General features: G+C 67.9%; 51 protein-coding genes (2 of these 51 running past the window's edge). 16 read left to right on the forward strand and 35 right to left on the reverse strand.

Annotated features, from left to right (window positions below):
* Positions 1-123 carry the 5' end (the start) of a cell division protein PerM gene (locus tag ACWAUG_RS03475; protein WP_460801256.1) on the reverse strand. Its footprint begins 1,251 nt before the window's first position, so only the first 123 of its 1,374 coding nucleotides appear in the window; the start codon lies at positions 121-123; its stop codon lies off the left edge, out of view.
* Positions 124-217: 94 nt separating this feature from the next.
* On the opposite strand from ACWAUG_RS03475, the gene ACWAUG_RS03480 reads away from it, so the two are divergent.
* Together ACWAUG_RS03480 and ACWAUG_RS03485 are read left to right on the forward strand one after the other, a co-directional pair.
* Positions 218-1,642, forward strand: coding sequence for an NCS2 family permease (locus tag ACWAUG_RS03480; protein WP_460801258.1), 1,425 nt, complete (start codon positions 218-220; stop codon positions 1,640-1,642).
* 125 nt (positions 1,643-1,767) lie between these two features.
* Positions 1,768-2,739: a glycerophosphodiester phosphodiesterase gene (locus ACWAUG_RS03485; protein ID WP_460801260.1), complete on the forward strand. Its 972-nt coding sequence runs from the start codon at positions 1,768-1,770 to the stop codon at positions 2,737-2,739.
* A gap of 51 nt (positions 2,740-2,790) precedes the next feature.
* On the opposite strand, the gene sucD is transcribed toward ACWAUG_RS03485, so the two are convergent.
* Complete coding sequence (gene sucD / locus ACWAUG_RS03490; RefSeq protein WP_460801262.1) at positions 2,791-3,693, reverse strand: succinate--CoA ligase subunit alpha; 903 nt, start codon at positions 3,691-3,693, stop codon at positions 2,791-2,793.
* A 31-nt stretch (positions 3,694-3,724) separates the two neighbouring features.
* Positions 3,725-4,891: an ADP-forming succinate--CoA ligase subunit beta gene (gene sucC, locus ACWAUG_RS03495; protein WP_460801264.1), complete on the reverse strand. Its 1,167-nt coding sequence runs from the start codon at positions 4,889-4,891 to the stop codon at positions 3,725-3,727.
* Between the two features lie 133 nt (positions 4,892-5,024).
* Between sucC and ACWAUG_RS03500 the strand changes: the two genes are divergently transcribed.
* Positions 5,025-5,690, forward strand: a complete 666-nt coding sequence (locus ACWAUG_RS03500; RefSeq protein ID WP_460801265.1) for a TetR/AcrR family transcriptional regulator — start codon at positions 5,025-5,027, stop codon at positions 5,688-5,690.
* Positions 5,691-5,694: 4 nt separating this feature from the next.
* On the opposite strand, the gene ACWAUG_RS03505 is transcribed toward ACWAUG_RS03500, so the two are convergent.
* Positions 5,695-6,183 (reverse strand): hypothetical protein, encoded by a 489-nt coding sequence (locus ACWAUG_RS03505; protein ID WP_460801266.1) that lies wholly within the window; start codon positions 6,181-6,183, stop codon positions 5,695-5,697.
* Between the two features lie 80 nt (positions 6,184-6,263).
* On the opposite strand from ACWAUG_RS03505, the gene ACWAUG_RS03510 reads away from it, so the two are divergent.
* Positions 6,264-7,715, forward strand: a complete 1,452-nt coding sequence (locus ACWAUG_RS03510) for a phytoene desaturase family protein (protein ID WP_460801268.1) — start codon at positions 6,264-6,266, stop codon at positions 7,713-7,715.
* Positions 7,716-7,748: 33 nt separating this feature from the next.
* On the opposite strand, the gene ACWAUG_RS03515 is transcribed toward ACWAUG_RS03510, so the two are convergent.
* The 3 genes from ACWAUG_RS03515 to ACWAUG_RS03525 all read right to left on the reverse strand — a co-directional run bounded on the left by ACWAUG_RS03515 (position 7,749) and on the right by ACWAUG_RS03525 (position 12,432).
* A complete protein-coding gene (locus ACWAUG_RS03515) occupies positions 7,749-8,861 on the reverse strand; it encodes an SseB family protein (protein WP_460801270.1) in 1,113 nt (370 codons plus the stop codon).
* A gap of 81 nt (positions 8,862-8,942) precedes the next feature.
* Positions 8,943-11,399 (reverse strand): ATP-dependent helicase, encoded by a 2,457-nt coding sequence (locus ACWAUG_RS03520; RefSeq protein ID WP_460801272.1) that lies wholly within the window; start codon positions 11,397-11,399, stop codon positions 8,943-8,945.
* A gap of 46 nt (positions 11,400-11,445) precedes the next feature.
* On the reverse strand, positions 11,446-12,432 hold the full coding sequence (locus ACWAUG_RS03525; protein WP_460801273.1) for a glycerophosphodiester phosphodiesterase family protein: 987 nt from the start codon (positions 12,430-12,432) through the stop codon (positions 11,446-11,448).
* 88 nt (positions 12,433-12,520) lie between these two features.
* Here ACWAUG_RS03525 and ACWAUG_RS03530 point away from each other — a divergent pair, with 88 nt between their 5' ends.
* Positions 12,521-13,423 carry a Bax inhibitor-1/YccA family protein gene (locus ACWAUG_RS03530; protein WP_460801274.1) on the forward strand — a complete coding sequence of 301 codons (903 nt, stop codon included), beginning with the start codon at positions 12,521-12,523 and terminating at the stop codon, positions 13,421-13,423.
* Between the two features lie 55 nt (positions 13,424-13,478).
* Here the strand turns inward: ACWAUG_RS03530 and ACWAUG_RS03535 are convergent, their stop codons facing one another.
* Positions 13,479-14,420: an L-lactate dehydrogenase gene (locus tag ACWAUG_RS03535; protein ID WP_460801276.1), complete on the reverse strand. Its 942-nt coding sequence runs from the start codon at positions 14,418-14,420 to the stop codon at positions 13,479-13,481.
* Positions 14,421-14,540: 120 nt separating this feature from the next.
* Here ACWAUG_RS03535 and ACWAUG_RS03540 point away from each other — a divergent pair, with 120 nt between their 5' ends.
* Positions 14,541-14,813, forward strand: a complete 273-nt coding sequence (locus ACWAUG_RS03540; protein ID WP_460801278.1) for a GlsB/YeaQ/YmgE family stress response membrane protein — start codon at positions 14,541-14,543, stop codon at positions 14,811-14,813.
* Positions 14,814-14,895: 82 nt separating this feature from the next.
* Here ACWAUG_RS03540 and guaA read toward each other — a convergent pair whose 3' ends face one another.
* The 6 genes from guaA to guaB form a co-directional block, all read right to left on the reverse strand.
* Positions 14,896-16,473: a glutamine-hydrolyzing GMP synthase gene (gene guaA, locus ACWAUG_RS03545; RefSeq protein ID WP_460801280.1), complete on the reverse strand. Its 1,578-nt coding sequence runs from the start codon at positions 16,471-16,473 to the stop codon at positions 14,896-14,898.
* Positions 16,470-16,994: a DUF3817 domain-containing protein gene (locus ACWAUG_RS03550; RefSeq protein ID WP_298041515.1), complete on the reverse strand. Its 525-nt coding sequence runs from the start codon at positions 16,992-16,994 to the stop codon at positions 16,470-16,472. The genes guaA and ACWAUG_RS03550 overlap by 4 nt, the downstream gene beginning before the upstream one ends.
* A 103-nt stretch (positions 16,995-17,097) precedes the next feature.
* Complete coding sequence (locus ACWAUG_RS03555) at positions 17,098-21,702, reverse strand: ExeM/NucH family extracellular endonuclease (RefSeq protein WP_460801282.1); 4,605 nt, start codon at positions 21,700-21,702, stop codon at positions 17,098-17,100.
* A 194-nt stretch (positions 21,703-21,896) separates the two neighbouring features.
* Complete coding sequence (locus tag ACWAUG_RS03560; RefSeq protein ID WP_460801341.1) at positions 21,897-22,652, reverse strand: SURF1 family protein; 756 nt, start codon at positions 22,650-22,652, stop codon at positions 21,897-21,899.
* Positions 22,653-22,711: 59 nt separating this feature from the next.
* Positions 22,712-23,830 carry a GuaB3 family IMP dehydrogenase-related protein gene (locus ACWAUG_RS03565; RefSeq protein WP_298038538.1) on the reverse strand — a complete coding sequence of 373 codons (1,119 nt, stop codon included), beginning with the start codon at positions 23,828-23,830 and terminating at the stop codon, positions 22,712-22,714.
* 147 nt (positions 23,831-23,977) lie between these two features.
* Positions 23,978-25,480: an IMP dehydrogenase gene (gene guaB, locus ACWAUG_RS03570; protein WP_460801284.1), complete on the reverse strand. Its 1,503-nt coding sequence runs from the start codon at positions 25,478-25,480 to the stop codon at positions 23,978-23,980.
* Positions 25,481-25,760: 280 nt separating this feature from the next.
* Between guaB and ACWAUG_RS03575 the strand changes: the two genes are divergently transcribed.
* From ACWAUG_RS03575 to ACWAUG_RS03590, 4 genes are read left to right on the forward strand one after another with little or no spacing between them, the layout of a single operon-like run.
* Positions 25,761-27,002 carry an ABC transporter permease subunit gene (locus ACWAUG_RS03575; protein ID WP_460801343.1) on the forward strand — a complete coding sequence of 414 codons (1,242 nt, stop codon included), beginning with the start codon at positions 25,761-25,763 and terminating at the stop codon, positions 27,000-27,002.
* A 2-nt stretch (positions 27,003-27,004) separates the two neighbouring features.
* Positions 27,005-27,982, forward strand: a complete 978-nt coding sequence (locus ACWAUG_RS03580) for a branched-chain amino acid ABC transporter permease (RefSeq protein WP_460801286.1) — start codon at positions 27,005-27,007, stop codon at positions 27,980-27,982.
* Positions 27,972-28,943: an ABC transporter ATP-binding protein gene (locus tag ACWAUG_RS03585; RefSeq protein ID WP_460801287.1), complete on the forward strand. Its 972-nt coding sequence runs from the start codon at positions 27,972-27,974 to the stop codon at positions 28,941-28,943. Before ACWAUG_RS03580 ends, ACWAUG_RS03585 begins: the two co-directional genes overlap by 11 nt.
* Entirely contained in the window at positions 28,940-29,674 is a 735-nt protein-coding gene (locus ACWAUG_RS03590) for an ABC transporter ATP-binding protein (protein ID WP_460801288.1), read from the forward strand. Before ACWAUG_RS03585 ends, ACWAUG_RS03590 begins: the two co-directional genes overlap by 4 nt.
* 124 nt (positions 29,675-29,798) lie before the next feature.
* Here ACWAUG_RS03590 and ACWAUG_RS03595 read toward each other — a convergent pair whose 3' ends face one another.
* From ACWAUG_RS03595 to groES, 3 genes are all read right to left on the reverse strand, one after another.
* Positions 29,799-31,064, reverse strand: coding sequence for an ABC transporter substrate-binding protein (locus ACWAUG_RS03595; protein WP_460801290.1), 1,266 nt, complete (start codon positions 31,062-31,064; stop codon positions 29,799-29,801).
* Positions 31,065-31,198: 134 nt separating this feature from the next.
* Positions 31,199-32,122: an EamA family transporter RarD gene (rarD, locus tag ACWAUG_RS03600; RefSeq protein WP_460801291.1), complete on the reverse strand. Its 924-nt coding sequence runs from the start codon at positions 32,120-32,122 to the stop codon at positions 31,199-31,201.
* A 101-nt stretch (positions 32,123-32,223) separates the two neighbouring features.
* Entirely contained in the window at positions 32,224-32,520 is a 297-nt protein-coding gene (gene groES, locus ACWAUG_RS03605) for a co-chaperone GroES (protein WP_099196502.1), read from the reverse strand.
* Positions 32,521-32,676: 156 nt separating this feature from the next.
* Here groES and ACWAUG_RS03610 point away from each other — a divergent pair, with 156 nt between their 5' ends.
* Positions 32,677-33,879, forward strand: coding sequence for a THUMP-like domain-containing protein (locus tag ACWAUG_RS03610; RefSeq protein ID WP_460801293.1), 1,203 nt, complete (start codon positions 32,677-32,679; stop codon positions 33,877-33,879).
* A 9-nt stretch (positions 33,880-33,888) separates the two neighbouring features.
* Here ACWAUG_RS03610 and ACWAUG_RS03615 read toward each other — a convergent pair whose 3' ends face one another.
* From ACWAUG_RS03615 to ACWAUG_RS03650, 8 genes are read right to left on the reverse strand one after another with little or no spacing between them, the layout of a single operon-like run.
* Complete coding sequence (locus ACWAUG_RS03615; protein ID WP_460801295.1) at positions 33,889-34,971, reverse strand: hypothetical protein; 1,083 nt, start codon at positions 34,969-34,971, stop codon at positions 33,889-33,891.
* An 8-nt stretch (positions 34,972-34,979) separates the two neighbouring features.
* Positions 34,980-35,438 carry a hypothetical protein gene (locus ACWAUG_RS03620; RefSeq protein ID WP_460801297.1) on the reverse strand — a complete coding sequence of 153 codons (459 nt, stop codon included), beginning with the start codon at positions 35,436-35,438 and terminating at the stop codon, positions 34,980-34,982.
* Positions 35,438-36,502 (reverse strand): tRNA (adenosine(37)-N6)-threonylcarbamoyltransferase complex transferase subunit TsaD, encoded by a 1,065-nt coding sequence (gene tsaD, locus ACWAUG_RS03625; RefSeq protein WP_298038474.1) that lies wholly within the window; start codon positions 36,500-36,502, stop codon positions 35,438-35,440. The genes ACWAUG_RS03620 and tsaD overlap by 1 nt, the downstream gene beginning before the upstream one ends.
* On the reverse strand, positions 36,499-36,975 hold the full coding sequence (gene rimI / locus ACWAUG_RS03630) for a ribosomal protein S18-alanine N-acetyltransferase (RefSeq protein WP_298038477.1): 477 nt from the start codon (positions 36,973-36,975) through the stop codon (positions 36,499-36,501). The genes tsaD and rimI overlap by 4 nt, the downstream gene beginning before the upstream one ends.
* The gene (tsaB, locus tag ACWAUG_RS03635) at positions 36,976-37,587 is read right to left on the reverse strand and encodes a tRNA (adenosine(37)-N6)-threonylcarbamoyltransferase complex dimerization subunit type 1 TsaB (protein ID WP_460801299.1); all 612 of its coding nucleotides are present in this window, start codon (positions 37,585-37,587) and stop codon (positions 36,976-36,978) included. It abuts the gene before it with no gap.
* Positions 37,588-37,620: 33 nt separating this feature from the next.
* The gene (gene tsaE / locus ACWAUG_RS03640; protein ID WP_298038481.1) at positions 37,621-38,106 is read right to left on the reverse strand and encodes a tRNA (adenosine(37)-N6)-threonylcarbamoyltransferase complex ATPase subunit type 1 TsaE; all 486 of its coding nucleotides are present in this window, start codon (positions 38,104-38,106) and stop codon (positions 37,621-37,623) included.
* Positions 38,103-39,212, reverse strand: coding sequence for an alanine racemase (gene alr, locus ACWAUG_RS03645; RefSeq protein WP_460801301.1), 1,110 nt, complete (start codon positions 39,210-39,212; stop codon positions 38,103-38,105). Before alr ends, tsaE begins: the two co-directional genes overlap by 4 nt.
* A complete protein-coding gene (locus ACWAUG_RS03650; RefSeq protein ID WP_298038485.1) occupies positions 39,209-39,568 on the reverse strand; it encodes a holo-ACP synthase in 360 nt (119 codons plus the stop codon). Before ACWAUG_RS03650 ends, alr begins: the two co-directional genes overlap by 4 nt.
* A gap of 296 nt (positions 39,569-39,864) precedes the next feature.
* On the opposite strand from ACWAUG_RS03650, the gene ACWAUG_RS03655 reads away from it, so the two are divergent.
* Positions 39,865-40,698, forward strand: a complete 834-nt coding sequence (locus ACWAUG_RS03655) for an endonuclease domain-containing protein (protein WP_460801303.1) — start codon at positions 39,865-39,867, stop codon at positions 40,696-40,698.
* Between the two features lie 102 nt (positions 40,699-40,800).
* On the opposite strand, the gene glmS is transcribed toward ACWAUG_RS03655, so the two are convergent.
* Both glmS and coaA read right to left on the reverse strand, forming a co-directional pair.
* A complete protein-coding gene (gene glmS / locus ACWAUG_RS03660; RefSeq protein WP_460801305.1) occupies positions 40,801-42,642 on the reverse strand; it encodes a glutamine--fructose-6-phosphate transaminase (isomerizing) in 1,842 nt (613 codons plus the stop codon).
* A 90-nt stretch (positions 42,643-42,732) separates the two neighbouring features.
* A complete protein-coding gene (gene coaA / locus ACWAUG_RS03665) occupies positions 42,733-43,686 on the reverse strand; it encodes a type I pantothenate kinase (protein WP_460801344.1) in 954 nt (317 codons plus the stop codon).
* A 32-nt stretch (positions 43,687-43,718) separates the two neighbouring features.
* On the opposite strand from coaA, the gene ACWAUG_RS03670 reads away from it, so the two are divergent.
* Complete coding sequence (locus ACWAUG_RS03670) at positions 43,719-44,660, forward strand: Ppx/GppA phosphatase family protein (RefSeq protein WP_460801307.1); 942 nt, start codon at positions 43,719-43,721, stop codon at positions 44,658-44,660.
* 103 nt (positions 44,661-44,763) lie between these two features.
* Here the strand turns inward: ACWAUG_RS03670 and glmM are convergent, their stop codons facing one another.
* The 5 genes from glmM to ACWAUG_RS03695 all read right to left on the reverse strand — a co-directional run bounded on the left by glmM (position 44,764) and on the right by ACWAUG_RS03695 (position 52,342).
* Positions 44,764-46,122 (reverse strand): phosphoglucosamine mutase, encoded by a 1,359-nt coding sequence (glmM, locus tag ACWAUG_RS03675; RefSeq protein WP_298038495.1) that lies wholly within the window; start codon positions 46,120-46,122, stop codon positions 44,764-44,766.
* A gap of 14 nt (positions 46,123-46,136) precedes the next feature.
* On the reverse strand, positions 46,137-46,622 hold the full coding sequence (rpsI, locus tag ACWAUG_RS03680) for a 30S ribosomal protein S9 (RefSeq protein WP_298038498.1): 486 nt from the start codon (positions 46,620-46,622) through the stop codon (positions 46,137-46,139).
* A gap of 29 nt (positions 46,623-46,651) precedes the next feature.
* Entirely contained in the window at positions 46,652-47,098 is a 447-nt protein-coding gene (gene rplM, locus ACWAUG_RS03685) for a 50S ribosomal protein L13 (RefSeq protein ID WP_298038499.1), read from the reverse strand.
* Between the two features lie 237 nt (positions 47,099-47,335).
* A complete protein-coding gene (locus tag ACWAUG_RS03690; protein WP_460801309.1) occupies positions 47,336-50,242 on the reverse strand; it encodes an LPXTG cell wall anchor domain-containing protein in 2,907 nt (968 codons plus the stop codon).
* A gap of 213 nt (positions 50,243-50,455) precedes the next feature.
* Entirely contained in the window at positions 50,456-52,342 is a 1,887-nt protein-coding gene (locus ACWAUG_RS03695) for an acyltransferase family protein (protein WP_460801311.1), read from the reverse strand.
* Positions 52,343-52,407: 65 nt separating this feature from the next.
* Here ACWAUG_RS03695 and truA point away from each other — a divergent pair, with 65 nt between their 5' ends.
* Positions 52,408-53,250 (forward strand): tRNA pseudouridine(38-40) synthase TruA, encoded by an 843-nt coding sequence (gene truA, locus ACWAUG_RS03700; RefSeq protein WP_460801313.1) that lies wholly within the window; start codon positions 52,408-52,410, stop codon positions 53,248-53,250.
* 45 nt (positions 53,251-53,295) lie between these two features.
* Positions 53,296-53,976 (forward strand): endonuclease/exonuclease/phosphatase family protein, encoded by a 681-nt coding sequence (locus tag ACWAUG_RS03705; RefSeq protein ID WP_460801314.1) that lies wholly within the window; start codon positions 53,296-53,298, stop codon positions 53,974-53,976.
* Between the two features lie 7 nt (positions 53,977-53,983).
* Here the strand turns inward: ACWAUG_RS03705 and ACWAUG_RS03710 are convergent, their stop codons facing one another.
* Genes ACWAUG_RS03710 through ACWAUG_RS03720 form a run of 3 tightly spaced genes read right to left on the reverse strand, consistent with a single transcriptional unit; the run spans position 53,984 to position 56,612 of the window.
* Complete coding sequence (locus ACWAUG_RS03710; RefSeq protein WP_298038508.1) at positions 53,984-54,661, reverse strand: methionine ABC transporter permease; 678 nt, start codon at positions 54,659-54,661, stop codon at positions 53,984-53,986.
* The gene (locus tag ACWAUG_RS03715) at positions 54,658-55,692 is read right to left on the reverse strand and encodes a methionine ABC transporter ATP-binding protein (protein WP_460801316.1); all 1,035 of its coding nucleotides are present in this window, start codon (positions 55,690-55,692) and stop codon (positions 54,658-54,660) included. The genes ACWAUG_RS03710 and ACWAUG_RS03715 overlap by 4 nt, the downstream gene beginning before the upstream one ends.
* A gap of 20 nt (positions 55,693-55,712) precedes the next feature.
* Positions 55,713-56,612, reverse strand: coding sequence for a MetQ/NlpA family ABC transporter substrate-binding protein (locus tag ACWAUG_RS03720; RefSeq protein ID WP_298038513.1), 900 nt, complete (start codon positions 56,610-56,612; stop codon positions 55,713-55,715).
* Between the two features lie 90 nt (positions 56,613-56,702).
* On the opposite strand from ACWAUG_RS03720, the gene ACWAUG_RS03725 reads away from it, so the two are divergent.
* Positions 56,703-56,909 carry the 5' end (the start) of a M20/M25/M40 family metallo-hydrolase gene (locus tag ACWAUG_RS03725; RefSeq protein WP_298038515.1) on the forward strand. It continues 1,101 nt past the right edge of the window, so only the first 207 of its 1,308 coding nucleotides appear in the window; its start codon is at positions 56,703-56,705; the stop codon falls past the right edge of the window.

Raw genomic sequence — 56,909 nt, forward strand, 5'->3', positions numbered from 1 at the left:
CGCGCTGGCGCCGAGCACCAGGGTCCACAGCAGCGTGAGGGGTGCGAGCAGCACGGCAAGGCCGACGGCAGCAGCGATGGCTGCGTCGACGGCGGCGAGGATCGCGACGAGAAGGCGTTGCATGTCCCTTCGAGACTACGACGAGAATCCTCCGGGTCCGCGTGGGCGCGCGCGACGCGCGCGGACACGATATCTTCTCCAAGGAGGTTTTACCCGAATGACTACTGCTCCCCCGTCCACTTCCCAGCAGACCGCGGAACCGAAGAACGCCCTGGATAGGTTCTTCGAGATTACCAAGCGCGGCTCGACCATCGGCACGGAGATCCGGGGCGGTGTCGTGACCTTCGTCACGATGGCGTACATCGTGATCCTCAACCCGATCATCCTGTCCACCGCCGACATCGAGGGCACGGTCCTCGACGGCGGCGCCGTCGCGGCGGCCACCGCGCTGACCGCCGGCGTGATGACGCTGCTGTTCGGCATCGTCACCCGCCTGCCGTTCGCGTTCGCCGCGGGTCTGGGCATCAACGCCTTCCTCGCGTTCTCCGTCGTCGGCTCGGTGACCTGGCCCGAGGCCATGGCCCTGGTCATGATCAACGGTGTCGTCATCGTGCTGCTGGCCGCGACCGGTCTGCGCAAGATGATCTTCGACGCCGTGCCCGTGCAGCTCAAGCTCGCGATCACGGTCGGCATCGGCCTGTTCATCGCGTTCATCGGCTTCGTCAACGCCGGCTTCGCCTCGGCGACCGGCGCGCAGTCCCCGCCGCTCGAGCTGGGCCTGGGCGGCTCCGTCGCCACGCTGTCGACACTGCTGTTCGTCATCACGCTGTTCATCGGCGGCGCGCTGATCGCGCTGCGCGTCAAGGGCGCCATCCTCATCGCTATCGTCGGCGGCACGGTGCTCGCCGTGATCGCCAACGCGATCTGGCCCAACGCCGGTCTCGGGTTCGACTTCTCCGGCGGGATCATGAGCATCCCCGACCTGAGCCTGATCGGGAACGTCGACTTCGCGTTCGATCTCGAGAAGGTCGGCGTCGTCGCCCTCGTGATGTTCGTCTTCACCCTCGTTTTCTCGAACTTCTTCGACGCCATGGGAACCATGACCGGCCTCGCCAAGGAGGCCGACCTGGCCGATGAGAAGGGCGACTTCCCGCGCATCAAGTCGGCCCTGGTCGTCGAGGGCGTCGGCGCGATCGTCGGCGGCGCGACCTCGTCGTCGTCGGCCACCGTGTTCGTCGAGTCCGGCTCCGGCATCGGCGAGGGCGCCCGCACGGGCTTCGCCACCTCCGTCACCGGCGTGCTGTTCCTGCTGGCTATGTTCTTCACCCCGCTGACCGGCCTTGTCCCCAGCTCGGTCGCCGCATCCGCCCTCGTCCTCGTCGGCGCGATGATGCTGACCCAGATCAAGAACATCGACTTCACCGACTTCCGCGTGCTGCTGCCGGTGTTCCTGACGGCCACGGTCATGCCGCTGACCTACTCGATCGCGAACGGCATCGGCGCGGGCTTCGTCGCCTGGATCGTGCTGCACGCCTTCTCCGGCAAGGCCAAGACGGTGCACCCGCTGCTGTGGATCGTCGGCATCGGCTTCGTGCTGTTCTTCGCCCGCGGCCCCCTGGAGACGGTCTTCGGCGTCGCCTGAGCCGCGCTCCTGACAGAACCGCGTCGAGACCTCGGTCTCGGCGCGGTTCTGTCGTCTTCCGACTCCCGAATAAAAAGTAACGAAAAGGTCTCGACGTCCGACTCCGCGTCTGTCAGGATCGGGCCATGAGACTTCGCCGTCGACGCCTCTGGGGCCTGGTGCTCCTCAGCGCAGGCATCTGGGGGGCCGTCACGACCGCGGTCGCCCCGCCCGCATCCGCCGCAGCCGTCATCCACCCCGTCTCGTCGATGGCAACAGCCGTGCCACCGAGCGCACTGCGCGACCTCGTGACCCTCCGCCCGTTCACGGAACTGCACTCCCCCGGTAAGACCGGGCTCGTGATCGCCCACCGCGGTAATTCCGCCCAGGCCCCTGAGAACACTCTCCCCGCCTTCGCCTCGATGGCAGCTGCCGACGCCGCCTACCTGGAGCTCGACATCAGACTCTCCGCCGACGGCATCCCCATGGTCATCCATGACGCGACCGTCGATCGCACGACCGATGGCACCGGGAATGTCAGCGAGATGACCGCCCGCGAGCTGCGTGCGCTCGACGCCGGATCCTGGTTCTCCGAGGACTTCCGTTCCACCCGCATCCCGACGCTCGCCGAAGCTCTCGAGCATGCCGCCGCCCACCGACAGGACGTGCTCATCGAGTACAAGGGCTCCTGGAAGCGCTCCGATATCCGCACGACCATGAAGCTCATCGCATCCGCCGGCCTCGAGCGCCGCGTGATCGCGCAGAGCTTCAGCCGCCGCACGGTCGCGAACATCGCCGCGGTCGCACCGGACGTGCCCCTCGGCTGGCTCACCCACGACCTCGACACGCTGGCCGTTCACACCGCCCTGACGATCGGCGCGGACGCGGTGAACCCCGCCACCGCGACCGCCGACACCGTGGCTCTCGCGCACCGCGCAGGCCTCGGCGTCTTCGTCTGGACGCACGATGAGGATGCCGCATGGGAGGCCTATACGCAGATGGGCGTCGACGGCATCATCACGAACCGTCCCGGTGCGCTGACGGCGTGGTCGGAGGGATCGCGCGGCGGCGCACCGCATCCGGTGCATGCGCGAGCCGACCTCGCCCCCCGGGCATAGAAGAAGGCCCCGGGGTGGAGCCCGGGGCCTTCTCCTTCAGCTTACCTCAACTCAGAGGGCTTCGATGATCTCACGCATGAGAGCAGCCGCCTCGGACGGCGTCTTGCCGACCTTGACGCCCGCGGCCTCGAGGGCCTCCTTCTTCGCCTGAGCGGTGCCCGCCGAGCCGGAGACAATGGCGCCGGCGTGGCCCATGGTCTTGCCCTCGGGAGCGGTGAAGCCCGCGACGTAACCGACGACCGGCTTGGTGACGTTGGCCTTGATGTAGTCGGCCGCACGCTCCTCGGCGTCGCCGCCGATCTCGCCGATCATGACGATCGCCTGGGTCTCGGGGTCTGCCTCGAACGCGGCGAGCGCATCGATGTGCGTGGTGCCGATGACGGGGTCGCCGCCGATGCCGATGGCGGTCGAGAAGCCGAGGTCGCGCAGCTCGTACATCATCTGGTACGTCAGGGTTCCCGACTTCGACACCAGGCCGATCGGGCCCTTGCCGGTGATGTTGGCCGGGGTGATGCCGACGAGCGCCTCACCGGGGGTGATGATGCCGGGGCAGTTCGGGCCGATGATGCGGGTCTTGTTGCCCTTGCTCTTGGCGTAGGCCCAGGCCTCGGCCGAGTCGCCCACCGGGACGCCCTCGGTGATGACGACGAGCAGGGGGATCTCGGCGTCGATGGCCTCGATCATGGCGCTCTTGGTGAAGGCGCCGGGGACGAAGGCGATCGACACATCGGCGCCGGTCTCCTTCATGGCCTCTTCGACCGAGCCGAAGACGGGCAGCTCGATGGCGTTGCCGTCCTTGTCGGTGTGCGCGACGGTCGTGCCGGCCTTGCGGGCGTTGACGCCGCCGACGACCTGGGTGCCGGCCTTGAGCATGAGGGCGGTGTGCTTGGTGCCCTCGCCGCCGGTGATGCCCTGGACGATGACCTTGGAATCCTTGTTCAGGAAGATCGACATATCTCTAATCCTTTTCTGAGGTCTCGAAGTCTCAGGCGTTCGCCAGAGCGGCGGCCTTGTCGGCGCCCTCGTCCATGGTGGCGGCGAGGGTGACGAGCGGGTGGGCGTACTCGGCGAGGATCGCGCGACCCTCTTCGACGGCGTTGCCGTCGAGGCGCACGACGAGCGGCTTGGAGGCCGTGTCGCCGAGGGTCTCGAGGGCGCCCTTGATGCCGTTGGCGACAGCGTCGCAGGCGGTGATTCCGCCGAAGACGTTGACGAAGACGCTCTTGACCTGCGGGTCGCCGAGGATGACGTCGAGGCCTGCGGCCATGACGGATGCCGAAGCGCCGCCGCCGATGTCGAGGAAGTTGGCGGGTTTGACGCCGCCGTGGTTCTCGCCGGCGTAGGCGACGACGTCGAGGGTCGACATGACCAGACCCGCGCCGTTGCCGATGATTCCGACCTCGCCGTCGAGCTTGACGTAGTTCAGGCCCGACTCCTTGGCCTTGGCCTCGAGCGGGTCGGCGGCGTCCTTGTCCTCGAGCTCTTCGTGCTCGGGGTGGCGGATCTCGCTGGCGTTGTCGTCGAGCGTGACCTTGCCGTCGAGGGCGACGATCGAGCCGTCCTCGGTGCGCACGAGCGGGTTGACCTCGACGAGGGTCGCGTCCTCGCCCTTGTAGACGTCGTAGAGCTTGACGAAGACGTCGGAGACCTTCTCGATGAGGTCCTCGGGGAAGTTCGCGGCGCGGGCGATCTCGACGGCCTTGTCCTTGTCGATGCCCGTCAGTGGGTCGACCTCGATGCGGGCGAGAGCCTCGGGCTTCTCGACGGCGAGCTGCTCGATCTCCATGCCGCCCTCGACCGAGCACAGGCTCAGGTAGGAGCGGTTGGCGCGGTCCAGCAGCACCGAGAAGTAGAACTCCTCGGCGATGGCCGCACCCTGTGCGACCATGACGCGCTTGACGACGTGGCCCTTGATGTCGAGGCCGAGGATGGCCTTGGCCGCCTCATAGGCCTCTTCCGGGGTCTTGGCGACCTTGACGCCGCCGGCCTTGCCGCGGCCGCCGGTCTTCACCTGAGCCTTGACGACGACGACGCCGCCGATCTTCTCCGCTGCCGCTTTCACCTCCTCGGGGGTGTCCGCGACGATGCCGGCGAGGACCGGCACTCCGTACTTCTCGAAAACGTCTCGTGCCTGGTACTCGTACAGATCCACTGTGCTTCCTTCGCTGGGCTGCGGTCCGGAAAGTCTCTCGATGTCGAGACATCAACCAGTATTGAATCTTACTACTCCTGCCCCCTGTGGGGCTCCACCGGTGTCGCGCGCTGCGCGCGTTAGGCTTCCGTCTATGTCAGAGACTGCACAGCCGCGCACCGGCGTGGTGGGCGCCGCCCTCGAGCTCTTCCGCACGCAGGGGTTCGAACAGACCTCCGTCGAGCAGATCGCGCGGGCCGCGGGCGTCTCGCGTTCGACATTCTTCCGGCACTTCGGAGGCAAGGAGGACGTGGTCTTCGCCGATCACGAGGCTCTGTTGGACGAACTGCGGGGCTTCTTCGCCCCGGGGCATCCGGATCCGTGGGAGGCGGTGTGCCGAGCATCCCAGCACGTCTTCGCGCATTTCGCGAACGATCCGGAGCTGGCCCGTCAGCGATACCAGGTGGTTCGCGAGGTCCCGGCGCTGCGCGAGCGCGAGATCATCACGGTCTTCCGTTATGAGCGCCTCTTCGACGAGTACCTGCGACGCGCGCTCCCCGGGGTCGACCCGGTGGATGCCGTCGGCTTCGCCGCGACCGTGACCGCGGTGCACAACCACGTGCTGCGCCAGTTGCTGCGCGGGACGAAGAAGGTCGCACCCGCGGTTCTCCAGAACGCTCTGGACGACGTGCGCCGCCGCTATGGCGTCCTGCCGGATGCCGCGGAAGACGGCGCCGATGCGATGATCGTCGCCGTCTTCCCCCGGGCGATGCCCCTGTCCGAGGTCTCGCGCCGCCTGCAGTCCGAGTTGGAGCGGTGACGGCTCAGAAGCAGCCGCACTTGCCGGCGGCGTTCTTCACCATGAAGCAGTCGGTGCACACGCCGTAGTCGCGCTCCTCCACGGGCGTGGCCTTGGGCGCACGCGGTGCCGCGGGAGCGGCGGGCTTGCGGGCGGCTGCCTTCTTCGCGGGGACGACCGGACGCAGCTCGCTGGGGTGCGAGACGTACAGATAGGGCGGGCGGCCCTCACTGGGGAGCATGCGCATCGGAGTCGTGCCGATGTAGATCGGCTCGTCCTCGGTGAAGCCGTTCGTGTAGGTCTTGCCGATGTGCAGGGATGCTCCGGTGCCACGGCGGATCGCCTCGATGTAGCGGCCGCGGTCGATGTAGCTGGAGATGCCGATCGCGTCGGTGATCGCGGTGATGAACTCGTGATTCACCGGATCGATCCGGTGCGCGCGCAGAGCCTCCGGAAGATTGCGGTACGGACGGGAAGTGCCTGCGGGCGTCGGCCCCTGGATCTCTTTCATCACTGTCGATTATCGCGCGTTCGAGCTGAACGCCCGCTCGGGATATCGATCCGCGGGGCCGCGCTCCGTGCCAGACTGGCGACATGGCGCGTGCGACGATCATCGGAAGCGGCCCGAACGGACTCGCGGCGGCGGTCTCGCTGGCGCGGGCCGGTTACGAGGTACGGGTGCTCGAGGCGGCCGACGCGATCGGCGGCAGCACGAGAACCGCCGCCTCGACGCTGTCGGGTTTTCGGCACGACGTCGGATCCGCGGTGCATCCGAATGCCTTCGCCGCCCCGTTCTTCCGCGCTTTCGGGATGCCGGAACGCGTCGACTGGGTCGTGCCGGAGATCTCCTACGCGCACCCGCTCGATGGGGGCCGTGCCGGCATCGCCTGGCGCGATATCGAGCGCACCGCCGGCGGCCTCGGAGCCGACGCCTCGCGCTGGCTCGCGCTGCTGCGCCCGCTCAGCGCACATATCGACGGCGTCGTCGACTTCACCGGGAATCAGATGCTGCGCATTCCCGCCGAGCCCGTGGCCGCCGCGCGCTTCGCCCTGCGCATGCTCGAGCAGGGTTCCCCTTTCGCCCGGGCCGTCTGGCGCACCGATGAGGCCGCAGCACTTCTCGCGGGCGTTCTCGCCCACCCGCCGACGCGCCAGCCGTCGCTTCCTGCTGCCGCCGCGGGTCTCCTGCTCGCCGCGCAGGGCCACGCGGCCGGCTGGATGTATCCGCGCGGGGGCGCGCAGGCGATCCCCGATGCTCTCGTCGCCGATCTCGAGGAGCATGGCGGCATCGTCGAGACGGGCATGCACGTGCGCGACCTCGGTTCCTTCGACTGGGGAGACCCGCGTCGCGGAGACCTGCTGATGCTGAACACCTCCCCCTCCCTGGCGCTCACGCACCCCGATATCCCCGCCGGCTACGCCCGCGCACTGCGCTCGTACCGGTACGGACCGGCGGCCGCGAAGGTGGACTTCGCCCTCGATGGCCCCATCCCGTGGACGAACCCCGACGTCGCCAACTCTCCGACCGTGCACATCGGCGGCACGCGCGATGAGGTCTGGGCGAGCGAGAACGCCGTCGCGCGCGGGCGCGTCAGCGAACGTCCCTACGTACTCGCGGTGCAGCCCTCGGTGCACGATGACTCCCGCGCCCCGGCGGGCAAGGCCGTGCTGTGGGCGTACATCCACGTCCCCAACGGGTCCGACCTCGATCCGACCGAGCTCATCTGCCGCCAGGTCGAGCGCTTCGCACCGGGCTTCCGCGACCGCATCCTGGCGACGAACGTCGTGCGCGCCACGGATCGCGAGGCGATCAACCCCTCGGATGTCGGCGGCGACATCCTCGCCGGCAAATTCACCCTGCCGCGGGCGATCCGCCGCCCGGTGCTGTCGACGCACCCCTGGCGCACCCCGATGCCCGGGGTGTACCTCGCCTCAGCAGCAACGCCTCCCGGCCCGGGGGTCAACGCGATGGCCGGGTGGCATGCGGCCCGCACCGCCCTCGCGGACGCCGGGCGGCCGGTTCACCTCGGAGACCTCTTCGGCTGACGAAAGACGGCGAGTGCGCTCAGCGCACCGTGCTCACTCGGTGACGTCGACCGCGAGGACGAGCACCGGCGCCAGCGCGTCGCGCTCCACGATGATCGAGGGGCCTGCGGGGTCGAGGATGACCCCCGCCAGTGCGCTGTGCGAGGAGAGCACCTTAGCCAGCTGCTCGGGAGGGAAGGGCAGGGGCTTGTCGCCCCGGCCGAGAGCCACCACCTCGAGCGGGTGCGAGAACAGCTGCAGGAAGCGCTTGCCGTCGGGCGTCTGCGCCTCGGCGATACCGACCTGGCCGTTGCCGCTGCCGTCGTTGACCGCGACCCACGCCTGCGTCTTCGCCAGCGCTTCGCCGACCGTGCGCGCCGTGCCCTGCTCACGCGGAGCGGCGATGAGCCTCTTGAGAGTCATACCCTCATCCGCCTGCTCGAGAGCTTTCGCGAGAACCGCGGTCGGGAAGACCGCACGGTTCACACCCGAGGCGTTGTCGAGGATGATGCCGGCGAACTCACCGGAGACGACCTGCTGGAGCACCGCTGTGACGGGCTGGGCGACCGCCGATGTCGCGGTCGGCTCGGTCTCGCGCTGCACCGAGTCGCGCACAGCGACCGCGGAGCTGAACGCCAGCATGAAGGTGCGCTCACCATCGCGGACGACAGCGATCGACAGCGGCTTACCCTCGCTGATCTGCGCACGGGCATCGCCGTGCACACGGAGGTAGAGGTGGCCCTGCATCATCTGACGCAGAACGCCGATGAGCTGCTCGTTGCTCGGTCCCTCGCCGATCTCGGCCAGGGCGTTGCGCAGAAGCACGTTGTCCTTCATGCCCGGGACGGTCTCGGTCTGTTCGGGGGGCATCGCCGGAGCCAGGGGAAGCGTTCGCTTCTCGGGCGCCACCGACGTCGCAGGAGGAGCCGTCTTGGTCTGGGCGGGCCGCGCCGGGGCTGCCTGCGGCGCGTCCGGATCGGGAAGGGCGACTTCCGGGCCGGCATTGGCGCCGACGCCGCGGAATGCCTGCACGGAGATCCCGATCTGCGGCACCTGCTCGGCGTCTTCCTCCACCGGCGAGGTGTCATTCGCCTCGGGAGCATCGGTCAGCGGCGTCGACTCCGCAACAGCGTCATCGGTCTTCTTGCGGCGTGAGAACAGTGCCATGCCTGTCAGCCTAGCCCGGGCCGGGCCGCTCCCCGGCACTCGGCGGCTCCGCAGCGCCGAATGCGCGAGGCCGGCGCGATGTCAGAGCTTCTCGATGGGCGCGATCTTGATCAGCAGCTTCTTGAGACCCGCGCTGTCGAAGCGCACGTGCGCGATGCGCTTGGCGCCCTCGCCGGTGACGTTGTCGACGCGGCCGTCGCCGAAGTCGGCATGGCGGATGCGGTCGCCGACGGCGAGCTCGAGGTCGCCGTTGTCGCGCACCTTACTGGTCACGGTGTTCGGGAAGCGATCGAGGGAGGTCGACAACGGGGCGAGCCCGTCGCGCTTGGCCAGGGGTTTCGGTGCGAAGCGATCATCACCGCTCGAACCGAAGCCGCCGGAGCCGAAGCCGCCGCGTCGGGCGTTCAGCGTTCGCGACGACGATCCTCCGCGGGAGTTGACGTCGCCCGGCGACTGCCGCCAGTCGATGAGCTCGGCGGGGATCTCCTGCAGGAAGCGGCTGGGCATCGCGACGGTGACCTCCCCGAACTGGGCGCGGGTCATCGCGAGGGTCAGGTGCAGGCGCTTGCGGGCACGCGTGATGCCGACGTAGAAGAGCCGGCGCTCCTCCTGCGGGCCACCGGGTTCTCCGGCCGAGATGCGGTGCGGGATGAGATCTTCCTCGATGCCCGTGACGAAGACGGCGTCGAATTCGAGGCCCTTGGCGGTGTGCATCGTCATCATCGAGACCGTGCCGGACTCGTCGTCGAGATCGTCGGCGTCGGAGACGAGCGCCACTTCGGTGAGGAAGTCGACGATCGTGCCCTGCGGGTTGTTGCGGGCGAAGTCGCGGGCAACCGCGACGAACTCGTCGAGGTTCTCCACGCGCGCCTCGTCCTGGGGGTCGCGGCTCGCGCGCAGCGTGTCGAGGTATCCGCTCTGAGAGAGCAGGAGGCTCAGCCCCTCGGCCACGGCGGTCGCGGGCGGCACCTCGCCGGAGGCGGGGAGCAGGATCTCGGTGGCCTCGTTCAGCACCGCATCGAGCTTGCCGATCGCGCCCTGGATCTTCGGGCCGACACCCAGCTGCGAGGGGACGGACAGCGCGGCGCGGAAGCTGAGGCCGTTCGTCTCGGCGAAACGGGCGATCGCGGTCTCGGTGACGTCGCCGATGCCGCGGCGCGGCTTGTTGAGGATGCGGCGCACGGACATGTCGTCGGCGGGATTGACCACGGCGATCAGATAGGCGAGCGCGTCCTTGATCTCGGCGCGGTCGTAGAACTTCGTGCCGCCCATGATCTTGTAGGGGACGGCCGAGCGGATGAAGATCTCCTCGAGCGCGCGCGACTGCGAGTTGGTGCGGTAGAAGACCGCCATCTCGGAATAGGGGACACCGGCACGGCGGAGGGTTTCGACCTCGTCGGCCACGAACTGCGCCTCGTCGTGCTGCGAGTAACCGGTGAAGCCGATGATCTTGTCGCCGGCTCCCTTATCGCTCCACAGCTTCTTGTCCTTGCGGTCGAAGTTGTTGCCGATCACGGCGTTGGCCGCCGACAGGATGTTCTGCGTCGAGCGGTAGTTCTGCTCGAGCAGCACGACCTTCGCGCCGGGGAAGTCACGCTCGAACTCGCTGATGTTGCGGATATCGGCGCCGCGGAAGGCATAGATCGACTGGTCGGAGTCGCCGACGACGGTCAGCGATGCCCCGGCGGTGTCAGCGGATGCCGGAGCAGGGGCGTCGAAGATCATCATGCCGCTGTCGCCGTAGGGCTCCGCCGCGGTCTCGCCCGAGACCGGCCGGGTCAGCTCGTGGATGAGCGAGTACTGCGCGTGGTTCGTGTCTTGGTACTCGTCGACGAGGATGTGGCGGAAACGTCGGCGGTAGACGTCGGCGACGTGCGGGAACGCCCGGAAGAGGTAGACCGTCTGGCCGATCAGGTCATCGAAGTCGAAGGCGTTCGCCTTGCGCAGATTGCGCTGGTAATCGGAGAAGATCTCGACGAACAGGCGCTCGGCCGGATCGCTCATATTGGCGTCGCGCGCATAGGACTCGGCATCCGCCAGCTCGTTCTTGAGCTTGGAGATGCGCGACTGCACGGAAGCCGGGGTCAGACCGTAGGCGTCGGCCTGGTGCTCTTTCACAAGGCGCTTGATGAGCGCGCGAGAGTCGCCCGAATCGTAGATCGTGAACGACTTCGTGAAGCCGAAGTGCTCGGCCTCGCGGCGGAGGATGCGCACGCAGGCGGAGTGGAACGTCGAGATCCACATGCCTCGGGCGGCCTCGCCCACGATGCCCTCGACGCGCTCGCGCATCTCGCCCGCTGCCTTGTTCGTGAAGGTGATCGCGAGGATCTGGCTCGGCCATGCCTCGCGATTGCGGAGCAGCAGGGCGATGCGCCGGGTGAGGACGCTCGTCTTGCCGGAACCGGCGCCGGCGACGATGAGCAGGGCGGGCCCGCGGTGGGTCACCGCCTCGAGCTGCTGCGGATTCAGGCCCGCAGTGAGGTCGTCGGAGCCCGCCGATCCGGCGGTGGGGGGAACGATGAGAGGCGCGTCGGTCATGTCACCATCGAGTCTAGGCGGCGGCACCGACATCGACCGCTCGGTCTCAGCCCCGGAAGAAGGCCACCCCGAGATCCGCGTGATCGACGAAGACGCCATCGACCCCGGTCGCGGCGATCGCCGCCCACTCCGATTCATAGTCCCCGAAGGCGCTCTTGCCCCCGCCCGTGCGGAACTCGGCGGACAGATAGGCGTTCTCGGGCCGCGCGGTCCAGGTGAACACCTTCAGCCCGCGGGCGTGCGCATCGGCCACGATCGTGTTGCCGTGCGCCAGGAGCATCTTCTTGTTCACGCTGATGCCGTCGACGCTGCCGATCAGACGGTCCAGCCCCGCCCCCGTGACGACCGTCTTGTAGGAGTCGGCACGCTTGCCGTGCACGACGAGCTGGTCGTAGGGGCGTCCGGATGCCTCGATCAGATAGATGTACGAGGCCGCGATCCCCGCGGCGCGCAGCTGCGCGAGCACGGTCGACTCGAAGGATTCAATGGTCAGGGGCAACTCGCCCTCCGCCCACCCCGCCTCGCGCAGATCGCGGTCGATGAGCGGTGCGAGATCGAGTCCGATGCTCGCGAAGTACGTGGCGTGCTTGACCTCGAGCACGATCCCGATCTCGCGCCCGTGCTCCGCGGACGCGGCACGCACCAGATCGAGCAGATCCGTCAGCCGCAGCATCGGCTGGGTATCGTCGAAGCTCGCGCTGGACCGGCGCAGTGCGGGCAGGCGCTCGCGCACGCGCAGCGTGGAGAGCTCCGCCCAGGTGAAGTCCTCGGTGAACCACCCGGTCAGCGACTGCCCGTCGATGCGCTTGGTGGTCCGGCGTTCGGCGAACTCGGGGCGGTCCACGACATTCGTCGTCCCCGAGATCTCGTTCTCATGACGGATGACGAGAACACCGTCCTTCGTCGCGACGACGTCGGGCTCGACAGCATCCACACCCATCGCGAGCGCCAGCTCATAGGAGGACCGGCTGTGCTCCGGACGGTAGCCCGGCGCACCCCGGTGGCCGATGACGAGAGGCGACTTCCTGGGCATGATCTCAGCGTAGAACACCCCGTGCATAGCATCCGCCGGTATCGTTGAGGCAAGCGACCTTCAACCACCTTCGGAGTGAGGCCCACCCATGAGCAATTTCGCCTTCAACAACCCGGCTTTCCAGAAGCAGGACCCGCGCAACGTCGCCACCTACCCCGGGGCACCCGGTGTTCAGGGCGCGCAGACGGCGTCGTTCCAGCACGCGTCGATGGATACCGCGGCCAATGCCCAGCTCGAGGGCATGTACGCCGCCCCTCCCGCAGGCGCCATCGAGACCGACCGCATGACGGTCGAAGACACCGTGTGGAAGACCGCCGGCCTCTTCGGCATCCTGCTGGTCACGGCCGTCGTCGGCTGGGTCTGGACGCTGAGCTCGCTGCCCGCGACCGGTCAGCCGAACATGGCGCCCTGGATCATCGGAGCCCTCGGCGGATTCGTGCTCGCGATGGTCATCACCTTCACCTCGCGCAAGAAGGTGCGCCCCGCACTGATCTTCGGCTACGCAGCCCTCGAGGGCCTCTTCATCGGCGGCATCTCGGCCTACTTCGAAGTGATCTGGCCGGGCATCGTCCTGCAGGCGACGCTGGCCACGGTCGCCGTCGTCGGCGTGACCCTCGCCCTCTTCGCCAGCGGCAAGATCCGTGCTAGCGCGAAGATGACGAAGGTCTTCATGATCGCCATGATCGGCTACCTCGTCTTCTCGGTGCTGAACCTCATCCTCATGTGGACCAACGTCCTCCCCGCCGGCACCGGCTTCGGTCTGCGCAGCACCGAGATCATGGGCATCCCCCTCGGACTCATCATCGGCGTGCTCGTCGTCTTCATGGCGGCGTACTCGCTGGTCATGGACTTCGACCAGATCCAGCAGGGCGTGCGCAACGGCGCACCCCGCCAGTTCGGCTGGGTCGGCGCCTTCGGCATCATGGTGACCGTCGTCTGGCTCTACGTCGAGATCCTGCGCATGATCGCGATCCTGCGCGGAAGCGACTGACCCCTCGACACTGAAAAGGCCCCGTCTCCTCGAGACGGGGCCTTATTCATACGCTCTACCGGAGAGCGTCGAGCGAGGCGCGGATCGCCGCGGCGCTGTCTTGCAGCATCTGCTCCTCCTCGGCTGACATCGGCGTCTCCGCCAGCGGGTGCGCGCCGGTCGCTGAGACGACCGATGGCACCGAGAGCGCGACGCCGTCGATCCCGTGCACGCCGTCGAGCACCGTCGCCACCGGCATCACCGCGTGCTCGTCGTGTAGCACCGCCTCCACGATGCGGGCGCAGCTCACGCCGATCGCAAGATTCGTTGCGCCCTTCCCACGGATGACCGCGTAGGCCGCATCCCGAACATCCACGGCGATCTCGGTGAGCTCCTCGGCCGTGAAAGGGGCCTGCTCGCCGCACCAGTCGAGGATCGGCACCGGTCCGATCCTCGCGTTCGACCACAGCGGGAACTCCGTGTCGCCGTGCTCACCGACGATGTCGGCGTGGACGCTCGCGGTGCTCACGCCGGCGCGCTCGGCGAGACGCCAGCGCAGGCGCGAAGTGTCGAGCACCGTGCCGGATCCGAAGATGCGCGACGCCGGAAGGCCCGTCGCCCGCTGCGCGACGACCGTCATGACATCCGCCGGATTCGTGACGATGAGGAACACCGCATCCGGCGCGTGCTCGACGAGCATCGGCATGAGCGACTCGATGATCGCCGCGTTCGTCGCCGCGAGCTCCATGCGCGTCTGCCCCGGCTTCTGCTTCGCCCCGGCCGTGACGACCACGACATCGCTGCCGTCGATGACAGCAGGGTCCGAGCCCCCGCTGACCGACGGGCCGGTGAACTGCGTGCCGTGGGAGAGGTCGAGCACCTCGGCATCCACCTTCTCCTGGGCGATGTCGAACAGGGCGACCTCACCCGCGCTCCCCCGGATGAGCGCCGCATACGCGACGCTCACTCCGACACTGCCTGCTCCGACGACGGTCAGCTTCGTACGTGCGCTTCTCATGCGCCCAGTCTGCCCGAGCATGACGCAATCCCACATCCGCGGCTGCTCCGCAACCCCCTGGAGTGGTTCACGCGCCCCGGGTGATGCTGGGTTCACCGCTACAGAACAGGAGCACACATCATGGGCTTTCTCGGTTTTCTCCTCCTCGGTCTCATCGCCGGCGCGATCGCGAAGATGATCCTCCCCGGCAAGCAGGGCGGCGGCTGGTTCGTCACGCTCATCCTCGGCGTCGTCGGCGCTTTCCTCGGCGGATGGCTCGGCGGCATGATCTTCGGTCGTGGCCTCACCGAGTTCTTCGACCTCGGCACCTGGGCCCTCGCGATCGGCGGTTCGATCATCGTTCTTCTCATCTACGGGCTGATCGCCGGCCGCGGCAGCAAGACCGCTGCCTGACGGCGCCTCCGGAACGCCGACGGCCGGTGAGCGCATCGCTCACCGGCCGTCGGCGTTCGAGCTCAGACGAGCTCGTCGCGGGTCACTCCCACTCGATGGTCCCCGGGGGCTTCGAGGTCACGTCGAGGACGACGCGGTTGACGTCCCGGACACCATTCGTGATGCGGTTGGAGATCTTCGACAGCACGTCGTAGGGCAGACGGGTCCAGTCGGCGGTCATCGCATCCTCGCTGGAGACCGGACGCAGCACGATCGGGTGACCGTAGGTGCGGCCGTCGCCCTGCACGCCCACCGAGCGGACGTCGGCGAGCAGCACGACGGGGCACTGCCAGATCTCGTTGTCGAGGCCGGCCTTCGTCAGCTCCTCGCGGGCGATGGCGTCCGCCTCGCGGAGGATCTCGAGGCGGTCGCGGGTGACCTCTCCGACGATGCGGATGCCGAGGCCGGGGCCGGGGAACGGCTGACGGCCGACGATCGCCTCGGGCAGGCCGAGGTCGCGGCCGATCTGGCGGACCTCGTCCTTGAAGAGGGTGCGCAGCGGCTCGATGAGCTCGAAGTCGAGGTCATCGGGCAGGCCGCCGACGTTGTGGTGGGACTTGATGTTCGCGGTGCCGGCGCCGCCGCCGGACTCGACGACGTCGGGGTACAGCGTGCCCTGCACGAGGAACTTGATGGGCTCGCCCTCGGCCTTGGCCTCGTCGACGAGCTCGCGCTGCACCTTCTCGAACACGCGGATGAACTCGCGACCGATGATCTTGCGCTTCTGCTCGGGGTCGGTGACGCCCTCGAGGTGGCCGAGGAAGGTGTCGGCCGCGTCGACGGTGATCAGGCGGACGCCCGTGGATGCCACGTAGTCCTGCTCGACCTGCTCGCGCTCGCCCTTGCGGAGGAGCCCGTGGTCGACGAAGACCGCGGTGAGCTGGTCGCCGATGGCCTTGTGCACGAGAGCGGTGGAGACCGCGGAGTCGACGCCTCCGGAGAGCGCGGAGATGACCCGCGCCGAGCCGACCTGCTCGCGGATGCGCGCGACCTGCTCCTCGATGACGTTGCCGCTGTTCCAGTCGGCGGCGAGGCCTGCAGCCTTGTGCAGGAAGTTCTCGATGATCTCCTGGCCGTGGTCGGAGTGCTTGACCTCAGGGTGCCACTGCACGCCGTAGAAGCACTTCTCGTCGCTGCCGAAGGCAGCGACCGGGGTGTCTGCGGTCGAGGCGAGCACCTCGAAGCCGGCGGGAGCCTGCGAGACCTGATCGCCGTGGCTCATCCACACGTTCTGCGTGGTGGGCTGACCGCCCAGCAGTACGCCGCCGTCGTTCGCGACGACCGCGTCGGTGGCGCCGTACTCGCGCAGGCCGGTGTTGGCCACCTCGCCGCCGAGGGCACGGGCCATGACCTGGAAGCCGTAGCAGATGCCGAGGGTGGGGATGCCGAGATCGAAGATCGCCGAATCGAGCTTCGGCGCGCCCTCTTCGTACACCGACGACGGACCGCCGGAGAGGATCAGGGCGACCGGGTTCTTCTCGGTGATCTCAGCGGCGGTGACCGTGTGGGGCACGATCTCGCTGTAGACGCCGGCCTCACGAACCCGACGCGCGATCAGCTGCGCGTACTGCGCACCGAAATCGACGACGAGAACGGGCCGCTGGGCAGTGTCGGCGCTCATCGCGCTGCCTCCTGGGTTGCGGTCGCAGAGGCGGATGCCTCTTCACGGGACGCGAGATACGTTTTGACCTCGCGAGAGATCTTGGCCTCCATGATGAAGGACAGCACGGGCACCACGCCGCCGAGTGCGAGCACGATGAAGCGACGGAAGGGCCAGCGCATCAGGCTCCACAGGCGGAAGATGGAGAAGAGATAGACGACGTAGAACCAGCCGTGCGCCACGAGAATCATCAGCGAGAGGTTCGTTCCTCCGGCGGTGTCGCCCGTCGAGAGCATCTTGCAGTCCATGCCACCGGGGACGAACAGCGAGAACCACTCGCAGCCGTCCTGCACGATGACCGGCGCGAACCACAGGAAGCCGCCGTCGCCGCCGGCGAAGAGCTCGAGATGGATGGGCGTGTACTTGAAGATCATCTCGGCCAGCAGCAGGATCAGCATGACGCCGGTGATGATGGATGCCACCTGGTAGAACGTCAGCGCTCCCCGGATCTTCGGGAAGGACGATTCTTTCGGCTCACGCATGGATACCAGTCTAGTCGCGGCCCGGCTGTGCTCCTGCCGGGCGTCAGAGCGATGATGGCGGAGACCACCGTGCGCTCCGGTGGTCTCCGCCATCATCGATCGGTCAGCCGAACAGCAGCTTCCACAGCCAGTCGATGATGTCCTTGATGATCCCGCCGATCCCCCCACCGGACTTCATCACGGTGATGCCTGCGGAGGCCTGCCCCGCATCGTCCTCGGTCGCGACGACCCTGTAATCACCGGCATCCGTCTTCTTCGGCACGGTCACGCTCGTGCGGAACGTTCCTTCATCGCGCACCGTCACCGTCGTCAGCTTCACGGCACTGCCCGTCGAGGACTGCAGAGTCAGCGTCACGCGCGCGCCCGGTGTGAAGTCCGCACCGGCGACGGTGACCGAGCCGCCGGGCTTCACAGCCCCCGGCGTCACCGTGAGCGTCCCTTCGAAGCCTCCGGTGTCTTCACCGGCGATCGGGAACGGGACCTGCACGACGGTCGCGCCGGCCGTGATGGTGAGCGACTGCTCGCCCGTGAGGCCCTCGGGAACCGTGAACGTCAGGCTCGCCCGGCCCGCCTCGTCCGTCGTGTCGACGACCGCGGCATCCACCGCGCCCGTGGCGAGCACGGAGTCGCCGATGGAGACCGAGACCTCGTCGGGCTGAGCCTCGCCGGCGCTGAACGCGAGCGAGGAGAGATCGATCGTGACCTCTTCGCCGCCCTCGTAGGCCTCGTCCGCCGGTGCGCTCAGCACCACGCCGACGGCGCGCTGCGCGAGGTCGGGAGCGGCCTCGCCGTTCGCGTCGAACCAGTCGACCATCGCGGCCAGGTCGCTGCGGCCGGTATCGGCGAGGTTCGTTCCCTCGGCGAGGGTGAAGAAGTTATCGCCGCCCGCCGCGAGGAAGGAGTTCGCGGCGACGCTGTAGCTCGCCTGCGGGTCGATCGGCTCGCCGTTCAGCGTGATCGCCGTGATGCGCTCCCCCGCTGCCGCGGTCGGATCGTAGGTGTAGTGCAGGCCCTCCGAGACGCCGAGCTTGAGGAACGGACGGCTGGCGCCAGCCGGCTGCCACTGCTCCTCCAGGACGCTCTTCAGCTGCGCGCCGGTGAGATCGAGCGTGACGAGCGTGTTGGCGAACGGCTGCACCGTCGCCGCCTCGCGGAAGGTCACGTTGCTGTCCGGGTCGCCCTCGCCGCTGGAGGCGAAGGCGAGGTTCGCTCGGATCCCACCCGGGTTCATCAGGGCGATGTCCGCCCCCGTCGCCCAGCGGTGCACATCGGCCACGAAGTTGCCGATCGTCGACTCGCCGCCGCGGTTCTCTGAGCCGTCGCTCTGCCGGGCGCGGTTGAAGTCCGCGGTGATCGAGCCGACGGATTCGGCGCCGAGGACATCGGCCTCGGCGACGGCCGCGTCGACGATGTCCTGCACGGCGGTGACCGCGGGGTACAGCGCGGCACCGTCCTTCGTCAGCGGCTTGATCTCGTTCGTGATGGAGAGGAGCTCCTTCGTGCCCGGGTCGACCGTCAGGTTCATCAGGCCGAAGTTCTCGCCGTACTGGCCCGCCGAGACGACCGGACGGCCGTCGATGACGTGGTTGTAGGCGAGGTGGGTGTGGGCCGAGACGATGGCCGAGACACTGTCGTCGACACCGGCGACGATCTCGCCCAGCGCCGATTCCGGTGTGATGGCGTCGAGCTCCGCAGAGCTCGCCCCCTCGTGCACGAGCAGGATCAGCACATCGGCTTCTCCATTGGCCGCATCACCATCGGTGAGGTCGGCGGCGACAGCGTTGACCGAGTCGACGATGCTGCGCACCTCGAGATCGGCGATGCCCTCGGCCGAGACGAGCGATTCCAGCTCCTCCGTGACGGCGCCGATGAATCCGACGCTCACGCCGTCCATCTCCGTCACCCAGGCCGGGGCGAGAGCGGTCTCGCCCGTCTCGGTGATGAAGACGTTCGAGGAGATGTACTCCCAGTCGGCCCGGTCCTGCACCCGATCGCGCAGGTCCTCCCAGCCCTGGTCGAACTCGTGGTTGCCCGCCGCGCTGACATCGAGGCCTGCGGCGTTGAGCGCATCGATCGTCGGGTTGTCGTCGGCGATGAACGAGGTGAAGGTGGATGCTCCGATCAGGTCGCCCGCGGCGGCGAACACCGTGTTCGGGTTCGCGTCGCGCACCTGCTGCACGGCTCCTGCCAGCACCGCGGCGCCAGCGGCCGCGCCATCCGCCTCGATGCGGCCGTGGAAGTCATTGATCGTGACGATGTCGATGCTGACCGGAGGGATATCGCTGGAGACGCCGACGATCACGGGGTCGTGGTCGCTCGAGCGGAAGGGCGTTCCCGCCTCGGCCGCGCCGAAGGAATAGCCGCGATCGCTCCACTCTGCGGAGTTGATCCCCCACACACCGGTTCCCGTGACCGATTCGGTCAGCGACGGCGACGCGATGGCGTGATCGAGCGAGCCGAGCTCACCATCGAACGTATAGGTGTAGCCCGCGTCGAAGGCCGGCGCGAGGTCGGTCCACCCGGCCTGGGCGAACGCATCGATCGGATCCTCCTGGCCGTAGGCGTTGAAGTCACCCAGCAGCAGCACATCCTCGCTGCCGGTCTCCTCGGCGATCGTCTCGGTGAATGCGAGCAGCGATTCGGCCTGGGCGATGCGGTCGGCGTTGAAGCGCCCCTGACCGTCGGCCGGCTCCGTGCCCGTTCCCGACTTCGACTTGAAGTGGTTCGCGACGACCGACACGATCCGGCCGTCGATGTCGAACGCCTGGGAGATCGGCTCGCGCGCATTGCCCCACACCGACTCATCGGTGATCGTCAGGCTGTCCCCGACGGTCTCGACGGCGTCGGAACGGTAGATGATCGCGTTCGTGATGACGTCCGTCATCGCCGTGCGGTGCAGCGCCTCGGGCGTTGCGACATAGTCCCAGACCTCCGCGCCCGCGGCGTCGTTGAGACCGGCGACGAGATCGGCGACGGCCGTGTCGACCGGATCGCCGAAGTGGACCGAGTTCTCGATCTCCATGAGCGCCACGATCTCGGCATCCAGTGCGTCGATCGCCGCGACGATCTTCGAGCGCTGCGTCTCGAACAACTCCGCGGTCTTCGCACCACGCGCATTCGCGTTCTCGCTCTGCAGGGTCGTGAAGTAGTTGAAGACGTTGAACGCCGCGATCTGCGCATCGCCGCCGACCTCGGGCGCCGCGTCCGTGCGCGGGTTCTCGGAGGCGAATGAGGCCCGGTAGACGTCGTCACTGCTGTCATCGATCGGGACGACCGGCTGCAGGCGCCAGTCCTCGAAGCCGTACTGCAGCACGTAGCCGGCCTCGGCGAACTCGACGCCATCACCGTTTCGCACCGGCTCGTCGATCGTGAAGTAGGGCTGCTCGCCCGGGTGCGCATTGCTCGTGACCTGAGAGTTCCATCCGTCATCGAGGAGGATGCGCGAGGCACGGTTCGCCGCGGCGATCGCGTCGGCGTCGGCGCCGGGTCGCGTCGTCTCGGTGCTCTTGACGTTGAGCTCGCCCGGGTTCAGCCAGAGCGTGCCGAAGTTGTAGAGCTGGTGACTCGAGGCCAGCAGATAGGTGCCGGTGGGGGCCACGAGCATGTTCTCGTAGGCTTCGCGATCCGCTCCGATGACGTTCTCCGGCAACGGGGTGACAGCCGGGACTCCGACGCCCGCCGTCACGATCGACACATCGGCGGCGGATGCCGGGGCGATCTGCGTCTGATCGAAGTACTCGGACACAGCGCCCGTGACGGAGACGAGGTGGCCGATCTCGAGATCGACGTTTTTACCGCCCAGGAAGACGAAGATGCCGTCGGATGCTCCGGGGGTGGCATCCGTCTCTCCACCACTGCCGGCCGTCTGAATCGAGACGCCCTGGTAGCCGCCCGTGCGGTAATCGCCCGTCACGACGCCCTCGACCGTGACGCTCTGCCCGACGAAGGGCGAGACGGCGCCGGTGCCCTGCACCTCGGCGATCGAGACGGCCGTGGGATCAGGATCAGGATCGGTCGGCGCGCCGCCCGAGGACTGCGGGGTGATGGATGCCGTCAGGGAGAAGTCCACACTGTTGTCATCCGTATCGACGCCATCCGTACGGGTGAGCGACTTCACATCCGTGTTGCCCGACGGCGCTGTGGCAGCCGCGGTCTCGAAGGTGTTCGAGGTGCCGTAGCCGAGGAGATCGATCACGCCGTCGACGCCGACCGTCGAACCGGGCGCGAGATTCACCGCCGCGGTGCCTTCGACGAGGGCGATGGTTCCCGTCGTGCCACTGGGCGTCAGCGAGCTGACCAGATCGGCCTCCGGCAGATCCGCACCATTGGCCCCATTGCTGTTGCCCTGCACGAGGTAGTAGCCGCCCGCCGGAATCGATCCCGACAGCGCCGCGACGCCGTTGAAGTTCCCCGTGCCTGTGGCGGAGCGGTACTGCAACGACAGACCGTCGAGCGCGACGGCCTCATCGGTCGGGTTGTACAGCTCGATGAACTTGTGCCGGAACGCGGCGCCCGCGCTACCCCCGGAGAGATAGGCCTCGTTGATCACGACCCCGGTTCCCGCGGTATCCGCCATGGCCGGGACCGCGACGAGGGAGCCGAAGCCCAGGGTGAATGCGCACGTCACCGCGAGCGCGCCCGCGCGCCCCCGTCGTGAGGAGAACAACGATCCGGTGCGCGATGGAGCGCCTTCGAAAGCGGACAACATAAGGGAGCACTCCTCGACATCGACACGAACGAGAGACCTCCTTCACCCTTGTGAGGCGCGGAGGGGGCATCCGTCAGCCGAGCAGCGATGCGCGACGGGAGCACCCGCGAGTGAGCCTATTGCGGGCGGCGGCCGAGTTCAATGGCCTTAACCGAACAGAAACCTGCCGTTCGCCCGGAGGCGTGCACGCCGGGTCAGGGCGATGCTTCCGCGCGCTCCTCGAACTCCTCGACCTCGATCTGCCACCGGTCCTTCGCGAGGCGATACCAGATGTAGAAGGAGAAGCCGGCGAATACAACCCACTCCAACGCGTAGAAGATGTTGAGCCAGTTGACCGTGCCCAGCTCCTCCGGAGCCGGAGACGCGATGTCGACGAGTCCGTCCGGCGCGTCGATCGATGCGAGGTAGGGGCGGTACATCGACAGGCCGTCCGTCTCGTGCCACTGACCGAGCAGCATGGCCGGCGACATCCGGTCCATCTCATAGGGGTCATCCGACGGCGGCAGCGCGGACCCCTCGTCCGAGATGATGCGTCCGGTGATGTCGGCTTCCGCACCCACGGCGCTCTCCTCGAGAACGGCGGCGACGGCATCCGCCTTCTCACGATCCGGGGTCCATCCCAGCGCGACCGCGATCGAGGTGTCATCCGCGACGCGCAGCTGGCCGGTCACCCAGTAACCCGCCTCGCCCTCGTTGTAACGGGCCGAGACCACCAGGAAGTCGCCGCCGATCCACGTTCCCGCCGTCTCGACTCGTTGGCCGACATACGGCTCCGGAAGATACTCGCCCGGTTCGAGGACGTCGCCCAGAGGACGCACCTCCTCGGTGACGCCCACCGGTGCGGGATCGGTGTCGATCGCGCGCTCCAGCTGCCACCGGCCGAGGAACGCGAAGATCCCCGCGACGGCCAGGCAAGCCAGCAGCACGGCGATCCACCGCCCGCGCAGCATGACCTCACGAAGGGTCGGCGCGAACTCCTGCGATGTCGTCACGATGGGCGATGCGTCGCTCAGGACTGCTGGTAGGGGGCGAGGACGACCTCGACGCGCTGGAACTCCTTGAGGTCGGAGTACCCGGTCGTGGCCATCGACTTGCGCAGCGCACCGATGAGGTTCGCCGTGCCGTCGGCGACCGGCGCCGGCCCGTAGAGGATCTCCTCCAGCGTGGCGATGCCGGGCGTCTCGACGCGGCGGCCGCGTGGAAGCTGCGGGTGGTGCGCCTCGGGGCCCCAGTGGAATCCGCGGCCCGGAGCATCCGTCGCGCGGGCGAGTGCGACTCCGAGCATGACGGCGTCCGCACCCATCGCGAGGGCCTTGACGATGTCGCCCGAGGTGCCCACGCCACCATCGGCGATCACGTGCACGTAGCGTCCGCCCGACTCGTCGAGGTAGTCACGGCGCGCGGCCGCGACATCCGAGACGGCCGTGGCCATCGGAGCGTGGATGCCGAGGGTCGCGCGGGTCGTCGACGCCGCTCCCCCGCCGAAGCCGACGAGCACGCCGGCCGCACCGGTGCGCATGAGGTGCAGCGCCGCGGTGTAGGTGGCCGCGCCGCCGACGATCACCGGCACGTCGAGGTCGTAGATGAACTTCTTCAGGTTCAGCGGCTCGGCGACGCTGGAGACGTGCTCGGCCGAGACGGTCGTGCCGCGGATGACGAACAGGTCGACGCCGGCAGCGGCGACCGTGTCGTAGAACTCCTGCGTGTGCTGCGGGGTGAGCGATCCGGCGACGGTCACGCCGGCCTCGCGGATCTCGGCCAGACGCGCGGTGATCAGCTCGGCCTTGATCGGCTCGGAGTACAGCTGCTGCATGCGCACAGTCGCCTTCTCAGCGGGCAGGCCCGCGATCTCGGCGAGCAGCGGTTCGGGGTTCTCGTATCGGGTCCACAGGCCCTCGAGGTCGAGAACGCCCAGGCCGCCGAGCTTTCCGAGCATGATGGCGGTGTGCGGGCTGACGACCGAGTCCATCGGAGCGGCGATGATCGGAGTGTCGAACGAGAAGGCGTCGATCGTCCACGCCGTCGACACGTCCTCGGGGTTCCGCGTCCGTCGGGACGGGACCACCGCGATGTCGTCGAACGTATATGCGCGGGTCGCGCGCTTGCCTCGGCCGATTTCGATGTCCATGCTCACCCCACAAGCCTACCCCGCCCGCGTCGGAGCCCTCCCCGCGGGGATCTCCCACGTATCGAGTCCCGTCTACGCATCGAGCTCCCGTCGTATCTGCGTGGATACGACGGGAGCTCGATGATAAAGCGGGGGCTCGCGGAAGAGTTACTTCTTGTAGTTCGGCGCCTCGACGACGATCTGAACGTCGTGGGGGTGCGATTCCTTGAGGCCTGCTGCCGTGATGCGCACGAACTTGCCACGCGTCTTCAGCTCTTCGATGGTGCGGGCACCGACGTAGAACATCGACTGGCGAAGCCCTCCGACGAGCTGGTACGCCACCGCGGAAACCGGACCGCGGTAAGGAACCTGGCCCTCGATGCCCTCGGGGATGAGCTTGTCATCGCTCGGCACATCGGCCTGGAAGTAGCGGTCCTTCGAGTAGGAGGTCTGCTTGCCGCGAGTCTGCATGGCGCCCAGCGATCCCATGCCGCGGTACTGCTTGAACTGCTTGCCCGACTGGAAGACGATCTCGCCCGGCGACTCGTCCGTGCCCGCCAGCAGCGAGCCCAGCATGACGGCATCCGCACCGGCGACCAGCGCCTTGGCGATGTCGCCCGAGTACTGCAGCCCGCCATCGGCGATCACCGGGATGCCCGCGGGACGCGCGGCGAGGGATGCCTCGTAGACAGCGGTCACCTGCGGGACGCCCACACCCGCGACGACGCGCGTGGTGCAGATGGAGCCCGGTCCGACGCCGACCTTGACGGCGTCGACGCCGGCGTCGACGAGCGCCTGCGCGCCCTGACGCGTCGCGACGTTGCCGCCGATGATGTCGATGTGTTCGAAGGACTCGTCGGCCTTGAGACGCTTGACGAGATCGATCACGCCCTGCGACTGGCCGTTGGCGGTGTCGACGACGAGCACGTCGACACCGGCGTCGCGCAGCGCCTCGGCACGCTCCCAGGCGTCGCCGAAGAATCCGATCGCGGCGCCGACGCGCAGGCGCCCCTGGTCGTCCTTGGTGGCGAGCGGGTACTTCTCGCTCTTGTCGAAGTCCTTGATGGTGATGAGGCCGGCGAGCTTGCCGTCGTCGTCGATCAGCGGCAGCTTCTCGACGCGGTGCTTGGCGAACAGCGCGATGACTTCGCCGGCGGCGACGCCGACGGGCGCCGTGACGAGGTTCTCGCTCGTCATGACGTCCTTGACGAAGGTGCTCTGGCGCTCGAAGCCCGAGACGAAGCGCATGTCGCGGTTCGTGACGATGCCGACCAGGCGTCCGCTGTCGTCGACGACGGGAAGGCCCGAGATGCGGTACTTCGCGCAGAGATCGTCGACCTCTTCGACGGTCGCCTCGGGCGTCGTCGTGATCGGGTCGGTGATCATGCCCGACTCGCTGCGCTTGACACGGTCGACGTGAGCGGCCTGATCGGCGATCGAGAGATTGCGGTGCAGGATGCCGATGCCGCCCTCGCGCGCCATGGCGATCGCCATGCGCGACTCGGTGACGGTGTCCATCGCGCTGGACAGCAGGGGCGTGGCGACCGAGATGCGACGGGTGATCCGCGAGGACGTGTCGGCCTCGCTCGGGATCACATCGGTATGTCCGGGGAGAAGAAGAACATCGTCGTACGTGAGTCCGACGAAACCGAAGGGATCGTGCTGTTCCATGGATGATCCTCCTGCAGGCGCGCGTGTGGTGTACCAAGTCTAAGTGCGGCGACGCCGGGAAAATTCCCGGAACGGCGCCGGCCACCGTTTGATAACGACCTGGCGGGATCGGCAACCCTCGCATTACGCTCATACCGTCGTTCATCATCGTCGAGACGACCCGAGCCTTGGCGACCTTTCACGGGACGACTGGGGAGGTTTCGTGGAACTGTCGACCAGCCATGAGCGCCGAACGGCGCCGTGGATCATCACGCTCGTGAGCGCCGTCCTGGCCGCTGTCATGCTGCTGCTGACAGCCCCGGCCGCTTTCGCCGATACCGACGGCCCTCCCGCCGAGCAGGAGGTGACCGACTTCTTCTTCGCCGGGGTCATCCGCTTCGACGACGATCCGCTCCCCGGCGTCGTCGTCTCGATCGAAGGAGCCGGATTCGAGGCCGAGACGGCCACCGACGACGCCGGTCGATGGACGCTCTACGTACCGGAGAAGGGCGAGTACACGCTCACGGTCGACGAGTCCACGCTCCCCGAGGGCGTCATCGTCGAGGGCGACTCGGCGTCGCAGGACGTCGAGTTCGGCCTCTCCAACCGCGTCGTGATCAACCTCTTCCTCGGCGAAGGCGTACGTGAGACGACATCGTTCGTGAACCAGTTCGTCGAACGTCTCATCAACGGCATCAACTTCGGTCTGCTCCTCGCCCTTGCGGCGATCGGCGTCTCGTTGATCTTCGGGACCATGAACCTGACGAACTTCGCGCACGCCGAGATGGTCACCTTCGGTGCCGTCATGGCGGTGGTCTTCGGCATCACCCTCGCGGTCCCCATGTGGTTGACCATCCCCCTCGTCGTGGTCTGCGGCGCCGTCTTCGGGTATCTGATGGACGTCGGGCTCTGGAAACCATTGCGAAAACGCGGGATGGGCATCATCCCGCTCATGATCGTCAGCATCGGATTCTCCTTCGCCCTGCGCTACGTCTTCCTCTTCTTCTTCGGCGGCGGCACGGTGCAGCTGCCGAACGCCGGGGCGCCCAAGATCACCCTCTGGGGGCCGATCCGGCTCAGCATCATCGACATCATGTCGATGAGCATCAGCGTCGTCGTCCTCATCGCGGTCGCCCTCTGGCTGCTTCACACGCGAACAGGCAAGGCGACACGGGCCATCTCCGACAATCCCACCCTCGCCGCGGCATCCGGCATCAATGTCGACCGGGTCATCCGCATCGTCTGGATCCTCGCCGCAGCGCTCGCCGCCCTCGGCGGCATCCTGTGGGCCTACTTCCGACCGGGTGTGAGGTGGGACATGGGCGTGCACATCCTGCTGCTCATCTTCGCCGCCGTCTGCCTCGGCGGTCTCGGCACCGCCTTCGGCGCGCTGATCGGAGCGATCATCGTCGGCATCCTCGTCGAGGTCTCCACCCTGTGGCTGCCCTCCGACCTCAAATACGTCGGCGCACTCGCGATCCTGATCCTCGTGCTGCTGTTCCGGCCGCAGGGAATCCTCGGACGCAAAGAGAGGATCGGTTGATCATGGACTGGGGAGCGATCTTCAACAACACCGCCGCCTGGATGCTGAGTCCCACGACGATCGCCTATGCGATCGCCGCCACGGGCCTCGCCGTGCACTTCGGCTACGCGGGACTCCTGAACTTCGGCATGGCCGGGTTCATGGCCATCGGCGCCTACAGCTACGCCATCTCGATCCTCTCGTTCGGGCTGCCCTGGTGGGTGGGCATCATCGTCGGCATGGTGATGTCGACGCTGTTCGCCTTCATCCTCGGCATCCCGACGCTGCGCCTGCGCGCCGACTACCTCGCCATCGCGACGATCGCCGCGGCCGAGATCGTCCGGCTCCTCTTCACCTCGACGGCCTTCGAGAAGCATACGAATGCGGCCGATGGTCTGGGCGGCTACCACGCGGGTTTCCGCGCGGCGAACCCCTTCCCCGAGGGGAACTACGGATTCGGCCCATGGACGTTCAACGCGAACCAGCTCTGGGTCCGTGTCTTCGGGCTATTCGTCCTCGCGGTATGCATCTACCTCGTCTGGGCGCTCATGCGCAGCCCCTGGGGCCGTGTGCTCAAGGGCATCCGCGAAGACGAGGACGCCGTGCGGTCCCTCGGCAAGAACGTGTTCGCCTACAAGATGCAGGCGCTCGTGATCGGCGGGATCATGGGCGGCCTCGGCGGCGCCGTGTTCGCCCTGCCATCCGCCGTGGTGCCGGCCAGCTACACGACCTCGTTGACGTTCTTCCTCTGGACCATCCTCCTCCTCGGCGGTGCCGCCACCGTCTTCGGACCGGCTCTGGGCGCCGTGATCTTCTGGGTCATCATGGCCTTCCTCGAAGGAGTCCTGCCCAGCCTGGCGGCCCAGGGCATCCTGCCCATGTCGGCGATCCAGGCGGGCACCCTCCGCTTCGTGATCGTCGGAATCGCGCTCATGCTGCTGGTGATCTTCCGGCCGCAGGGGCTCCTCGGAAACAAGAGGGAGCTGACCTTTGTCAAATAACGCCGCACCCACGAACGGGCGCACCAAGACCACCGGCCTGCACACCGGCGGCGCCGTCCCCGGGTGCAAGAAGGTCGACCCGATCCTCGTCGCCGACCACGTCACCCGCCGCTTCGGCGGCCTCACCGCGGTCGACGTCGACCACCTCGAGATCCCGCGGAACGCCATCACCGCCCTCATCGGCCCGAACGGCGCCGGGAAGACCACCCTGTTCAACCTGCTCTGCGGATTCGACAAGCCGAACACCGGCACGTGGAGCTTCGACGGGCACCAGCTCTCGGGCATCCCGTCCTTCAAGGTGGCCCGTATGGGGCAGGTGCGCACCTTCCAGCTCACCAAGGCGCTCTCCCTCCTCACCGTTCTCGAGAACATGAAACTCGGCGCACCGGACCAGAAGGGCGAGAGCATCCTGCCCAGCCTCATCCCCGCGATCTGGCGCAAGCAGGACACCGAGCTCGAGACGAAGGCGATGGACCTCCTGACCCGCTTCAAACTCGATACCAAGGCACAGGACTACGCCGCGAGCCTGTCCGGCGGGCAGCGCAAGCTGCTCGAGATGGCGCGCGCCCTCATGCGCGACCCCAGTCTCGTCATGCTCGACGAGCCCATGGCCGGCGTGAACCCGGCCCTCACCCAATCCCTGCTCGAGCACATCCTCGATCTGAAGGACCTCGGCATGACCGTGCTCTTCGTCGAGCACGACATGAACATGGTCCGCCACATCGCCGACTGGGTCGTCGTCATGGCCGAAGGCCGCGTCGTCGCCGAGGGGCCACCCGAGAGCGTCATGCAGGACCAGGCCGTCATCGACGCCTACCTGGGCAGCCACCAGGACGTCGACCTCGGCGTGGTGACCGGGCGGTACACGGGCGAGCTCGACGAGTCCGCCGAGGAGATGCTCGAAGAGATCCGCGAAGAGCACGAGGCCGCGATCCACGCCGCAGAGGAGGACAAGCGATGAGCACGACGCAGACGCCCGTCGTCGAGGTGAAGAACCTCACAGCGGGATACCTCCCCGGTGTGAACATCCTCACCGACACCAACCTCGTCGCAGCCCGGGGCGAACTGATCGGCATCATCGGCCCCAATGGCGCCGGAAAATCAACCCTGCTGAAAGCGATCTTCGGACAGGTCAAGGTACGCGGCGGAGACATCCTCGTCGATGGCGAGAGCATCGTCGGCCTCAAGGCGAACGAGCTCGTCCAGCGCGGCGTCGGCTTCGTGCCTCAGACCAACAACGTGTTCCCCTCGTTGACTATCGAGGAGAACCTGCAGATGGGCATCATCCAGCGCCCGAAGTCCTACAAGGAGAGGCTCGAGTTCGTCACCGGCATCTTCGCGGAGCTCGGCGGACGTCTCAAGCAGCGAGCCGGATCGCTGTCGGGCGGTGAAAGGCAGATGGTCGCCATGTCGCGGGCGCTCATGATGGACCCATCGGTGCTGCTGCTCGACGAGCCATCCGCCGGGCTCTCCCCCGTGCGGCAGGACGATGCCTTCATCCGGGTCTCCGACATCAACAAGGCCGGCGTCACCACCATCATGGTCGAGCAGAACGCACGCCGCTGCCTGCAGATCTGCGACCGCGGATACGTGCTCGACCAGGGGCACGACGCGCACACCGGCACCGGACGCGAATTGCTGAACGACCCGAAGGTGATCGGGCTCTACCTCGGGACGCTCGGCGAGGACTGACGCCGCGCGCACGGCGCGGGGTGGATTTCACGGCTCACGACCCGATTGGAGCCGTATTTTCCATCCCACGCCCGGGCGCAGAGAAGGGGCCGGATGCCGCAGCGCCCGGCCCCTTCCTGACAGATCAGTTGATACGGGTGTGGGTGTTGTCGGCGCCGTACTGGAAGACGCCGATCGTGGCTTCCGTCGGGTCGCCGTTGTCGTCGAAGGTGATGGCTCCGGAGTAGCCGTCGTAGTCGGCGGTGCCTCCGTCGAGGATGATCTGCGCGCAGGCCTCGAACGACTCGCACTTCTCACCGTCGCCCGAGCCCCCGGAGACCTCCTGCAGGAAGCCGGCGATGTCGGCGGCATCCGTCGAATTGGCGGCGAGCGAAGCGAGCGCGAGCAGCACGACCGCATCGTACGATTCTGCGCCGTAGTTGAAGTCGACGAGCTCTTCCCCGGCCTGCTCCTGCCACTGGTCGATCAGACGCTGCTGGAAGTCGTCCGCGAGCACGGGGCCCGGCTGGGTTCCCTTGCTCCCCTCGATCGAGCCCGGCATGTCGGCGCCCCACTGCTGAGTGTTGCCGTCGACGAGGTAGAACTTGCTGCCGTCGAAGCCGTTCGACATGAATGCCGGGATGATCGTCGAGGTCTCCTCGAAGCCGATCACGGCGACCGCGTCGGGGCTCTGCGCGAGGATCGAGCTGACCTGTGCATCGAACGACGTGTCGTTGGCGTTGTAGGCCTCGGATGCCACGACCGTTCCGCCGCCGGCCTCGAAGTTCTCCGTCAGCGACGCCTCCAGGCCGGAGCCATAGGCGTCGTTGAGGTAGATGATGCCGAGGTTGGCATGCCCGTCGAGACCGATCTCCGTGGCGAGGACCTCACCCTGCAACAGGTCGCTGGGGGCGGTGCGCCAATAGAGGTCGTTGTCATCCCAATCCGTGAAGTCCGGCGAGGTGTTCGCCGGTGAGAAGGTGATGACTCCCGCGCTGATGGCCTGGTCGAGGAAGAGCTTGGTGACGCCCGACGAGGCCGCGCCGATGAGCGCGGACACGCCGGAGTCGAGCAGCCTCGGAACCGTCGTCTCGAACGCCTTGTTGTCGGCGTCGCCGGAGTCGCCGTACTGGACGTCGACCGTGATGCCGAGCCCCGCCGCGTTGATCTCGGCGGCAGCGAGGCCGACACCAGCCTCTTCCGGCGGGCCGAGGTAGGCGAGCTGCCCGGTCTGGGGAAGGACGGTGCCGATGCTGAGCGTGAGGTCCTCACGATCAGTGGGAGTGGATGGGTCGGCCGAATCATCGGTTCCGGTGCCCCCACCGCACCCGGTCAGAACGATAGCGCCCGCACTGACCAGGGCCATACCGCCGAGGAATTTTCGTGCGCGCGTACTGGTGAAGAGACTCATGCTGCTCCCTTGCTAGATCATGATTCCCGAACGACTCGGGCGCCGTCCGTGAAACAACGGTAGCGGCGAACCCTGTCGCGTTGTGTTGCGATGCGTTAACGGTCTGATCGGGCTTTTCGCCGGGATGCCGGGGCTCAGACGATCGCGGCGGGGCGGCTGCGGCGCCCTCGGCGCGCGGCGAGGACCAGATCGATGACGAAGACGATGACGGCGCACCAGACGATCGCGAATCCGATCCAGCGTTCCAGCGGCATAGGCTCCTCGAGGATCAGCACTCCGGTGAGGAACTGCATGATCGGCGTCATGAACTGGATCATTCCGATCAGGGTGAGGTCGATGCGCCGGGCGCCGGCGGCGAACAGAAGCAGCGGCACCGCGGTGGCGATTCCGGCGAACAGCATGAGCGCGGTGTGCACGGTGCCGGAGGAGCCGAGTGTTATGCCGGTGGTCTGCGCGACGATGATCAGCTGGACGATCGCGATGGGCAGGAGCCAGAAGGATTCGAGGGTGAGTCCGCTGACGGCGTCGACAGCCGCGCCGATGCGCTTCTTGATGAGTCCGTAGACGCCGAAGGAAGCTGCGAGCGAGAGGGCGATCCACGGGAAGGAGCCGTAGCCGATGATGATGACGGCCACCGCGAGCGCGGCGATGCCGATGGCCGCCCACTGCAGTCGGCGGATGCGCTCGCGCAGCACGAGCACGCCCAGCAGCACCGTGACGATGGGGTTGATGAAGTATCCCAGCGACGTCTCGACGACGTGGCCGGTGAGGGTTCCGATGAGGAAAACCTGCCAGTTGATGTAGATGAGCAGGCCGGCCAGGGCGGTCCATCCGAGAAGACGCGGCTGCCGGATGATCGCGATGATGCGCCGCCATCCGCGCATGGCGGTGAGCAGCACGAGGCAGAAGACGAGCGAGAAGACGACGCGTGCTGCGACGATCTCCCAGGGCCCGGTCGGCGCGAGCGTCAGGAAGTAGAGCGGGAGGAACCCCCACAGCAGGTACGCCCCGACCGAGTAGGCGATACCGGCGGGTTGCTCGGCGCGTTGGCGGGTCACGAGGTTCACCCTATGCCCGGGGATGATAGAAGGCCCGGATGCCGTGGCATCCGGGCCTTCTCCGATCGGCGTTCGCGCCGATCAAGATCTGCTGAGAGCGATCAGCGGACGACGACGGCGAGGACGTCGCGAGCCGAGAGCACCAGGTACTCGTCAGCGCCGAACTTCACCTCGGTGCCGCCGTACTTGCTGTACAGGACGCGGTCGCCGACGGCGACGTCGAGCGGAACGCGGTTGCCGTTGTCGTCGATGCGACCGGGGCCGACGGCCACGACCTGGCCCTCCTGGGGCTTCTCCTTGGCAGTGTCAGGGATGACCAGGCCACTCGCGGTGGTCTGCTCGGCCTCGACCTGCTGGATGACGATGCGGTCCTCGAGCGGCTTGATGGAAACCGACACGGTCTACCTCTTCTTTCTTTACGCTGACACGAAAGATTCGTTCGCACTCTCAACCCGAGAGTGCTAATCACAAGTGTATGGGGTCGGCTGGCACTCATGCAATGCGAGTGCCAATTCCGACGGGCGGGCTCCGTCGGGCCGATCTAAGCTTGTCGGATGGAGATGTCCGAGCTCACCGCGCTGCTCACCCCCGATGGCCTCCGGCTCCTCGACGAAGTCGGCCCGCTCGCCTCGACCGGTGACGTCGCCCAGGCCGTCTCGAAGCTGCGCGCCGCGGGCCATTCCCCCGATCTCGTCTCGGCCATCGTCGGCCAGGCGCACCTGCGGGTTCGCGGCGCCGCCAAGTTCGGAGATTTCGCCGAGCGGATGCTGTTCACCCGAGCCGGCTACGAGCAGGCGACCCGTCTCGGCGTCGCCGCCCGCCATGCGGGCCGCATGCGCCGCGCGGGCGTCGAGCGCGTCGCCGATCTCGGCTGCGGCATCGGCGGCGACTCGCTGGCTTTCGCAGGCGCGGGTCTGCGGGTGGATGCGGTGGATGCCGATGAGGTGACCGCGGCGATCGCCGCTTACAACCTCGCCCCCTTCGGCACGGATGCCTCGGTGCACCATGGCACGGCGGAGGAGTTCGCCGAGCGGTTCGCCGCGGACGAGCAGCGCACGGCCATTTGGTTGGATCCGGCCCGTCGGACGGCCGGTCACAGCGAGACGCGGCGGGTCGCGGCATCCGACTACTCCCCCTCTCTCGACTGGGCCTTCGAGCTGGCGACCCGCATGCCGGTCGGCATCAAGCTCGGCCCGGCGCTGGATCGCGATCTCATCCCCGGTGATGCCGAGGCGCAGTGGGTCAGCGTCGACGGCAGCGTGGTCGAGCTCGTGCTCTGGTCGGGGTCCCTCGCCCGCGAGCGAGTGCGCCGCGCGGCGCTGGTGATCCGGGGCGACGAGTCGCACGAGCTCACCGCGGCGGACGACGCCGTCGATGCCGAGGTGCGTGGTCTCGGCGCATTCCTGCACGAACCCGATGGTGCGGTCATCCGCGCCCGTCTGATCGGCGACGTCGCCCGGAGCCTGGAAGCCGGGATGCTGGATGAGAAGATCGCCTATCTCACCGGTGATGCGGCCGTGACGAGCCCATTCGTCCAGAGCTTCCGCGTGCGCGAAGTGATGGCCGCGAATCCGAAGGCGATCAACGCTGTCCTGCGCGCCCACGGCATCGGTACGCTCGAGATCAAGAAGCGCGGCATGGACATCGACCCGGCGCAGTTCCGCAAGAAGCTGAACCTCTCGGGCACGGAATCCGCGACGCTGGTGCTGACACGGGTGGGCGATAAGCGCCTGGCGATCCTCGCCGATCGGGTCTGAGACCGCTGATCAGCCGGAGACCTCTCCGGTCGTGTCATCGATCGACGCGCTCTCGTCGGAGTCGAGGAAGTACTCCGTGGTGTCCGGCATGCGGAGGATCGTCAGCGACGGGTTGCCGGTCGAGTAGCGGCTGACGATGTACTCCGTGCGCAGGCCGTCCACGGTCTGCTCGAGCACGAGGTCGGCGCCGGTCTCCATATCGCCGCACGCTTGGAACGCCCCCTCATCGCCGTAAGCCATCACGCAATAGCTCTGATTCCCCCAGGCACCCCAGACCGGGGAGTCTCCGTCGTAGCCGACCAGCTGCAGCTCCTGCGGGTCGAGGTCGAATGCTGCGGAGACCGTGATGGCGCTGGCGACCTCGTCGTCGGTGAACTGCTCCGTCCAGTCATAGGGCTGGGTGTCCCACCTCTGGAAGAGAGCCACCCGTTCACCACCGATGCCCGGCGCCATCCAGAAGGCCACGTTGAGCTCCGCGCCGCCATCGGAAGGGACGAAGACGGAGCTGCCGAGGTACCCCCGGCCGTCGATCTCGTCGATCTCGTCGGCGTCCAGGCACTCGTCCACCACCCGCCCTCCGGCCGTCGCGATCGCGCACTCGAGGGTGCCCTCATCCGCCGTCGCGAGCCAGCCGACCGCGCCGTACTGCGCCCCCACCGCGACGACCGAGGCCGGGTCGTAATCGCCGCTCGCCTCGAGCTCGGCGCGCATCTCGGCGTTCTCGAGATTCAGCAGGAAACCTGCCGTGTCCCACCCGAAGGCCAGCCAGCCCAGGGCGAAACCGGCGAGCAGCCCGATTCCGGCGAGCACCGACCCGCGGGCGAAGAGCGGACGGCGAGGCGCCGCGAGGGTGACGGATGCGCCGAGGGCTGATTCCTCCGAGGCGTCAGCAGCCTCGGCATCCGCCGGCGTCTCGACCGGCGCAGCGTCCTCGACGGCCAGGGCCGGAACGGGTTCGAGAACCGGAGGAATGGGCGCCAGCCGCCCCATGAGCTCATCCATCCGAGCACGGTCGGCATCTGTCGCCGCACCATCACGTCCGTAGACTCTGGCCTGCAGCGCCCGAAGCTCTGCCGACTCGTCGCTGTTCACCCGAACACCTACCCGAGCTTCTCGTACTGCTGCGCGGCCCACAGCAGCCAGCCGAGGCTGAAGATCGTCGCCGCCATGCCGAGAACGAGCGCCCAGATCGCGATCGAACGCGATTCGACGGCCCGGCGCAGCGACATGATCGCCGCCACGACCGCGACGACGGCGAGCGGGATGCCCCAGCCGACGAACCAGGAGGCGATCAGCGCGACGATCGCTGCGACCAGCGCCCAGGGCGCCAGACGCGTGGTGTCCTCCGCGATGAGCAGATCGTTCGGCGCCCACTGCACGGTGGGCTGCCCGGCGGTGTCATCGGGGCCCGTCGCGATGACGGGCTCGACGCCGACCGGACCGGTCGGCAGCTGCGTGTACCCGGTCCGCGGAGCCCCGGGCACGCGCGTCGTGCCGGGCACCGCCTCGACCTCGGGGGCGACCCCCTCGATCTTCCGCGCTTCGGACGGCTCGCTCATCAGTCCGGCCTTTCGGCGACCTGGATCTCGGTGACGGGCAACGTGGAATCGGCGCCGAAGGCGAGCGTCGACGGACGCCGACCGGAGGCGATGAGGTCAGCGGCGAGCGCGGCGATCATGGCCCCATTATCGGTGCACAGCGACAGCGGAGGAATCCGCACCGTCACGCCGGCGGCTGCGGCACGTTCGATCGCGACCTCCCGCAGGCGCTTGTTCGCGATGACGCCGCCGCCGAGCAGCAGACGCGGAACGCCGCGCTCCGCACAGGCATCGAGCGCCTTGGTCACGAGCACATCGACGACCGCTTCGCGGAAGCTCGCGGCGACATCGGCGACCGGGACCTCTCGCCCCTCGGCCTCGCAGCGCTCCACCCAGCGGGCGACAGCGGTCTTGAGACCGGAGAACGAGAAGTCGTAGCGGTGCTTGGCCATATCGGAGGCCTTCGACAGGCCCCGCGGGAAACGGATCGCCTTCGGGTCGCCGTCGAGCGCAGCCCTGTCGATCTGCGGGCCGCCCGGATACGGCAGCGACAGGAGTCGTGCGACCTTGTCGAACGCCTCCCCCGCAGCGTCGTCGATCGTCTCGCCGAGCAGCTCGACATCCGTCGTCAAGTCGCGCACGTGCAGGAGAGAGGTGTGCCCGCCCGAGACGAGCAGCGCGATCGTCGGGTATTCGAGAGGCTCGGAGTCGGGGGTGACGATATCGGCGGCGATGTGGCCCACGAGGTGGTTGACGGCGTACAGCGGCTTGCCGAGAGAGACGGCCAGCCCCTTCGCCGCGCCGACGCCGACCATGAGGGCACCGGCCAGCCCCGGGCCGCTCGTCACGGCGATCGCATCGAGTTCATCGAGAGTGACGGATGCTTCGGCGAGCGCCGCCCGGATCGACGGTTGCAGCGCCTCGAGGTGGGCGCGCGCGGCGACTTCGGGGACGACCCCGCCGTAACGGGCGTGCTCGTCCATGCTCGAGGCGATCGTGTTCGACAGCAGCGTGCGCCCCCGGACGATGCCGATGCCCGTCTCGTCGCAGCTCGTCTCGATGCCGAGAACCAGCGGTTCGCTCATGCCTTCTCCTCCTGCGCCCGCGCCCATCCGCGCAGGTCGAGCTTCATGATCACAGCATCCACGTCATCGGGCTGGTAGTACCGCGGGCGACGGCCGATCTCCTCGAAGCCCTCCGAGGCGTACAGCGCCTCCGCCCCGGGGTTGTCGGCGCGAACCTCGAGGAATACCTCACGGGAACGGCGCTCGACGGCCTCCGCCAGCAGCGTGCGCAGAAGGGCCCGCCCGCGTCCCTCGCCGCGACGCGAGGCCGTGAGAGCGATGGTCTGGACATCGGCATCCGCACTGCCGCGGATCGCCCGCAGCCCCGCATAGCCGATGATCTCACCGGCATCCTCGTCCACGACGTAGTGGCTGTAATTCGTGACGAGCTCGGCCGCCATCGACTCGGCGCTCCAGGCGTCGGTCGGGAAGGAAGCGCGCTCGATCGCCATGATGGCGTCGAGATCATCTCCGGTCGCGGTGCGGATCGTCATTCAGCTCACGCGCTTCGGTGCGCCGGGAACCGTCACATCGGGCTGCCGCAGGTAGAGCGGTTCGGCGTCGGCGAGCTGACGCCCCGCGGCGACGGCGCGAGCGCCGACCCGGGCGAGGGCGGCCCCGTCGAGAGTGGCGACCTCGATCGCGTGGATCCCCGCGAGCTTCTCCTCGGACTCCGAGCGCGGCACGAGCACCGTGCGCTCGACGAGGTTCGGGATGCCGTCGGCATCCAGGCCATCGAAGATGCTGATCGCGACCTCACGACGGCGCGCATCCGTCACGATCGCGAACCGGGTCTCGGGCGCCTCGTTCTGGATGATCGCCAGAGCGGCACCGAAGTGGCTCGGCACCGCGACAACCGGCAGCCCGCGGCCGACAGCGAACGCGCGCGCTGTGGCGATGCCGATCCGCAGACCCGTGAACGGGCCCGGCCCCATACCGGCGACGACATGTGTGATGGCATCCGCGCCCACGACCTGTTCGAGCAGCGTGCCGATGACCTCGGCGTGGCCCAGAGCGTTCGGGCTCTCAGCCCGAGCTTGCACCGCCCCATCGGCTTCGATCAGCGCGACGGCGGTTCCCAGCGAGGTGTCGACGGCAAGAATCACCTCTCCAGGGTAGTCGCCCAGAAGACCGCGCGCTTAGAGTCCGACGTGCTGCACCGTCACGACGCGGGGTGCGTCGGCATCCAGATCCTCATCCGCGACGCCATCATCGGCGCGCCCGACCGGACGCTCCAGCTCGATGTCCCACCACGAATCGGCGATCGCCGAAGCCATCTCACGACCCCATTCGACCACCACGACCGACCCGGACAGATCGACATCGAGGTCGTCGAGCTCCGCGGCCGAGCCCAACCGGTAGGCGTCGACGTGCACCAGCGGCGCGCCCCCGACGAGCGAAGGATGCGTGCGCGCGATCACGAACGTCGGACTCTGCACCGGGCCGCGCACTCCCAGCCCTTCGGCGAGCCCACGCGTGAACGTCGTCTTCCCCGCGCCGAGCGGCCCGGTGAGCACCAGCAGATCACCCGCCGTGAGCTGCTCTCCGATCAGGAAGCCCAGACGCTCCATCTCCTCCGACGTCGCGATCTCGCGCCGACCGAGAAAAGCAGGATCCACGCTCATACGCCCCTCCTCGGAACACGGTTGCCGATGCGCGTCACGATCTCGTAGTTGATGGTGTCCGCAGCATCCGCCCACTGCGTCGCCGCCGGAGCGCCGAGCGTCGGATCACCGAAGAGCACGACCTCGTCACCGACCGCTACCGGGGCGTCTCCCACATCGATGACGAACTGATCCATCGCGATGCGGCCCGCGACCGTGAACCGGCGGCCATTGATCATCACCGGCCCCGTGCCCGACGCTTGGCGCGGGATGCCATCCGCGTAGCCCAGCGGCACCAGAGCCAGCGTGGTCTCCTCCGCCGTGCGATGCGTGTAGCCGTAGGAGATCCCGGCACCGGCCGGGACCCGGCGCACCGCGGCGACCGCGGCACGCAGCGTCATGGCCGGGCGCAACCCCAGATCCGACGAGGAGCGCCCATCGAACGGGGACAGCCCGTACAGCCCCAGACCGATGCGCACGGCGTCGAGCCGCGCCTCCGGCAGATCGATCGCCGCCCCCGTCGCGGCGATGTGCCGGATCTCGGGGTGAACCCCCTGCGCCGCCGCCGCGGCGACTCCCCGCTCGAACACGGCGAGCGCCGCACGGTCATCCTCGAGCGACGTCGTCGACAGGTGGCTGAAGATCCCGACGATGCGGATGCGGCCGATGCGCTCCAGACGTGCAGCCTCGGCGAACACCCGCATCCAATCATTCGGCGCGACCCCGTTGCGCGAAAGACCCGTCTCGAGCTTGATGTGCACCCCGATCGTCGTCGCTGCGCGGGCTGCCGCGGCATCCACCGCCATGAGCTGATCGAACGACGAGATGCCGACCTCGATGTTCATCGCCGCGGCCGTGTCGAACGTCTCATCCGGCGCATGCAGCCACGCCAGGATCGGCGCGGTGATCCCCTGCAGGCGCAGATCGATCGCCTCCGGGATCTCGGCGACGCCGAGGCGCGTCGCCCCGCCCGAGAGCGCGGCCACCGCGACGGAGGCCGCGCCATGACCATAGGCGTTGGCCTTCACGACCGCGATCACCTCGACGCCCGTCAGCCTGTGCAGGTGACGGGTGTTGTCGGCGACTGCTTCGAGGTCGATGCGTGCTTCGCGGAACGGGGCGGTCACAGCGGATTCCCTTCGGCGACGACGAAGGCCGTGGCGAGCCCGGCGTCGTGCGAGATGGTCAGGTGGAGGTTCATGATGCCCCGGTCTCGAACGACCGCGGCCGTCGTGCCCGACAGGCGGAAGTGCGGTTTACCGGACTCCTCCGAGGCGATCTCGATCTCGGTCCAGTGCACGCCGTCCGAGCCGCCGAGCGCCTTAATCAGCGCTTCCTTCGCGGCGTAGCGGGCCGCGAGCGACGCGAGCTTCAGAGTCCGCTCCGACGGGGCGAAGAGCCTCTGCATCAACCGCGGGGTGCGGGCCATGGTCTGCTCGAACCGCGGTATATCGACGAGGTCGATGCCTGTCCCGATGATCACCCTTCCAGCCTACTCGCGTGCTGTACGGGACCCCGGGTCGGCGCCTTCTGCTCTCCGTCCTGCCGCCTGCTCTCCCACCCCGCCCGTCTTGCCGATACTCGCCCGCTCGGGCCGCGGACACTTGTCAGTCGAGATGACGGATGCCGGGGCATCTTGCCCATCCCGACCGACAAGTGCCGGATCCGCTGACAAGTGTCCGGGCGGAGCCGGGGTCACTCGTTCTGCACAATCGCAATCGCGACTGCCCGGCTGTGGATCATCGCAGCCGGAGCCCCGGCCTCGGCGAGTATCGCAGCATGTTCACCCCCGCCGCGCTGCTTGCGCACTTCGACGGCATCGCCCGAGGATCGCTTCTCCAAAAATACGGATGCACGCGCCAGCAGCTCGCCGATGCGGCGACCGCCGGAAGCATCCTCCGTATCCGCACCGGTGTCTATGCCCTGCCCGCCGTCGATGACGCCATCCGGACCGCCGCGGCCCATGGCGGCGAGCTCACCTGCGCTGCTGCCCTTCGCGCGCGCGGTGTCTGGGTGCTGCCCGATCCGGATGCCATGGTGCATGTCTGGATGGGGACGGCCGCCCGGCGTCACCCGCACTCTGGCTGCTCCTGCGTGGCCCATTACGGAGATGGACCCGCCGGAATTGGCATCGCGTCCGCCGCCACCGCGCTGATATCCGCTTTTCGATGTCTGTCCGGCGAAGCTTTCTTCGCCGCCTACGAATCCGCCTGGAACCTCCGTCTGGTGTCCGCGTCTGATCGCCGGCGGATCCGCCAGGCCCTCCCGAGATCAGCGCACTGGGTCCTGAACCTGGCGCGCGCGGATGCCGGGAGCGGCCTCGAGTCGGTGCTCCGGTTCCGTTTGCATCTTCTGGGACTCGTGCTCGATTCCCAGGTCGAGATTGGCGGCGTCGGCCGGGTGGACTTCGTCGTCGGCGGTCGGCTGATCATCGAGGTCGATGGTGCGCTGAACCACCGCGGTGCGGAACGCCGTCACCGCGACCTCGTCCGAGACGCCGAAGCATCCGCCCGCGGATACGAGACGCTGCGCTTCGACTACGCGCTCCTGCTGCACGACTGGCCACGGGTCGCCGCCGCCATCATCGCGGCGCTGGGGCGCGCTCTGGCTTAGCTCGGGCCGCGGACACTTGTCAGTCGAAATGACGGATGCCGGGGCATCCTGCCCATCCCGACCGACAAGTGTCGGATCCGCTGACATGTGTCGGTGTCCGGGTCACTCGACCGTGACGGACTTCGCGAGGTTGCGCGGCTGGTCGACGTCGAGGCCCTTCGCGGTGGCGAGCGCCATCGCGAAGATCTGCAGCGGCACGACGTTGAGCACCGGCTCGAACAGGGCTCCCGCCAGCGGAATGCGGATCACCTCGTCGGCGAACGGCAGCACCGCGGCATCCCCCTCTTCGGCGATCGCGATCACACGGGCGCCGCGCGCGCGGATCTCCTGGATGTTCGAGACGACCTTGGAGTGGATGAGCGCCGAGTGCCGCGGCGACGGCAGGAGCACGAACACCGGCTGTCCGGGCTCGATCAGGGCGATCGGGCCGTGCTTGAGCTCACCCGCGGCGAAGCCCTCGGCGTGGATGTACGAGATCTCCTTGAGCTTGAGCGCGCCCTCGAGCGCGATCGGGTATCCGACGTGACGGCCGAGGAACAGCACCGAGCGGGTGTCGGCCATCCAGCCGGCCAGCTGCGAGACGTGCTCGCTCTCCTCCTCGAGCACGCGGGCGATCTTCGCGGGGAGCTCGGTCAGCTCCGCGACCGCGGTCTCATCGGCCAGCGTCCGGCGCACGCGGCCCATGTGCAGGCCGAGCAGCAGCAGTGCGGTGATCTGAGCCGAGAATGCCTTGGTGGACGCCACGGCGACCTCGGGGCCGGCGTGCGTGTAGACGACGGCATCCGATTCGCGCGGGATCGTCGCGCCCTGCGTGTTGCAGACCGACAGGGTGCGGGCGCCGCGCTCGCGGGCGTACTTGACGGCCATCAGCGTGTCCATCGTCTCGCCGGACTGGCTGATCGAGATGACGAGCGTGTCGTCGCCGATGACGGGGTCACGGTAGCGGAACTCGTGCGCGAGCTCGACATCGGTGGCGATGCGCGCCCACTGCTCGATCGCGTATTTGCCGACGAGGGCTGCATAGGATGCCGTTCCGCAGGCCGTGATGATCACACGGTTGATGCCGAGGAACAGATCGTCGAGCCCGTCGAGCTCGGGGATCACGACGGCTCCCTCGTGAACCCGCCCGCGGATCGTGTTGGCGACGGCCTCGGGCTGCTCCGCGACCTCCTTCGCCATGAAGGACGGCCAGCCGCCCTTCTCGGCGGCGGCGGCGTCCCAGGAGACGTCGAAGGGCTCCGCTTCGACCGGGACTCCGGCGAAATCCGTCACCGTGACGGCGGTGGGGGTGATCGCGACGATCTGGTCCTGACCGATCGCGAGGGCCTTGCGCGTGTGCTCGATGAACGCCGCGACGTCGGAGCCAAGGAAGTTCTCCCCCTCGCCGAGGCCGATGACCAGGGGCGAGTTGCGCCGGGCCGCGACGACTAGCCCCGGGTGGTCCTCGTGCATGGCGAGGAGCGTGAAGGCACCCTCGAGACGGTTGACGACAGCGCGGAACGCGGCCTGCAGGTCACCGGTGCGCGTGTACTCCCGCCCGAGGAGGGCCGCGGCCACCTCGGTGTCGGTCTCGCTGAGGAAGACGACGCCGTCGGCGAGCAGCTCTTCGCGCAGCGCCGAGAAGTTCTCGATGATGCCGTTGTGGATCACCGCGAGCTTGCCGTCATCGGCGAGGTGGGGGTGCGCGTTCAGATCCGTGGGGCCGCCGTGCGTCGCCCAGCGGGTGTGGCCGATGCCGGTCATGCCGTCGCCGAGCGGCGATTCGGCGAGCGAATCGCGCAGCGCATTGAGCTTGCCGGCCTTCTTGCGCATCCCGAGCTGGCCGGTGTCGTCGATGACGGCGACTCCCGCCGAGTCGTACCCGCGGTACTCGAGGCGGGCGAGTCCGGCGATCAGGATGTCCTGGCTGGGGCGAGGGCCCACGTATCCGACGATTCCACACATAACGTCCAGAATAAACGCCGCATTTTGCAAGGATTCCGAACGAAATACTGCGCACTACGCCCGCTTCACGACGCGCCGTCGGGCCTCGGATCAGAGCTTGCGCAGCAGGACGCTCTCGACGTTGTGATCACTGCCCTTGTTGAGCACGAGGGAGGCGCGGTGCTTGGTCGGCATGACGTTCTCGACGAGGTTCGGCATGTTGATGTCGTTCCAATATCCGAGGGCTGCGGTGCGGGCCTCATCGTCCGTCAGGTGCGCGAACACGTTGAAGTAGGACGAGGGGTTCGTGAACGCCCCCTGGCGCAGCGCCAGGAACCGCGACACGTACCAGTTCTCGATATGAGAGGTATCGGCGTCGACGAACACCGAGAAGTCGAACAGATCGCTGACCGCCACATCGTTCGGGGCCGGCGGCGGCTGCAGCACGTTGAGCCCCTCGACGATCACGACATCGGGGCGGCGGACCACGACGTGCGCATCCGGGATGATGTCGTACCGCATGTGCGAATAGAAGGGCGCCCGGACCTCCGGAACGCCGGATTTGACCGCGGTCAGGAATTCGATCAGCGCGCGCCGATCGTAGGATTCCGGGAAGCCCTTGCGCTCCATGAGCCCGCGCCGCTCGAGCTCGGCATTGGAATAGAGGAAGCCGTCGGTCGTGACGAGCTCGACCCGCGGGGTTCCCGGCCAACGGCTCATGAGCTCGCGCAGCAGACGCGCGATCGTCGACTTCCCGACCGCCACGGAGCCCGCCACCCCCACGACGAAGGGCGTCGTCGCGTCGTCCTCATCGAGGAAGCTGCTGGTGGCTGCTCCGAGCTGCTTGGTCGCCGTCGCGTACAGGCTCAGCAGTCGGCTCAGCGGCAGATAGACCTCCTGCACCTCTGTGAGGTCGAGTCGGTCTCCGATGCCCCGGATCTCCACTAACTCCGTCTCGCTCAGCGGCTGGTCCAGGCCCGCGGCGAGGCGCGCCCATTCCGCCCGCCCGATCTCACGGTAGGGCGAGAGGGGCAGCGCGGCGTCGACGGAGGTCACGGCATCCATCGTAATGGCGCGCATGCGCGTAGTCTCGTTCCGTGCGACTCGGAATCCTCGACATCGGCTCCAACACCGTCCATCTGCTCACGGCGCAGGCGCGTCCCGGCGGGCGCCCGCACGCGACGACGAGCGACCGCACGGTCGTGCGACTCATGCGGTTCCTGACCCCCGAGGGCGCCATCAGCGAGGAGGGCATCCGCACCCTCGAAGCGGCAGTCTCCCGCGCACGCGCCGCCGCCGAGGCCGAGCGGGTCGAGACGCTGCTCGCGACCGCCACGAGCGCCGTGCGCGATGCCGTCAACGGCGACGAGGTGATCGCCCGCATCGAGGCGGCCCTCGGCCAGCCCCTGCAGGTGCTCACCGGTGTGCAGGAGGCGGAGTTGACCTTCCTCGCGGTGCGCCGGTGGTTCGGGTGGGATGCCGGGCGCATCCTTCTGCTCGACATCGGCGGCGGCTCGTTCGAGTTCTCCGCCGGCGAGGACGAGACCCCGGAGATCGCCGAATCCGTCGCCCTCGGCGCCGGACGCATGACGATCGAATACCTGCCCCAGGACCCTCCCGGCGAGGATGCGGTCGCGAACCTGCGCGCTCACGCCCGTGCGACGCTCGCCCCCGTCGTCGCGAAGCTCAACGCCCTCCCCCGCCCGGACCACATCATCGGCTCATCCAAGGCCATCCGGTCGCTCGCGAACCTGGCCGGGCGCGAGGTCTCCGGGCTCGGATTCGACCGCACCGTGATGTCGCGCTCCGCGTTGAAATCCTGGATCCCTCGGATCGCCCGCATCCCGGCATCCGCCCGTCAGGAGCTTCCCGGGATCACCCCCGACCGCACCTTCCAGATCGTCGCGGCCGCGGTATCGCTGCACACCGCGATGAAGATGCTCGACCTCGACGAGCTCGAGGTGTCGCCCTGGGCGCTGCGCGAGGGCATTCTCGTGCGCTACACCGAGTCGATGAGCTGGGGCGGCGTCGGGATCTGAGACTCCGCATCGAAGCCGGAAACACGAATCGGGCGAGACCGTTCGGCCGGAATCATCCGACCGGGCGATGTCGCCCGATATCTGCGTGTGACGGTGCCGCGTGTCAGAGCGCCAGCCGGTCGCGGACGACGTCGGCGAGCTTCTCGGCATACGACTGCGCGGACTCGGCATCCGCCGCTTCGACCATGACCCGCACGAGCGGCTCGGTGCCGGACTTGCGCAGCAGCACGCGACCGGTCTCGCCCAGCTCGGCTTCAACCGACGCGACCGCGCTCTGCACGCCCTCGTCGTCGGCGACGCGATCCTTGTCGACCCCGCGCACGTTGATGAGCACCTGCGGGTAGACGGTCATGACGGACGCGAGCTCGGCGAGCGTCTTCTTCTGCCGCGCCATCTCGGCGACCAGGTGGAGGCCCGAGAGCAGGCCGTCTCCGGTCGTCGCGAACTCGCTCATGATGACATGGCCGGACTGCTCGCCGCCGAGCGAGTATCCGCCCGCATTCATGTCTTCGAGCACGTAGCGGTCGCCGACGGCCGTCTGACGCACGGCGATGCCGTGCTCCTTCATGGCCATGTGCAGACCGAGGTTGCTCATGACGGTCGCGACGAGCGTGTCGTCGGCGAGGTGGCCGCGCTCCTTCATCGCCACGGCGAGGACGGCCATGATCTGGTCGCCGTCGATCGTGTTACCGTCGGCGTCGACCGCCAGGCAGCGGTCGGCGTCGCCGTCGTGCGCGATGCCGACGTCGGCGCCCAACCGGACCACGGCCTCGGCGAGGTTGTCGAGGTGGGTCGATCCGACACCGTCGTTGATGTTGATGCCATCGGGCTCAGCACCGATGACGGTGACCTCTGCGCCCGCGGTGCGGAACGTCTCGGGTGAGACACCGGATGCCGCGCCGTGCGCGCAGTCGAGGACGACGTGGATGCCGTCGAGGGAATGCGGCAACGAGCCGAGCAGATGCAGCTTGTAGCGATCCTCGGCGTCCGAGAAACGCTGGATGCGTCCGACGCCCTCACCGGTGGGAAGCAGCATGTCGCCGCTCATCGCGGCTTCGATCCGTGCCTCGACCTCGTCGGGGAGCTTCACGCCGCCACGGGCGAAGATCTTGATGCCGTTATCCGGCGCCGGGTTGTGCGACGCGGAGACCATCACGCCGAAATCTGCGTCGTGATCGGCGACGAGGAAGGCCAGGGCCGGAGTCGGGATGACACCGGCATCGAGGACATCGACGCCGGATGCGGCCAGTCCCGCCGAAACGGCGGCGACCAGGAATTCTCCAGAGATCCGCGGGTCGCGGGCGACGACGGCGGAAAGCCGCTTTCCCTCGGCCTTGCGTGCCTCTGCAGTACGGCCCTGGCCCAGGACGACAGCAGTCGCCTGGGCCAGGGTGAGCGCGAGATCGGCGGTGAGGATGCCATTGGCAAGTCCTCGCACGCCGTCCGTGCCGAAAAGCGGCATGGTCCCGCTGGACCTTAACGCTTCGAGTACTGAGGCGCCTTGCGGGCCTTCTTGAGTCCGGCCTTCTTGCGCTCCTTGATGCGGGCGTCGCGCGAGAGGAAGCCGGCCTTCTTCAGGGTCGGGCGGTTGTTCTCGACGTCGATCTCGTTGAGCGCGCGGGCGATGCCCAGGCGCAGCGCGCCGGCCTGGCCCGAGTCGCCGCCACCCGAGATGCGGGCGATGACGTCGTATGCGCCGGCGAGGTTGAGCGCCGTGAACGGGTCGTTGATCAGCTGCTGGTGCAGCTTATTCGGGAAGTAGTCCTCGAGCGCACGGCCGTTGACCGTGACGACGCCCGAGCCGGGGATGACGCGCACGCGGGCGATGGCCTGCTTGCGACGACCCACGGCCGCACCCGAGACGTTGAGGACGGGGCGGGGAGCCGCCTCGGTCGCCGCGGTCTCCGGGGTGGAGGTCGAGTAGTTCTGAGGGGTTTCGATGGTGTCCTGAGTGTCAGCCACGAGAGTGTCCTTAGTGATCTTTGCGGCGCTTACTGGGCGACCTGGTCGAGGGTGTAGGTCTGGGGCTGCTGAGCGGAGTGCGGGTGCTCAGCGCCGGTGTACACCTTGAGCTTGGACAGCTGCTGGCGGCCGAGGCTGTTCTTGGGGAGCATGCCGCGGACGGCCTTCTCGACAGCGCGGACCGGGTTCTTCTCGAGCAGCTCGGCGTAGGAGACGGCCGTCAGACCACCCGGGTAGCCCGAGTGACGGTAAGCCATCTTCTTCTGCAGCTTCTGTCCCGTGAGCGCGACCTTGTCGGCGTTCACGATGACGACGAAGTCGCCGCTGTCGATGTGGTTGGAGAAGGTGGGCTTGTGCTTGCCGCGCAGGAGCGCTGCAGCGTGCGAGGCGAGGCGGCCGAGGACGACATCGGTTGCGTCGATGACGACCCAGTCACGCTGGACCTGCCCGGCCTTCGGGGAGTAAGTGCGCGTCACGATAGTGCTGCTTTCTTGTTCGAACGGAGGAGTTCGTGAATCCCACTCCGGGGGGTTCTGGCCCGCAGATGCTGAGAAGAACTCGGCTTCTGCGGGGAACACGCCAGTGGAGGGCTCACGTTCGCGGCACTCGGCAGTCGAGTACCAAAGTGATAGCTTACGCCATCTGCGCCCACACGGCAAAACGCGCCTCGGGAGCATCACAGGGCGATGTTCCCGAGGCGCGTTCCGCGGGGGTCAGTTGGAGCGGATCCGGCGCACAGCCATCAGTGCGATGCCCATGAGCAGCGCGAACAGGCCTCCGCCGATCAGCAGCCACGGCGTATCGGAGCCCGTCGTGGCGAGATCCTCGTCACCGGCTTCGACGGCTTCGGGCTCTTCAGCAGAGCCGTCATCCGAGACGTCCGGGTTCTCAGTGGGAATCTCCGGCTCCTCAGTGGGAACCTCGGGGTCCTCACCGGGGACCTCGGGGTCCTCACCGGGGACCTCGGGGTCCTCACCGGGGACCTCGGGGTCCTCACCGGGGACCTCGGGATCCTCACCGGGGACCTCGGGATCCTCACCCGGGATGATCGTCGCCGAGGACCCTGCCGCGGTGTTCACGACGCCGATGCCCGGCTCGAAGTCGTCGAGGCGCACCTTGAAGTTGACCGAGAGGGGGGTTGTGGTGTCGAGCACCGTGCCCGGGGACTGCTGAATCGTCAACGTCCCGTTCTCGGCGTCCCAGTCGGCCCGGAGGTTCCCACCCATCTCGAGCTGTGCGGCGCGCGTCGACTCCTCATCGATCACTCCGGTCTCGAGGTCGCCATCGGACACGAACCCGAGGAACTCCATCCCCTCCGGCAGGACGTCCTCGACGGCGTAGATCTCCACACCGTTGTATCCGCCGTGCGGGCGCAGCTGGATTCGGTAGATGAACTCGTCCTCGAGGAGGTCCCCCTCCTCGTCCAGTTCAACGTGCATCTCGTCGGTCCAGCTCCCTGCGTCGTACAGGGCCTTAGCGACCTCCATCTCGGCACCGTACGAAGTGGCGTATCCGGTGGCCTGGGAAGTCCAGAACTCGACGATCTCGTCCGTGCCGTACAGGTTGGCCGTGTTGACGAAGTCGAGGGTCTCCTTGCCCTCGACCGGGTTGGTCGGGATCTCCAGACGCAGCGTCATGGCCGCCCTGGGGTTAGCCTCCGCGCCCATTGCCCCCACCAGGTTCGCGTTGGGCTCGATGACGAGGTTCCCCTCGGCATCGAGGGAGACATCGAACATCTCCGGCGCGAGCGTCACGGCGCCGAAGGTGCCGCTGATGCTCGCCGCAATCTGGTCAAGAGTGTTCTCAGTGACATCGAAGACCGAGTGATCGATGATATCGACGAGGCGCGACTTGGTGACGTCGAGTCGGTCCTGTCCGGTGGTGAACACGAACGGCACGAGACCGACGCCGGTCGCGGGATCGATCTTCGTCTCTTCCGAGCCGACCGACTTGCCGAACGCCGCACGGTCATCGAGCCCGTTGCTGAGATCCTTCTGCACGTAGAGCGCCTGCGTCGTGGTCGACCTGTTCGAGTTGACCTGCGCGCCGGGCTGGTACGTGAAGTAACCGATATTGACCGGCCCGTCGTAGAGCGTCTCGGCGGGGGTGAACTCGCTCGGGTTCGACACCGCGGGGATGCCGGCGACGCTGATGATCTGCGCCTTGACGTCGATGACGTCGGTCGCCGTCGCGTCCTGGCCGACGTTGATGCGCAGTTTCTGACCGTCGAGGGTGAAGGTGCCCACATACTCGTTGCCGCGGAAGTCCGCGTCGGAGATGCCGTCCGCGGCACGGGTGATCACGGCGCCGCTCCGGGTGGTGAGGAAGTCCGCGTCCTCCGCGAGCCAGATGCTCTGCGTGGCGAGGGTATCCGTCATCACGAAGTTGTCGGTCAGAGCGTGCTCATCGCCGCCGTATCCGGCGAACGGCCGCAGGTCGTACTTGAGGGAGTAGGTGATGTCGAGCGGCGTCACCAGATTCCCTGCGTCATCGACCTCGATCTTCGTGTAGCTCTGAGCACTGCTCGGACGCAGACTGCTGGTCTTTCCGAACACGCCGCTGAGGTTGGGGCCGCCCGTGCCGCCCACGACGCGTTCCTGCAACGTCAGCGTGGCGACGGCATCCTCCGAGCCCGTGACCCGGGCCGTGTTGTCCAGATCGAGCGTGAAGGTTCCGCCGGCTTCGGGAAGCGCATCCGCCTTGGCTTGCAGGTCTGCGACCAGATCGTCCGTGCGGTCGAGGTCGAGCTTCGCCTGATAGGTGATCGTCACGCGCGAGTTCGCGGGAAGATCGACGTCGTCGAAGACGAATCCGCCGCCGGATGCCACCGGCGTCGCAGCGAGCGGGGTGTCCGTCTTGTTGAGGCCGTTCGCATCCCAGGTCGTGACGGTCGCCGCGATGGAACCGAGGTCGACGACGAGGAACTCGTCGGGAATATCGGCGATCTGGATGCCCTGCCGGGCCTCGAGACTATCGATCGAGATGATGTAGTCGACGCGGGCATCTTCGACGCCCGCCTTCAGGGAGATGACGCCCCGGCTGCTGAGCAGGTAGCTCTGAAGCGAGTTCGAGGCGACGCCCTTCGTTACCGCGGACCCGAGATCAGGCCGCTGCTCGTCGTCGCCCGCAAGCAGGATGACGTTGTTCGTGTGCGGAGTGCCGTCGACATTCCAGGTGAGATCTGCGGGGCCGGAGCCGGTCTCCGGTTCATCGACGACGTAGTCGAATCGCAGGATGCCCTGGCTGAGCTGCCCGCTGCTCTTGAAGGTGATCTGGAGGACTCCGTCGACGATCTCGATTGAGTCGATGGATTCGTTGCCCGCAGGAACGTTCGGAATCCGAACCCCCTCCGGAATCGCGATCTCGGCGACGGCACCGGATGCGACATTATCCGGGTACTGGAAGGTGAACGTGTACGGCGTCTCGCCGTCCGCGTCCACGATCTGGCCATCGGTGACGCCGGTGGTCACTCGTACGCCCGGCACAGCGGCACCGGCGGTTGCGGGAAGCGCGATGAGACCGGCGACGGCCAGCACCATGGCCAGCACCGCTCCGATCCACGTGCGCAGGGTGCGGGTTCCTCCTCGTGGAGAGTGGACGCGCAAAGATTGTTCGTACATACTCTTCTTTCTCAAGGCGATGGAATGCACGCCGGACGGCGGCACACGTCATCGGGGCAAATCCGCCTCCCCGCGGGTGAAATCACCATGGGGGTTGGGGGTGGCGGCTGAGGTGTCCATGAGCGCAGATTGGGGAGGGGCGCGAAAACATCCCCGTGCATAGCAGACGTTCCTGATCGTCGACACGCCCGGAATCCAGACCCCCGGTTCGGCTCACTCCGGGAACGGCACGCGCGGCGCCCGTCCGGAAGGGGCCAGCTCCAGCCTCTCTTCGGCCCGGATGCGCTCGCGCTCCATGGCTTCGAAGGCTCCGTGCACCGTCTCGGCGAACACGTCGCCGCCGGCCGTGCCGGGGTGGATGCCGTCGTCGGCGAGCAGACTCTCCTGCGCCCCGATCGCCGCGTCCCAGTCGGCGATCCAGACCCCGGGGCGTCCTCGCCCGAACGAATCCAGCTCGGCGTTGACGCCGGGGATCCAGTCTCGGGGCGCATGCGCGTTCACCAGCACGAGGGTGCGCTCTCGCCCGATGATCCGCGCCATGTCCTGGAGCACGGATCTCTCGACCGGACCGTTCGTGCCGAGTGCGACGACGACGTTCTCTCGGAGCTCGCCGCGATCGGCCATCGCCCGCAGGATCTCGGGTCCGGCCCAGACCGAGCGGGAGACCTCGGCGTCGACGGCGATGCCCGGGAACCGTTCCATGAGCGAGGGAGCGGAGGCGAGCATGACGGAGTCGCCGATCGCGGTGATCTGCTCCCCCGCGGGCACCGTGATCGGTCCAGGGTCCTCGGCCGCCGGCGACGGCTCCTCGTCCACCGGCGCCTCCTCCACCGCCTGCGCACCGCGGTCGATCGCGGCGGCGGCCGAGGTGACCCGCGGTGCCGTTACGATCGATGCGGCCGTGCCCGCGAGCATGACTGCGGCGATCGTTACGGCGACGAGTCCGGTCATTCGGGCCCTCGGCGTTCCCGCCATTCGCCGGCGGAGGATCCGGAACGACCGGCGGAAGCCGTGCCGACGCAGCGGCTGCTCGACGTACCGGTACGACAGCTCGGCGGCGATGAGCGAGATCACCAGGGCAGCCGCACCGGCCAGCGGCGGCACCCCGCCCTCCGGCCCGAAGCCCCGCGTGGCGACGAGGACGAGCACCAGCACGGGCCAGTGCCAGAGGTAGATGCCGTATGAGCGGTCGCCGATCCACTTCAGCGGCGCGGCATCCATGCCCCGGCCGAACCACGAGCCCGGCCAGATGCCGGCGACGATCGCGAGCGCCGACCCCGCGGAGGCCGTCAGCAGCGCACCGGGGAAGGTCGCGGCATCCGGCGTCTCGGGACGCAGCGCCGCCAACACGATCAGGCCGACCCCGGCGAGGCCGACGAGCAGAGACCCCGCTCGGGCCTTTCGCGTGCGCTTCCACGGGCGATCCGGCACGCCCGTCATCACGAAGGCCAGGGCGATGCCGAGGAGGATCCCGAACGCATGCGAGTCCGTGCCGAAATAGGCGCGGGTGACGTCGCCGCCGGCCGCCAGAGCGGCCATCCATACGGCCGAGCCGGCGCCGAGCAGGAGAACAAGGGCGATCCGGGACCAGCGGCCCGGGATGAGCAGGATCAGCGGCAGCAGCAGCGGCCAGACGAGGTAGAACTGCTCCTCCACCGCGAGGGACCAGAAGTTGCGGAACAGCTCCGGCGCGGTCGCCGCGAAGTAATCCGAGCCATCGGCGATCGCCAGCCAGTTGTAGCTGAATGTCGCGGAGCCCAGCACCTGGCGTCCCATGCCGACGAGGACGTCGCCGCCGATCACCCATGCCGCGGTCGCGCAGACCGTGACGACGACCGCGAGCGCCGGCAGGAGACGGCGAGCGCGTCGCCGCCAGAAGTCGACCAGTCGCCGGCGCGACCCCAGAGCGCCGGCGCGCGATGGCCGCAGCAGAAGCGAGGTGATGAGGAATCCGCTGATCACGAAGAAGACGTCGACGCCGACGAAGCCACCGTGCAGGGGCGAGCCCGGGAACAGGTGGTAGACGAGCACGAGGACGACGGCGAGCGCGCGCAGGCCGTCGAGGCCCGCGAAACGCGCAGGGGATTTCTGGCTGGTCATCGTCATGGAAGAGGGTCGCACCGGTCAGGACGCAGGGTGCAAAGCCGCCAGTCTAGGCTTATCGGGTGAGGATCAGGCTGGATATCGCCTATGACGGGACGAACTTCCGCGGGTGGGCGGCGCAACCGGGGTTGCGCACGGTGCAGGGCACGCTCGAAGCGGCTCTCGCGCGCATCGTCGGCTCCGATGTGCGCTTCGTCGTCGCCGGGCGCACGGATGCCGGGGTGCATGCCTCCGGCCAGGTCGCGCACGTCGATCTCGACGAGGCGCAGTGGGCGCGCATCACCTCGAGGCACGGCCGTGCGGCCGAGGACCCGGCGGGCACGATCGCTCATCGCATGCGCGGCGTGCTGGGCTCGTACCCCGATGTCACGGTGCATCGCAGCTCACTGGCGGAGGAAGGCTTCGATGCCCGATTCTCGGCGGTCTGGCGCCGCTACCGCTATCGGCTTGCGGACGACGCCTCCGGTTACGACCCGGCTCGGCGCCTGGACACCACCCGGATCCGCGGCGATCTGGACGTCGGGTCGATGGATGCCGCGGCACGCTCCCTCATCGGCCTGCACGACTTCGCGGCCTACTGCAAGCCGCGCGACGAGGGCACGACGATCCGCACGCTGCTGGACTATCGATGGTTGCGCGACGATGAGGGTGTGCTGATCGCCGAGGTGAAGGCCGATGCGTTCTGCCACAGCATGGTGCGCGCGCTCGTGGGCGCGTGCGCGGCCGTCGGCCAGCAGCGCTTGGACGTCTCGGACCTCGTCGTGCTGCGGGATGCCCTCGAGCGCACGAGCGCCTTCACCGTGCTCCCGGCCCGCGGTCTCACGCTCACCGAGGTCGGCTATCCCGCATCCGATCTGCTCGCCGCACGGGCCGAGCAGACGCGTGCGCGCCGCGACAGCGAGTGAGCACGAACGCCCCGCGCCATAGCTGCACGCACTAACCTGGGCGGGATGAAGGTCATCTCGTACAACCTGCGCAAGCATCGCGCGGCGACCGAGCTCGAGGAGCTCGCGGCCGAGCATGCTCCGGACGTGCTCTGCCTTCAGGAGTGCGATGTGTCGGCGCTTCCCGAGGAGATCGGCGGGCTCGTACTCGCCGATGCCACCCAGGGCAACCGTCTGGGGCTCGCCGTGTACTTCCGGGCGAACACGTTCCAGCTGCAGCAGATCCGCACGTTCGGGCTGAAGAAGTCGTTGCACGACCGGGTGCTGCGGCCCGCGCATGAGCGCGTGCTGGGTGTGCGCCTACGTGATATCGACGACGGCGGAGAGCTCATCATCGCCTCGTTCCATGCGGCGCCCCTCACGGCCCTGAACTCCCTGCGTCGCAATCAGATCCGCGCCGCGCTGAGCGAGCTGGAGACCATGGGCCCGGGCCGGCCCATCCTCATGGTCGGCGACTACAACTATCCGGTGTTCAAGGAGAACCTCAGCCAGAATGTGCGCGAGCACGGATACACGCTGACGCTCAGTGACGACCGCACCTACACGCGCTACCGGGTGTTCAAGGGGCACTACGACTTCGCTACCTCCGACGGCTTCACGATCGACAGCATCCAGACCCTGCCTCAGCGTTCGAGCGATCATCGCCCGATCCTCATCACGGCGGCCGTCGCCGGCACCCGCTGGTAGAGCTCCCCTAACGGCGCAGTACGCGCTGGGCGAGCCAGTTGCCGAGGAGCTGCCCGACCTGCACGATGACGATGACGATCGCGACTGTGACCCAGGTGACCTGCTGGTCGAACTGCTGGTATCCGTAGATGATCGCGAAGTTGCCGAGCCCGCCGCCGCCGATGTAGCCGGCCATGGCGGACATGTCGACGACCGCGATGAACATGAACGTGTAGCCGAGGATCAGCGGCGCCAGCGCCTCGGGGATCACGACGCCGAACAGCACGGCGACGCGCTTCGCGCCGATGGCGAGGGCCGCTTCGACGACGCCCGGATCGACGGCGACGAGGTTCTGCTCGACGACGCGGCCGATCACGACGGCCGCCATGATCGTCATCGGCACGATCGCCGCCTCGGTTCCGAGGGTCGTTCCGGCGATGACCTTCGTCAGCGGGCCGACGGCGGTCAGGAAGATGATGAACGGAATCGGCCGCACGAGGTTGATGACGATGTTGACCGTGTGGAACACGGCACGGTTGCCGAACAGGTTGCCGGGCCGCGTCGCATAGAGCACGGCGCCGATCAGCAGCCCTGCGATCCCGCCGATGAGGAGGGTGACGACGACCATGTAGATCGTCTCCTGGATCGATTCCAGGAGCACCGGGGTGAGCGAGCCCCAGTCGGCGCCCGGGCGCACGCCGCTCATGCGGCAGCCTCGGCTGCGAGCCGCTGCACCGCGGTGCGTTCGGAGAGCTCCGCGACGACCGCGGTCACCGCATCCGCTTCGGCGTGAACCCGGTACGTGAGGGTGCCGAGCTGACGACCGCGGATATCGGTGACGCCGCCGAAGACGACGGAGCGACGGATGCCGTGCTTCTCGAAGATGGCATCGACGTCCTCGCTCGTGAAGTCGTTCACGTCGACGCTGAGGAGTGCGCCTCCGCCGGAGAGGAGCGCGTCGCGGGTATCCCCCGTCGGGACTCCCTGGGTCACGGCCCTCACGAACCGCTCGGTGAGTGCTGCGCGGGGGTGCGCGAAGACGCGGTAGGTGTCGCCGCTGTCGACGACGCGGCCGCCCTCCATCACGATCACCTGGTCGCACAGCTCGTGCACGACGGAGATCTGGTGGGTGATGACGACGATCGTGATCCCCAGCGTGCGGTTGATCTCCCGCAGCAGAGACAGGACCTCGGCGGTCGTCTGCGGGTCGAGCGCGCTGGTGGCCTCGTCGGCGAGGAGCAGCTCGGGGTTCGTCGCGATGGCACGCGCGATTCCCACCCGCTGCTTCTGCCCGCCCGACAGGGAACGCGGGTAGCGGTCGGCCTTGTCCCCGATGCCGACGAAGTCGAGCAGCTCGGTGACGCGCGCCGCGATGTCGGCCTTCTTCCACCCGGCCACGCGCAGCGGATAGGCGACGTTGCCGCGCACGGTGCGCGAGGCGAAGAGGTTGAACTGCTGGAAGATCATCCCGATCCGACCGCGCAGAGCGCGCAGCTCCCCCTCGGAGGCGCGGCCGATATCGGCGCCCAGCGCCGTCACCGTCCCGGCGGTGGGCTTCTCGAGGCCGTTGATGAGGCGCACGAGCGTGGACTTGCCGGCGCCGGAGTACCCGATCACTCCGACGATGGACCCGCGCTCGACGGAGAGGTCGACTCCGTCGAGCGCGGTGACGGCGGGCCCTCGGCCTGCGGCCGGGAACGTCTTCGAGACGTTCTCGAAGGTGAGGATGCCGGTCATGGGCTCGTCGTCCTCGGCGGTTACTTGATCGCCGCCAGCTTCTCCTGCAGGTCGGTGAGCTCGGCCTGCAGATCGGCGACGCTCCAGTCCTGTGTGAAGACGAGGTTGCCGTCGTTCAATTCGGTGACGGATGCCTGGACCTGGGCCGAGTGGTAGGCCTCGAGCACCTTCGCCCACCGCGGGTCGTCGGCGTTGTCGGCGGTGACGGCGAAGATGTTGATGTACGGGGCGAGCGCCGGGTCGTCGACGTCCTCCTTGTAGATCATCTCGTCGTCGCCGAGTCCGCCCTTCTGCGCCTGCGTGTTGTTGATGATCGCAGCATCCGCGCTGCCGTCCTTCAGCGCCGTGACCGTCTGGTTCGGGTCGACGGGGAAGATCTCCACGGAGCTTTCGACGATGTCCGCCTGGGAGGAGTACGCGTTGCCGCCGTCGGCGAGCTCGAGCAGGCCGACGGCCTGCAGGTTCAGCAGCCCGCGCGAGAGGTTGGTCGCGTCGTTGGGGATGGCGATGGTCGCCCCCGCGGGGATCTCGTCTGCTGAGGCGTACTTCTCGGAGTACAGGCCCAGCGGGTAGACGGCCGTCGCTCCGGCCGGGACGAGCGTGCCGTTGTTGCTGACGTTGAAGTCGGCGAGGTAGATGAGGTGCTGGAACAGGTTGATGTCGGCGTCGCCGTTCTGCACCGCCTGGTTCAGCTGAACGCCGTCGGTGATCGTGCGAACCTCGAGCTCGATGCCGTCGTCCGCGAGGATGTCCTTCATCAGCGTCCAGTGCGCTTCGACGCCGTCGTTCGCGACGAGCACGATCCGGTCGGAGTCGGCGTCGCCGCCTGCACCTGCGCACGCCGTCATCGACAGTGCCAGAGCACCGGTTGCCAGGATGCCGACGACGGACAGGAGCTTCTTCACACGGGAGTTGTTCACGAGAGCGAGTGAACCACGCCGCGCTCCCCCGCCGTGGGGATTCGGTAACGGCGCGTAATCTCCTCACGCGGACGCGCCTACTCTGGGGGTGTGACTCATCTCGAAGAAGAGGCCGTCGACTTCGTCCGCGCCCTGATCCGCATCGACAGCGTCAACACCGGGGACATCGCTACCATCGGCGATGGCGAGACGCGCGCCGCACGCTACGTGCAGGCAGCGCTCGAGGAGGTCGGTCTCTCGACGGTCTTCGTCGAGCCGCTTCCGGGCCGCGGCAGCGTGATCTCCCGTATCGCCGGC

This window comes from Microbacterium sp. GXF6406, assembly GCF_054798215.1.

What these genes read in the sequence shown, in the direction of transcription:
- ACWAUG_RS03480 (WP_460801258.1), top strand. Translation starts at nt 218, where the DNA reads ATGACTACTGCTCCCCCGTCCACTTCCCAGCAGACCGCGGAACCGAAG.
- ACWAUG_RS03485 (WP_460801260.1), top strand. Translation starts at nt 1,768, where the DNA reads ATGAGACTTCGCCGTCGACGCCTCTGGGGCCTGGTGCTCCTCAGCGCA.
- sucD (WP_460801262.1), bottom strand. Translation starts at nt 3,693, where the DNA reads ATGTCGATCTTCCTGAACAAGGATTCCAAGGTCATCGTCCAGGGCATC.
- ACWAUG_RS03500 (WP_460801265.1), top strand. Translation starts at nt 5,025, where the DNA reads ATGTCAGAGACTGCACAGCCGCGCACCGGCGTGGTGGGCGCCGCCCTC.
- ACWAUG_RS03510 (WP_460801268.1), top strand. Translation starts at nt 6,264, where the DNA reads ATGGCGCGTGCGACGATCATCGGAAGCGGCCCGAACGGACTCGCGGCG.
- ACWAUG_RS03515 (WP_460801270.1), bottom strand. Translation starts at nt 8,861, where the DNA reads ATGGCACTGTTCTCACGCCGCAAGAAGACCGATGACGCTGTTGCGGAG.
- ACWAUG_RS03520 (WP_460801272.1), bottom strand. Translation starts at nt 11,399, where the DNA reads ATGACCGACGCGCCTCTCATCGTTCCCCCCACCGCCGGATCGGCGGGC.
- ACWAUG_RS03525 (WP_460801273.1), bottom strand. Translation starts at nt 12,432, where the DNA reads ATGCCCAGGAAGTCGCCTCTCGTCATCGGCCACCGGGGTGCGCCGGGC.
- ACWAUG_RS03530 (WP_460801274.1), top strand. Translation starts at nt 12,521, where the DNA reads ATGAGCAATTTCGCCTTCAACAACCCGGCTTTCCAGAAGCAGGACCCG.
- ACWAUG_RS03535 (WP_460801276.1), bottom strand. Translation starts at nt 14,420, where the DNA reads ATGAGAAGCGCACGTACGAAGCTGACCGTCGTCGGAGCAGGCAGTGTC.
- ACWAUG_RS03540 (WP_460801278.1), top strand. Translation starts at nt 14,541, where the DNA reads ATGGGCTTTCTCGGTTTTCTCCTCCTCGGTCTCATCGCCGGCGCGATC.
- guaA (WP_460801280.1), bottom strand. Translation starts at nt 16,473, where the DNA reads ATGAGCGCCGACACTGCCCAGCGGCCCGTTCTCGTCGTCGATTTCGGT.
- ACWAUG_RS03550 (WP_298041515.1), bottom strand. Translation starts at nt 16,994, where the DNA reads ATGCGTGAGCCGAAAGAATCGTCCTTCCCGAAGATCCGGGGAGCGCTG.
- ACWAUG_RS03555 (WP_460801282.1), bottom strand. Translation starts at nt 21,702, where the DNA reads ATGTTGTCCGCTTTCGAAGGCGCTCCATCGCGCACCGGATCGTTGTTC.
- ACWAUG_RS03560 (WP_460801341.1), bottom strand. Translation starts at nt 22,652, where the DNA reads ATGCTGCGCGGGCGGTGGATCGCCGTGCTGCTGGCTTGCCTGGCCGTC.
- ACWAUG_RS03565 (WP_298038538.1), bottom strand. Translation starts at nt 23,830, where the DNA reads ATGGACATCGAAATCGGCCGAGGCAAGCGCGCGACCCGCGCATATACG.
- guaB (WP_460801284.1), bottom strand. Translation starts at nt 25,480, where the DNA reads ATGGAACAGCACGATCCCTTCGGTTTCGTCGGACTCACGTACGACGAT.
- ACWAUG_RS03575 (WP_460801343.1), top strand. Translation starts at nt 25,761, where the DNA reads ATGCTGCTGCTGACAGCCCCGGCCGCTTTCGCCGATACCGACGGCCCT.
- ACWAUG_RS03580 (WP_460801286.1), top strand. Translation starts at nt 27,005, where the DNA reads ATGGACTGGGGAGCGATCTTCAACAACACCGCCGCCTGGATGCTGAGT.
- ACWAUG_RS03590 (WP_460801288.1), top strand. Translation starts at nt 28,940, where the DNA reads ATGAGCACGACGCAGACGCCCGTCGTCGAGGTGAAGAACCTCACAGCG.
- ACWAUG_RS03595 (WP_460801290.1), bottom strand. Translation starts at nt 31,064, where the DNA reads ATGAGTCTCTTCACCAGTACGCGCGCACGAAAATTCCTCGGCGGTATG.
- ACWAUG_RS03610 (WP_460801293.1), top strand. Translation starts at nt 32,677, where the DNA reads ATGGAGATGTCCGAGCTCACCGCGCTGCTCACCCCCGATGGCCTCCGG.
- ACWAUG_RS03620 (WP_460801297.1), bottom strand. Translation starts at nt 35,438, where the DNA reads ATGAGCGAGCCGTCCGAAGCGCGGAAGATCGAGGGGGTCGCCCCCGAG.
- tsaD (WP_298038474.1), bottom strand. Translation starts at nt 36,502, where the DNA reads ATGAGCGAACCGCTGGTTCTCGGCATCGAGACGAGCTGCGACGAGACG.
- rimI (WP_298038477.1), bottom strand. Translation starts at nt 36,975, where the DNA reads ATGACGATCCGCACCGCGACCGGAGATGATCTCGACGCCATCATGGCG.
- tsaE (WP_298038481.1), bottom strand. Translation starts at nt 38,106, where the DNA reads ATGAGCGTGGATCCTGCTTTTCTCGGTCGGCGCGAGATCGCGACGTCG.
- ACWAUG_RS03655 (WP_460801303.1), top strand. Translation starts at nt 39,865, where the DNA reads ATGTTCACCCCCGCCGCGCTGCTTGCGCACTTCGACGGCATCGCCCGA.
- glmS (WP_460801305.1), bottom strand. Translation starts at nt 42,642, where the DNA reads ATGTGTGGAATCGTCGGATACGTGGGCCCTCGCCCCAGCCAGGACATC.
- coaA (WP_460801344.1), bottom strand. Translation starts at nt 43,686, where the DNA reads ATGGATGCCGTGACCTCCGTCGACGCCGCGCTGCCCCTCTCGCCCTAC.
- glmM (WP_298038495.1), bottom strand. Translation starts at nt 46,122, where the DNA reads ATGCCGCTTTTCGGCACGGACGGCGTGCGAGGACTTGCCAATGGCATC.
- ACWAUG_RS03690 (WP_460801309.1), bottom strand. Translation starts at nt 50,242, where the DNA reads ATGTACGAACAATCTTTGCGCGTCCACTCTCCACGAGGAGGAACCCGC.
- ACWAUG_RS03695 (WP_460801311.1), bottom strand. Translation starts at nt 52,342, where the DNA reads ATGACCAGCCAGAAATCCCCTGCGCGTTTCGCGGGCCTCGACGGCCTG.
- ACWAUG_RS03705 (WP_460801314.1), top strand. Translation starts at nt 53,296, where the DNA reads ATGAAGGTCATCTCGTACAACCTGCGCAAGCATCGCGCGGCGACCGAG.
- ACWAUG_RS03710 (WP_298038508.1), bottom strand. Translation starts at nt 54,661, where the DNA reads ATGAGCGGCGTGCGCCCGGGCGCCGACTGGGGCTCGCTCACCCCGGTG.
- ACWAUG_RS03715 (WP_460801316.1), bottom strand. Translation starts at nt 55,692, where the DNA reads ATGACCGGCATCCTCACCTTCGAGAACGTCTCGAAGACGTTCCCGGCC.